The following is a 57,671-nucleotide window of genomic DNA, read 5'->3' on the forward strand; positions in this document are numbered from 1 at the left end:
AATTTTCACAGAAAAAGGAGAACTCAGGAGGAATAAAGATGATAGAACTAATCCATAAAAGAGACAAAAAAGAAATTGAACTATTATTCACTGGTAATATTGTTCTTGAAACGATTAATCGTACAGAACATATCCCTCATACATTAATTCAAGGAATTGAAACCGTTTTAATCAACTTAAAAAATATTAGCTTTATTGGTCATTTTACGGATTGTTCATGTTTGCTTCCACACGATCCAAATTCTGAACCGTAAACAATTTGTAGTATGCCCCCTGCGCACTCATCAGTTCCTGATGCGTCCCTTCCTCTTTAATCGTTCCGTCTTCAATCAGCACAATTTTATCGGCATGCGTAATCGTTGATAAACGGTGGGCAACAATAAACGTTGTCCGGTTATGTGCCAGCCGTTCCAGCGATTGCTGAATCAGGTGCTCCGACTCCAAATCAAGTGCCGATGTCGCTTCATCCAGAATTAAAATACGCGGGTTTTTCAAAAATACGCGAGCGATTGCAATCCGCTGTTTTTGCCCCCCGGATAGCTTTACGCCCCGCTCTCCGATTTCCGTATCATATCCGTTCGGCAGCTCCATAATAAAATCATGCGCATTGGCCGCTTTGGCCGCCGCAATCATTTCCTCTTCACTTGCATTCGGATTTCCCATCAAAATATTTTCCTTTATCGAATCGCTGAACAAAATGTTGTCCTGCAGTACGATTCCAATCTGGCTGCGCAAACTTTTCATCGTCACATCCCGCACGTCATACCCGTCGATACAGATGCTTCCTTCCCTCACATCATAGAAACGAGGCAGCAAGCTAATCAACGAAGATTTTCCACCCCCGCTCGCACCAACCAGCGCCACAGTTTTTCCTGGTTCCACCGTCAGTGTAATGCCCTTCAGTACGTCCTCTCCGTCTGGTGCATAGCGGAAGTGCACATTCGCAAACGTCACATGACCGGCCACCGGCGGCAATTCGCGCGCATCTGGTTTATCTGCTATCTCATACTTCTCATCCATAAATTCGAACACCCGATCCATCGAAGCAAACGCCTGCGTTAGCGTTGTCGAAGAATTTACGAGACGGCGCAATGGCGCATACAAGCGGTCAAGATAGGCATAAAACGCCACCAATTCTCCAACCGATAAATTGCCATGAATGACCTGGTATCCCGCCACGGCAATCACCAACAGCGGTGCAATATCTGTAACCGTATTTACCACGGCAAATGTTTTCGCATTCCAGCTGGTATGTTCCAGCGCTCTAGTAAGGAACGTTTTATTCCGCTCATCAAACTGTACCTGCTCATGTTCCTCCAGCGCAAAGCCTTTAATCACCGGTATCCCCTGTACCCTTTCGTGAAGATGCGCCTGCAAAGACGCCAATGCTTGAGAACGCACACGGGTCAAATGCCGCAGACGTGAATAAAAATATTTCACAGAAAATCCATACAGGGGGAACATACAGATCGCAACAAGAGTTAACCATCCATCCATCGAGAACATGATGCCGAGTGCAATCAAAAGCGTCACCAGATCCAGCCATATATTCATCAGACCGGTATCCACAAAGCTTTTTGTCTGTTCGACGTCATTAATCACGCGCGAGATGACTTCCCCCGCGCGGTGATTATGAAAATAACGAAGCGATAGTTTTTGAATATGGTCAAAGGCCCGATTCCTTATATCGTACAGCACCGTATTCGACACAGACTGCGCCAGATACTGCCGCCAGTACTCAATAGGCCAGCGCACAATCGTAAATAGAAAAAAAACAATGGCCATAGCATACAGCAAATTTTTCATTTTATCATCCGCCGGCATTTTCGCAAGCAGAACATCATCCACTACGTATTTTAACAGCAGCGGCATAATCAACGGGATTCCGAATTTGATGATGCCTATGACAATCGTCAGTCCAATCTTTGTTCCATACGGCTTAACAAATACAAGATATCTTCGTATGCTGCCCAATTCCTCAGCCCCTTTCTGTGCCTCCCGCGGCTGAATAAAAAACTCCCTTTCTTTACGAAAAGGAGTTTCATGGATTTCGCAAGTGCAAATAGCGCTCATACCAGCGATCGACAAAACCTGGATGAAAAGGTCCTCTCCTCTCCTGAATCCAGGTGACGACCTCTTGCACTCCCTTATATACCATATCGATTACGTCTTGAGGGTACTGCATTCGCCGGCTGTGCAGCGCGAACTCTTCTTTATCCAGAATGGTATAGCTCATATCCGGATAGACCTTCACGTCGAGGTCATAGTCTATGTACGTTAGCAACTCGTTGCGCAAAGAAAACGGCGAGCCGATGTTGCAGTAATAATAAATCCCGTCTGTCCGAATCATTGCAATCGTGTTGAACCATTGCCCGCGGCCAAACGTACATATCGCCGGTTCGCGCGTTCGCCACTCCCGTCCGTCCGATTCCGTGACTCGGACGTTATCGTTGCCGCCAATGAGAACCGCGTCACTTAAGTGAAGCAGCAGCGTTTTGTCCCATGAACGGTGAAACGATTGATCATGCTTAAAGCTTTCGATGCGAAGCGGGGTTCCGGGTGACGTCATCACGCTCTCCTTCCTTCTTATTATATAATGTATACGAACACTCCTTCACGCTCATTCTTCCCTTTTTTGGCGTGAATGAAGCAGACGCCCTCTATTCCGTATCAGGCGTTATTAACTTCTTCGATAAGGTAATATATTCCTTCACTTCATATCCAAGCAAGCTATAAAAAGGAAGGACCTTCTTATTATCCTGATTTACCATGATAAATACTCTTGTTACGCCTCTTTCTTTAAAGCGCTTCTCCAGCGCTTCTACCAGTTTGCGTCCGATCCCCCTACCCTGCAGCGCAGGATTGACGGCAAGCCGATAAAAATAGCCACGTGTTCCATCAATGGTTCCTACAATAACCCCGGCCACTTCTCCTTCGTACTCAGCAATCATAACGAGATCGCTATCCCAAGCCAATTGCTTCGCCAATGCGTCAAGCGTTTCCGTTTCCGTCTGCTCTAATCCTGTTTCCTGCCAGATGCGTGTGATGTGTACATAATCTCCTAAACGAAACGACCGTATTAACACGCCAACGTCCTCCCTGCTTTTCGTCTATCTTTTATTTTACACTACATAGTGTCAAATGTCGCTATTTACAGGGCAGGAAAAGCGCAGAAAAAGAAAAACCCGCCGGATACAGGCAGGTTTTCGGCGTTTATTGCTGGTTTTGGAGCAATTCGCGCCATTGCCGATACATATTACGAACAGCTTGTTCCTTCTCACCGATAATGACGTTTCTCTCCAGAATAAGCTTCTCCACGCGAACAATCGCCTGATCTACTTGGTCAAGGGCAAATACATCGATAGCATCTTCCTGAAGAAGAACAGCGCGACGATCGGCTAAATCCATTTTCATCCACTGATAGGCGGCAAGTATCTGGCGCTCCTGTCTAAGGCTATCGTCCATCTCCGCTTCCCAGGTCAATACTTCTTCAAGAGGATACATAACTTATTGCCCCTTCCTTTTTAGTTTTATTCACTAAGTATATTCACTTCTCTCCCAAGAAAAACCTTTCATTTTTCCTTAATTTTTTGAACTTTTTATGTCAGGAATGCTACGGCAACACTATGGCACAGGTTTTCTTTTCTCAAGAAGCAATTCTGTCCGCGTGATTTACGTATGAGCGGGAACAGCCAAACATCCGGACAACTCAATGATGGAGACAGCGGCCGTTCGGGTCCGCTCTCCCACTTTCTCACAGATACGTTTAAAAATGAACAGTTGCGGCAAAAGTAAAAAGGGGAACGAAGCGGGACGTAATTTGGACGAGTTGAGCGGTGTGCCGATGGCAGAATGGGACATGAAAACATATTTACTATACTTTTTTATCTGTTTTGTATTGAATTCTAATATCAGTACGATATAATTAATTTTGGAAACAAATCCGTGTACAACCAAAAAGGAGGAGTTTTATTATGGCAAAGTTTGAATTACCAGCTTTACCTTACCCTTTTGATGCGCTTGAACCGCACATCGATGCACAAACAATGGAAATTCACCACGACAGACACCATGCAACCTACGTAAACAACTTAAATGCAGCACTCGAAGGACAAGAAGAGCTGGCAAGCAAAAGCATCGAAGATTTACTACGCAACATTAACAGCGTACCGGAAAACATCCGTACAGCCGTACGCAACAACGGCGGCGGCCACTATAACCACAGCCTTTTCTGGGAAATTATGAGCCCGAACGGCGGCGGCGAGCCGACAGGTGAAATCGCGGACGCGATTAACGAATCGTTCGGCAGCTTCGAAAAATTAAAAGAAGAATTCGCAAAAGCAGCAGCTACCCGTTTCGGAAGCGGCTGGGCTTGGCTTATCGTTGACAACGGCAAATTGGCAATCACCAGTACGCCGAACCAAGACAATCCGCTGATGGAAGGCAAAACTCCGATCCTTGGCCTGGACGTATGGGAGCATGCTTACTACCTGAAATATCAAAACAAACGCCCGGATTACATCTCCGCCTGGTGGAACACCGTAAACTGGGACGAAGTCAACAAGCGTTACAAAGAAGCGAAGTAATTCGCGCACATACTTATGTCAAAAAACGGCTTTCCATTACGGAAGCCGTTTGTTTTTATGCATTTTATTGCAGAGTTTATTATTTTCTTTTATGCGTCTGTCACAGCAGGCTTTGCTGAAATCCTTCCCGCAATGCGTCGACAATTTTTTTATGGGATACGGAAAACGGATACGCATCCATTTCTTCTATTGCCACCCACATTACGCGTTCTTTTGCAATTGCACTGCCCCTCCTTTCTTCTTGTCCTTCATATCCACATAGATAAGTATACAGATTCCACTGTAGATGTGAGAACACATGACTATGTTCCATGACCAGATCCTGTGGTATGCACTTAATGCCGAACGTCTCATACATATGCACGCTCAACCACTCCCTGGCATTTTCTGCTTCTGTATATTCTACGTTTGGAAATTCCCACAGATTAGCCAGAAGACCGCTTTCCGGACGCTTATGAAGCAACCAGCGGCCATCCTCCCGCTGTACCAGTGCAACAGCTCGCTCTTCCACTCGGACTTTCTTGGCCTTCTTCTTGACAGGAAGCGTTTCCTGCACACCTGCCTTCCGGGCACGGCAGTGTGCAGCCACCGGACAGGCGTCACAGCGCGGCGATCGCGGAATACAGATAAGCGCGCCCAGCTCCATCAGAGCCTGATTGAAAAAGGATGGATTCCGGTGAGCGATAATCCGTCGTACAATCGCTTCAAATAATTTCCGTGTGCTTACTTTTGTTATATCGTCTTCAACTCGAAAAATACGTGACAATACGCGCATAACATTGCCGTCCACCGCCGGCTCGGGCAAGCCATACGCAATGCTGAGGATAGCACCCGCTGTATAAGGACCCACACCTTTTAGTCCATGAATTTCTTCCGGTGTATTTGGTACAGTGCCTCCGTACTTCTCCTGTACCTCTTTTACTGCCGCGTGCAAATTGCGGGCCCGTGAATAATACCCCAACCCTTCCCAATATTTATAGACTTCTTCCAGCTCCGCCTCGGCCAATTTTTCTACAGAAGGGAACCGTTCCATGAAACGTTCATAATATGGAATCACGGTCTCCACTCTCGTCTGCTGTAGCATAATTTCCGATACCCACACCCTGTATGCGTCCCTGCTCTGACGCCAGGGCAATGTACGCTGCTGCCGCTCAAACCAGTACAACAAATCATCCTGGAAATCTTTAATATGAAATGAACCGATAATTTCCTGTTGTCTCTCCTGCTGCTTTTTTGCCATTATCTATTCTTCACTCCCTGTTATATCGATTGACGCAAACGCCCACATGTGCAGCTTGTCCGTACCGCCTGCGATGCAGTCGTTTATACTTTGCCAGAACGCACCTAATGCTGCCGTATCTTCGCAGCGTTTCCGTTTTATTTTACGATACGCTTCCATCGACGGAACATGAAACATTTCGACAAATAATCCCGGTTGATCTACCCCTTCTTGTAAGGTAAAATCATCAACACCAATCATCTTCATCGCCGCTGCAACGTCCTTGATTTTATGCAGATATTCTTCCCGCTTCTCCGGAAGGATTTTGTATTCGGCAAATACTTGGATGTCCTTCATCGCTCGTCCCTCACTTCTGTCATTTTTCTGTAATAATTAAGACCAAAAGATGAACATAGTATAAAAAAATAATGATTTTATGTAAAATAGCTAAACATTTAATTGGTTTTCCTTTATAATAAAGCAAAACATCCTATCCTATCTACAAAAACAAAAGCCGATTCGGCTAAATAAGGAATTGGAGGAATTCATACTTGGATACAGGTACCCACATTGCCATGGGTTTTGGTCTTGCAGGTCTCGCGTATTTGGATCCGGCTGTGTCCGCTCAGCCTGAATTGGCCGGTGCCGTGCTGCTCGGCACGATAATTGGCTCTCAGGCCCCCGACCTGGACACGGTGCTGAAGTTTCGCGGCAATGCCACGTACATTCGCAACCACCGTGGACGGTCCCACTCCATTCCCGCCATTCTGATCTGGGCAGGACTCATCAGCGGAGGAATTTATGCCTTTTTCCCGGGCATCTCTTATCTTCATCTGCTATTGTGGACGCTGCTGGCCGTGGTTGTCCATGTGTCGATTGACTTGTTTAACTCTTATGGCACGCAGGCAATACGTCCGTTTTCGAAACGCTGGATTTCGTTTAATGTAATTAATATTTTCGACCCGTTTATTATGGGCATTCATCTTATCGGTTTTCTTTTCTGGGCTGCAGGATTGCATCCAGGCCATGTATTCAGTGTGGTTTACGCTGTAATGGTGACCTATATCATTCAGCGCATGTTTGCTTACCGTAAGCTCGTTCAGCTCGTAAAAGAAGACCTCGGAGAAGAAGGCCATTATATTCTGCTTCCGACGATTCGCTGGACACGCTGGGGCGTTGTGGCCGAGACGGACACTGCATCTTATGTGGGTGAATTGCACGGGAAAACTGTCATCTGGCATGACACCTTCTACAAGAAAGACGAAAATGAAGTCATAGAGAAAGCGAAGATGGATACAAAAGTACAGGCGTTCCTCTCCTTCACCCGCTATCCGCATGTATATACAAAAAAACGGGAATTTGGACACGAAGTACGCTGGATCGACCTGCGCTATCGTACCAAAACCCATTATGCGTTTATCGCGATTGTTCACCTGGATGAGCAACTAAATATCATTGACTCCTATACAGGCTGGGAATATCGTGAACATAAAATCGACAGCAAAGTCATCGTACCGGAATTGGTACTCGAGAAGTCATAGCAAGAATAATAGCCGGGCCGTCTATCTGACCGCCCGGCTATTATTCTATCTATAAAAGATACGCAAAAAAGCTGTGTTCAATCAATTGTCCACAGCTTTGTCACCGGTATATACCCGAGAATTATTTTTTCTTTTTGCCGATGCCCGGCTTCACGTTTTGCATTCTCCTTGTCATCTGATTCAACTGTTTCTGGTTGAGATTCATCCCCATCGAACGGGCAATCTGCTGCAACTGCTTCTCATCCATCTGCATATTGGTCATTTGATTTTTCAAATACCATACGCCAATGGCGAAGCCGCCGACCAGTCCAATAATCAGCGTGAGAATCGGAATAATATACTCCCACATAGTGCTCGTCCCTTCCACTCGTAATTTTCAGGCAATCAAGTCATATTTTACTTTGCTTACTTCAACTTGTCAAAGTATAGCCGCCCTTTTATGGAGTGAAGAAGTGCTGCGTATAGTATGTTCCATACACCCCCACTCCCAGTTTCTTAAACGAGGGATTGAGTAGACTTTTCCGATGGCCGGCACTGTTCATCCAGCCGAACACCGCTTCAATCGGATCAGGGTATCCCATGGCAATATTCTCGGCTGCCAGCGTATATTTAATTTTTTGTTCCGTCATCAAATCAAACGGTGACTTTCCGTTGTATGTGGTATGCGAGAAATAATTATGATCACTCATATCTTTGCTGTGTTTATAAGCGGAAGCAGCCGCCTGATCGCTCCAGGCAAGTGCTGGAACGTTCTTCTTGGCCCGCTCAACGTTGCTGAGCCATAGCACCTGCTTGGCCGCATGCTGATTAACGGTTGCCGTCTCCGTCGGATAAGAAGGAATATTCGGTTTACGTATATATTGATAGGTGTAGCTGAAATATTTCTTATGGATGAGTTCGGTCGGATTTACAATGCGCAGGCCCAGCAATCGTTTATTATCGAGTGTATCGTAATAAGCGATAATTGCATGTGAATCAGATTTATACAGCACTTTTTCCGTACCATCGTTTTGAAAGATAAATTTCGCACCGTATAGCTCCCATTCGGGTTTTGCTATATATTTCAATTTCTTTTCTACTTCACTTCGGGTTATGCCCACTTTAACTCCATTGTACTGTGCTGACGGGTCGCTTGAGAACAGCTCGATGACATATCCATCGCGGAAGCCGACCCATTGCCTGTCATATACCCACCACTTGGTCTGATTTGCTCCCATATAGGTGGCTTTTGCAGCGCCAAGCCTTGCTTGCACGGTGTCCCATCGGTCGCCAATATCGACTTTGAAACTGGTGGATACACTGCCAACTTTCGTAGGCGAAGGAGAAGTGGTTGTACTAAGATTCGGCTTCTGGCCCAGCCAGACGGAGCGTGTCTTCTGATCATAACCTACCTGTTTGCCCAGCTTCTCCCCTATATAACGTAACGGAACATATGTTGTTCCTTCATATGTAATGGTTTTTGGCACATTACTGCCGTTATTTTTATAAATTTTCGGATCACTTGTATCTTTTTTCCCATCGAAATAATACGTGACAGGATAGAAATAAGCCGAGATGGTCTCCTTAAAATCGTCAGCTTCACCGGCGCCGGTCCACATCCCTACCGTGAACGCGGCTGTCAGTGCCAGCATGGAAGCCGCAAGCTTGCCTGTCGTTTTCACATGGCAACAACTCCTTGCCGTTTTGTTTTGACTGAGAAAAAAGCGCTCCTAACCGTACTCTACTGGTCAGTGAACGCTTCTCCTCAATAAATGGTACCATCCGGCTTTTTTATTGTCTATAATCCAATGAACGCAAATTCGTTCGAATTAAGCGCGCTGATAGTCTTTTGCAAACTCAGCTGCCGCGTTGCGGGCTCTTTCTTCCGCCGCAGCAAAAATTTCATCTGCTTTATCCGGCGTTGCGGCGATACCTTCGACGAAAATATGGTTGTAATCTGTAATTCCGATAAAGCCCATAATACTGCGCAGATATTTATCTGTAAACTCAAATTCGGCTGCCGGACCTTCTGAATAGATGCCACCGCGTCCCTGGATATGCATAACGCGCTTGCCGGACGCCAGTCCCTGCGCTCCTTGCTCTGTATACCTGAATGTTTTGCCTGCGATTACGATATTGTCGATATATGCTTTCAGCATCGGCGGATAGCTCAAATTCCACATCGGCGTTACGAAGATCACTTTATCTGCTGCCATGAATTGCTCCAACAGTTCTGTCATGCGGCCAAGTACGCGTTGTTCTTCATCATTCAGCTCTTCGTTTTGTGCTACTTTGCCCCATGCGCCAAGCACCAGACCATCGATGAACGGAATGTCTTCTTTATACAGATCAAGGCGTTCAATGGTATCTTCGGGGCTGTGCTGCTGGTACTCTTTCAGGAAGCTCTCTCCTAATTTAAGGCTGAACGACATATCTACAGGTTTCGGATTTGCGGTTACATACAGAACTTTTGCCATGATAATCTCTCCTTCGATAATTTTAAGTTAGTCATTAACTAAACAAATTATACCTCATTATTTTTAGTAAGTAAAATACTTTTTATTCCACTCTGCAGTTTGTATATGCAAAATTATCAAGTTAAGAAACTCGGTTTCAGGAAAATCATCCTGCTTTCCGGTATCCCGGAATACGCTAATTCTCTCTGTTCTGCAATACGCGAATTTCGCGCCAGCGACCGAAACGATAATAAGCCCCTGCAAACAGCGCACTGATAATAAAGCTTGCCCCCATACCGTATGCGATCCCCTGCTCGCCTACCCATCTGGAAAAAAAGGCGGTCAAGGGATAGCGCAGCACCCAGAAGGAGATAAAATTCAACACCAGAATTTGCATCATGCCGCCTGCACCGCGAATAATCCCGTTCAGCACAAAATTAATGCCCAGGAATGGATAGAAAAAGCAGACAGTCGCAAGGTACGTCGTCCCAAAAGCGATAGAAGCCGGATTATCCACAAATAAGCCCAACAGAAGCGGGGCCGATGCATAGACCAGCAGGGCAATGGCCAGTGATACGCTGACGATAAGAATCATACCGCTGCGTGCAATATCGCTCACCCTCTCCCATTTTCCGGCTCCTATATTCTGTCCGGCCATGCTGTTAATGGCGGAGCCGAGCGTTACGATCGGCAGCATAATCAGGCTATCCATTCTTTGGGAAGCGCCAAAACCGGCAACCACGTCTGCGCCGAACGTATTTACGACACTCATAATCGCCATCATGCCGCCCGAGATTACCATCATCTGTAAACCAGCAGGAATTCCGAGCTTGAAAATTGCCGTCGCATACATACGGGACGGGATATGCGGGCGCATAAACGGGATTTTCCCCGTCTGCTTCGTATATACCAGCGCATAGATAAACGAGAAGCCCTGAGACACAACCGTGGCCACTGCAGCCCCGATAACCCCCATCTCGAAATACGCGATAAACAACGGATCAAGCACCGTATTCAGAATCACTGCCATAAATACGAAGCGGATCGGGGTTCTGCTATCCCCAAGCGCCCGCAGCACTGTACCGATGAAGTTATATCCGAACAAGAATACTATCCCCAGAAAGTTCACCTGCAAATACTGGGTGGCCAGCTTATGAATGGTGGGTGGTGTTTGAATGAGCGTCAAAATATATGGCGATAGAAAGTAGCCCAGAATGCCGATGCCGATGGACAGCAGGGCAAATACGACGACGAACGCATTGAGCGACTCCTTCAACCCCTCTTCATCCCGCGCTCCTTTACGCTGAGCGAGAATGGTCAGCGTGGCTCCGTTCATCCCGATGATGAACGACAGCATGGTAAATAAAACTGTCGCTGAGACAGAAACAGATGCCAGCGCATCAGATCCGATTAGATTCCCGACCCAGAGACTGTCAATGAACTGATAGGATGTTTGAAGTACATTGGTTAAAAAAATCGGCAGGGAAAAAACAATCATCTGCCGCATGATGTTCCCCTCAGTAAAGTCTAAATTTCTTGAGGCCATAAATTTTCCTCTCTCCTGCTTACATTTTGGTTTCTATAATTTTCATCCTCCCTGAGACTACTATAGAAACTCTAGTACCTATCATATCATTTGTACGCCCGGTTAAGGAGGTATTCGATGTGCTTTAGCTTGGAAACACAAAAGAGCACGGTTCATTCGCTACTATTCTTACCCTGTTTTCCCTGAGTAAAAAAATTTTTTATCTACATTATCCGTCACAAAAAGAAGGGACGCGGTGTCTATATAGTGAACCACCTGGAAAGGAGGAAAGGAAATGGAGGTCCGTGTCGCCTTGACAAAAGAAAATAGCCTCGCTTCCACGAAAACGGAAGACTTTCAGGAACTTTTTAAAACGTACTATCCACATATAGTCCGGCAAATTATGCGCATCGTCCGGGAAAAAACGGTCGCTGAAGATATCGCGCAGGATGTTTTTCTGAAGCTGTACCATGCTGACCGCTCCGGGATTGACAACATTCCAGCCTGGCTGACAAGAGCATCAATTCATGCGGCTTATAATGCCATACGGTCTGATAAGCGACGCCTGACGCGCACGAAAAAAGCCGATGACGAACGGAACGCCCACTGCCCTTCTTCTGAAGAAATTTGGCTAAAGCAGGAGGACATTCTGGCGGTGCGCGAAGTGCTGACCGAAATGGATGAACGCGATCGAACATTGCTGCTAATGAAATATTCCGGATTCAATTATAAAGAGCTGGCGCAAGCCGTCCAGGTGGAGAGTTCTTCTGTCGGAACGCTGCTCTCCCGCGCCAGGACTAAATTCCGCACCATGTATAAACAAATGAGGGGGTATTGCAAATGAAATGTCCGAATGAGGAATTTCTGCAGGCTTATCTGGACGGCGAGCTGGATCGCGAGATGCGAAAAGCATTCACCGCCCATCTCGAACATTGCGCCGGTTGCCGTAGCCGCATGGAAGAAACCAAGCAGCTGGATCGGTGGGTCGAAATCGCGCTTAACGAGGCGCTGGCCGAACCTGCTCCTGTCGACTATGCTGTTAACACTGAAACGGCCTGGCAGCAGTTCGAAAAACGGCTTGCGCAACATGGCGCATCATCTACCGAACAAAGGAGACAAAAAATGATGAAAAAATCGTATAAAAAATGGATGACGGGCACTGCCGCAGCTGCCGTACTGATCGGCGCACTCACCATCCCGCAGGTGCAGGCAGCGGCCAGCAATTTCCTGTCCATTTTCCGGATCGATCAGGTAGAAATGGTCAAGCTAACCCAGTCCGACTTGCAGGAAATTGAAAACTGGATGAACGCGGCTCCCAATGGCGTCAAAGAAATCAAAGGAATCGGTAAAATATGGGTAGATGAACAAACGCGGCAGCACGGTTCCCGTTATTTTGAAACGGCCAAAGAGGCGCAAGAAGCGGGATATGCGCTTCCTTCCGCACCACAGGGCTACCATATCAGCACCGTGAATGTTTCTCCGAAATTTACACTGCATGCCCAGCTGGATACGGAGAAAGCAAACGCGCTGCTAAAGCAGGTTAAGGCGGATGCCCGGTTTGATGAGAAACTAAACAACAAGCCTTTTGCCCTAACCGTTCCCCAGACTATGCAATTTGAATTTATCGCTGCCGACAAGCAAGAGGCGAAGCGGACTGTTCATCCATCCGGCGAACTACACTATACAATAATAGGTGCACCCGAAATAAAAGTGCCCGAAGATGTGGACCTGAATAAATTACGCAGTACTGTTCTTTCGCTTCCCTTCATTCCACAAAATGTAAAGCAACAGCTGGCGGGCATCGAGAATTGGGAACGTACCCTCCCCATTCCATACGTAACGGATGACAAACACCGGACACATGAAGTGACCGTACAAGGGGTCAAAGGCTTTGCTTATGAAACCGAGCATCAGACTTTCTTAATCTGGCAAAAAGACGGGAAAATTCATTCCCTTACAGCGTATGACAGTAAAAACGAAAAACATACGGATGCTTTAATCAGTCTGGCGAACCAGATGCAATAAGTGACTGGCAAAGAGCGGCTCCCCCGGCGGGAGGAGCTCTCTTTGTGTTTGGGGAGGAAAACGAATGAGCGACTACGTAATCGAAACACACCGACTTACCAAGCAATATAATAATGGCGCAGGATGCCGCAATATCTCCCTGTCCGTGCCAAGGGGTACCGTATTCGGCTTTCTCGGTCCGAACGGGGCGGGCAAGAGTACGTTTGTCCGGACCCTTCTCGGACTTCTTGTGCCGACGGACGGGACGGGACATATTCTTGGCGCCCCCATCGGCAGTGTAAAGTCCCGGGAGAATGTGGGCTATCTGCCGGAATTGTTCCGGTATCCCGAGTGGCTTACCGGACGTCAACTGCTTGAGACACACGCAGGCTTGTGCGGACTTGCCCGCGACGAGCGTAAGAAACGAATCCCCTTTCTTCTTGACCGTGTCGGTCTTAGCGGACGCGGCGAAGAAAAAATCCGCGGATATTCGAAAGGAATGCAGCAGCGTATTGGACTGGCCTGCGCCCTGCTCTCGAATCCTGACGTTGTCTTCCTCGACGAACCGACGTCCGCGCTCGATCCGATCGGGCGGCGGGAAGTGAGGGAGTTGATGAACGAGTTGCGCAACGAAGGAAAAACGGTATTCTTAAATAGCCATCTACTCAGCGAAGTAGAAAGCGTATGCGATTATATCGCTATTATTCATAAAGGAGAGCTTATTGTGCAAGGGGAATGGCGTAAGTTGTCCGCAGTAAAGGCCCAGGTGGAAATCGCGCTCGCTCCGCATGCGGATGGATTGTGGGAAAGCCTGGCTCCTATCGTAGTGAAAGCAGAGCCGATACGAAAGGAAGATGACCGCTCGTACTGGCTGGTAACACTGTCCGATGAACGCGATATTCCCGTGCTTATCCACCGCTTAAGCGAGGCGGGCATCTCGCTGTACCATGTTATCCCGCGTATCCCCCGGCTTGAAGATGTCTTTATGTACTGGGTAAGCCGAAAGGAGAGTGAATCTTTCGATGTGGATTATCGCTAAGCTTACCTGTAGAGAAATTTTATCCAAACGCATCTTTCACATTACGCTATTTATGTCATTCGCCTTCCTTCTTTTTTATGCGGTTGCCACCTATTTTGCGGCCCGGGAAGTTGGCGAGGATTTCACCAACCGCCCAGTTTCTGCTGATTTTGCGCTTGTCCAGAGCTTTTTCGCAACACAGATACTGGGTGTCGGACTCTATTTCGCATCCTTTGTAACCGCACTGTTGGCGATTCTCAGCAGCGTTGGAAGCATCGCCGGTGAAATTGAAAGCCACCAGATTGACACGATGCTCGCCCGTCCGATACATAGGCGTTCCGTGATTTTCGGCAAATTTGCAGGTTTAGGCTCTCTGCTTGTTATTTATGCCGCTTTTCTATTCCTCGGTGTATTACTTATCAACCAGTGGATTGGCGGTGAACTTCTTCGCGTAGAATTTACCGTGGTTCAGGCCGCGAAAGCGCTCGCTATTTTCGTCATGCAGCCGCTGCTGCTTATCGCTGTTGCCCTGCTCTTCAGCAGCATGATGACGACCGTAAACGGAGGAATCGTGCTCATTATATTGTACGGCATCGGCTTTATCGGAGGATTCGTGGAACAGCTCGGTGTTTTGATGGAGAAGCCGACGTTGTCTAATATCGGAATCATTTCCAGCCTGGTGTTTCCGCTTGACTCCCTCTTCAGAAAGATGACGGTGTATCTATTCGATTCAGCGGGTGATCCTTTATCATTCGCTGCGCAGGGATTGTTTGGCAGCCTATCGACGCCAAGCGGGGCTATGCTCATGTACGCCGCTTTATACGGATGTGCAGCTCTCTGGCTTGCGGTACGCCGCTTTTCGTCCCGGGATCTATAGGCACCTCTGTCGTTTTCACTATGTCATTCTGGAAATTATGCCAAACCGCATCGAATACTTCGCGGGTGAAACCGAGCCGGAAGTATGGAAAGCATAATACAAAAAGCGAACAGGCAGAAGCTATCGTAAGCTCTGCCTGTTCGCATCTTTACTGTTTTATTCTTTGACGATCTCAAAGCGGATTTCTTTGTCCGTGCGCGGCACTTTAATCAGTGTCGAAGGATGCGTAATCACCTGTGTATACATCTTACCCGGCTCCGGATCTTTGTATTTTACTTTCACGACTACTTTGTTTGCGCGCTCTGTCACGCCCACCACCTCAACGCCATAGCCCCCATTCGGCTTCTGGCCCCGGGCTACCGCCGCGTAGATGCCATCTTCATCCCAGATGCTGCCTGTAAACTCTTGATTTTTGTGATCATCAAACCACTGCTGGATACGCGGAGAAATTACCGGCTGCGCACCGTCAGAAGGATAAATCACATCGAACGTCCATTCTTTTTCGGTCATATTCTGTTCCCCCAGAGAAATTATACCGTTCTTCGCATCATATCCCACCTGATAGCCAAGCTTCTCGGAAATGAAGCGCAACGGCACATACGTTGTATTCTGATGAATAAACGAGGCCGGTACATAATTTTTGCCGTTAAAATACTGTTGCTCTCTATCGCTTGGCTGTACTTCTTTGCCGTCCATCATAAAAGAAATTGGCTTTACGCTTACATCTATTTTTGTCAATGCTGCATACGAAAATCCGGCTGCACTCATTAATCCAATACCCGCCAATATCCCTGCCGCAAACGTTGTGACTATGCGTTTCTTCATTAGTATCACCTCGTGTATTTATTCCTGTATCTTTATAGACGAATAAACTACGATTAATGCATACAAAAACTATCAAGAAACCTATCTTACTTCATCGGCATGAGTTTTGCAAAGGTAATGGTTGTATAGTCTGGTTCAGTTTCCTTTTGGAAGATTGTTTTTTTATAATCAATATATACTACATATACATACGAACGTAATGGCCGGATAAGGAGGAGTGTTATGTTTTACTGGCAGGATGTCATGCGGCCTCTCCCGCCCGTGCTCTCCGTTCACGCTTCGCTCGACGACATTCTTGGACGGATATGCACATCGGAAGAAAGCGAACTGTTTTTATTGGAAAAAGACGGCGCTATTATCGGGTATAGTTCCTATTTTCGGCTAATGGACTATATACGGAATACAGGAGGGACAGACGATCCGTTTCCGTACGAGACCGATCTTGTCCCGGTGTCTGTTGGTAAACCGGTTGCGTTTTACCATAATATGCGCGTCTATGTCATCTATAATGCACAAGGCATTCCGGTCGGCTGCACAACGCGCGAAGACGCGGAGAATAAAATGGCACACCTGCGACTCCGCGAGATGAAGCGAACGTTCGACAGCGCGGGCATCGGCCTCATAACGACCGACCTTGCATTCCGCATAACATCCATGAACGAAACGGCCGAATCTCTGCTTGGCCTACGTCAGGATCTGCTGATCGGTCGCGATTACCGCTCGCTGATTGATACGGAGGCCGATTTGGAAGCCGTTCTTTGCGGCAAACGTTTTTTCAATAAAGTTAGCCGGTTTAACCATAAAGAATTAATCGGAAACTTCTCTCCTGTACGGGATAAAAAAGAAATTCATGGAGTTATTCATCTATTCTACCAGCGTGAGCAGTACGAAGCGTCTCTAAACGAAATCGAATATGTGCGAAACTTGAACGCGGACCTGCAGGCGCTGTATTCTTCTTCGAACGAAGAAATTATCGTTGTCAATCACGAAGGGACGATTATCCGGGTGGCAGGCACCTTGCAAAAAGAGTTCTGGCAAACCGATAATCCGTCCGAATTAATCGGACTCAATACACTGGAACTAGAAGCCAACTCCTTCTTCTCTCCATCTGTCACCCGCCTGGTGCTGGAAAGTGGAAAAAAAGAAGGAACCGTGCAAACGACCCGTTCCGGGCGTAAAATGTGGGCGGTCGGAACGCCGATTTACCATAATAATCAGCTGGAGCGTATCGTGATCATTTCACGCGACATTTCTGAGTTAAACCAGCTTCGGGAAGAAGTAGCGGAAGTAAAGCGCCAGAAACAAACAGCACTCATCTACCGGTCAAAGAAAATGGAAGTCATCGCCGAAAAAGCGCGGCGTATCGCGCAGGTTGACTCTACAATCCTTCTCATCGGCGAATCCGGTGTCGGCAAAGAGGTGCTCGCTACCCTTATTCATCAGGAAAGCCCGCGTAGCAAAGGACCCTTCATTCGGGTAAACTGCAGTGCTATTCCTGAAACATTAATTGAGAGCGAGTTGTTCGGTTATGAAAAAGGCGCATTTACCGGGGCCGACGCAGCGGGAAAACCCGGCTTTTTCGAGATGGCGCACGGCGGTACCATTTTCCTTGACGAAGTATCCGAGCTTCCTCTTCATCTGCAGGCCAAGCTGCTTCGTGTACTGCAGGAGAAAGAAATTATACGGGTGGGCGGTACAAAAACATTCTCTATCTCTATCCGGGTCATTGCCGCCTCCAATCGCAATCTCGAAGAAATGGTCAGACAGGGGCAGTTCCGCCAGGATCTTTATTACCGGTTAAACGTGATACCGATCCGGATTCCGCCATTGCGCGAACGCAGAGAAGATATTATGTCTCTGGCCATGCATTTTTTGCTGAAGTTCAATGAAATGTACGGGCTCAACAAAAATTTTTCCCGCGACGCCATCCGTGTACTTGAGGGCTATGACTGGCCGGGCAACGTGCGGGAACTGCAAAACATTGTGGAGCGGCTAATGGTTACGTCAGGACGGGATCTCATTACGGAAGAGGAAGTCATTCCTGCCCTGTACGATACGCCACTCTCCAGAAACAAAGATACATTTACAATAACTGAAATTATGCCGCTCAAAGATGCGGTGGAAAAGGTGGAAACGGAGCTTATCCGGCTCGCTATGCAAAAGTACCGCACTGCAGCCGAAGTGGCCAGGGTACTTGAAGTAAGCCCGGCGACCATAAGCCGGAAAATCAATCAGTTGATCAAGAAAAAGTCATAACAGGGGATGACACACCATGTTCTATTTACCGGAGACTCGATTTGATTTTGGCGGTGACGAATATATTTATGCTGAGATATCGCGGGAGATGAGCATCGAGATCAATTTTAAAGTTCAGGCTATCACACGGGAAATTATCCGGCGTCGTCTGCCCGGAGTCATAGAAGTCTGTCCGGCCAATACCGGGTATCTTGTCCAATATGAGCCGGAAAAGGTATCCCCCTACAAACTGCTGGAAATTATCCGTGAAATCGACGCCCGTTACAGCGATTTCTCCGCACTAACGCTGCCTTCCCGCATGATTGAAATACCGATTTGGTATAATGATCCGATTACATACGAGTATGCGGCCAAATTCCGTGATCGTCATCAGAATCCCGGCGGCTCTAACTTCGAGTTTGTTATGAAAATTAATGGATTTACCGAGCCCGAACCTTTTATCGAGGCTCACACCGCTACTCCATTTTTGGTAACGATGATGGGCTTCCTGCCGGGAACCGTGTGGGAATATCCCCTTGAAACAAGAAAAGACCATGTACTGCAGGCGCCCAAATATTTAAGCCCACGCACGGACACACCAATGCGGGCGGTTGGGATTGGCGGTGCATTTACCGTAATCTATCCCACGGCAGGCTCAGGTTCCTATCAACTCATCGGTATGTCCGCCATACCGGTCTATGCGGCAGAGCCGCAGACGGTCGCTATGCTGGGCGGGCGTTTTCTGGGTAAACCAGGGGATATTTGGAAACATCGCAGCATAACGGAGAATGAATACCATAAAATTTTAAGGGAAGTCGAAGAAGGTTCATACCGCCCCACCATACGTGAGATCGAGTTTAAACCAGCCGATTTTCTTGCGCATGGAAGCGACTATTTGCAAATCTTGTTGAAGGAAGGAGGGTTTGCATGATTCATGTACTTGAAGGCGGCCTGCTGACCACCGTGCAAGATGCCGGTCGCTTTGGTTACTATAGTCAAGGAGTTGCGCCCGCCGGTGCAGCCGACCCGTTCTCGTTTACGGTTGCCAACTGGCTGGTCGGGAATGAAGCGAATGCCGCCGCACTGGAGGTTATGCTGAGAGGCCCGCGCCTGGCCTTCGAAGAAGAAACCGTAATTGCCGTCACCGGTGCTCCGTGCCGTCCACACCTCAACACGGAAGAAATTCCGATGTGGGAAGCGATAGCCGTACGCAAAGGCGATGTGCTTTCGTTCAAACATACGAGAGGTGGGGTCCATGCCTACATAGCAGTGGCAGGGCAAATCGAGGTGCCGCCCGATCTGGATAGCCGCTCTACTTATTTAGCGAGCCGTATCGGCGGATTCGGAGGCCGTGCGCTGCGGAATGGAGATCGCTTGCCAGTCGGTTCGCTTCCCTCTATCTTGAATCGAAGGGGTAAAGTAGTGCCCGAATCACTGCGTCCGGTCTTCGCTCCTTCCTTTGATATTCACTTCATTATGGGCATCCGTTCCGATAAGCTGTCAGATGAAGGATTGAAACAATTTTTGAACACGGAGTGGAGAATCTCCACAGAATCGAACCGGACAGGTTACCGTTTTAAGGATGGTCGTATCCCGTTTGCACCGGGTGATCCTCCTTTCGGCGCCGGTAACAATCCGTCCAATGTCGTCGATTATATTTATCCGGTTGGCTCCATTCTCATTCCGAATGAGCAGGAGATCATCGTCCTGCTGAATGACACTCCGACAGGCGGTGGCTATGTAAGTGTTGGCACAGTCATCCGTCAGGATTTGGGCAGGATCGCTCAATCCATGCCGAATGCAACAGTGCGCTTTGTCGCCGTAACGCTGGAGCAGGCATTGGAACTTCGGAAGCAATATCGGCATACACTTCTACAAATAAAAGACTCTCTCTTATCGTAGTCGGCAGGCATTTCAACGCCTGTCTTTTTTCATTTTTGAAATTTATCTTTCATTTTTGAAACATCTCTTTTTCTTTTCCGTAAAAATCAAGCGTTTGCATTTGGCATTAAATTTGCAATTAACTAAATAATAAAGAAAAGATGAATGCACACGTCCAGGTTGAGCATTCTATAACCGAGTTAGTCAACCGTATTGAGTTCGCAAACCAAAAGGAGACGATGCTATGAACACCATGGAGAAATTGACGACCCGCTTCACTTTCGGGGGCGACGAATTTATCTATGCCGAAGTATCGCGGGCAATGAACGTAGAAGCCAATTTTAAAGTGCTGGCAGTCACGGATGAAATCCGCCGCTGCAATATTCCGGGCGTAACAGAGATTTGTCCGGCCAATGCCTCCTATCTTATCCGCTATAATCCGGATATTATCCGCCCTCTTGACCTGCTCGATGTCCTGAGAGAAATCGATGAACAAAAAAGCGACATTTCTGGACTAACGCTTCAATCACGCGTCGTAGAAATTCCGATCTGGTATGACGATCCGATTACAAAGGAATGCGCCGCAAAATTCAAAGACCGCCATCAAGATCCGTCCGTAAGTAATTTGGAATTTGTTATGAAAATCAACGGTTTCAAGGATAAAGAAGACTTTATCCACGCGCATTCGTCGGCGCCGTACCTTGTCTCTATGGTCGGCTTCGTACCGGGCACGGCGTGGGAATTTCCGCTCGGCGTACCGCAGGAGAATATCATCGAAGCGCCGAAGTACCTTCGTCCGCGCACCCAGACACCGGCGCGCGCTATCTCGATGGCCGGCGCATTCACAGTTATCTATCCGGTGGCCGGACCGGGCGGCTACCAGCTCATCGGCATGTCCGCTGTCCCTGTCTATGATCCGGAACAGAAGCTCGAAGATTTGAAAGACACTCTTATCCTGGCAAAAGCGGGTGACATATGGAAACACCGTCCGATCGATGAAAGTGAATATAATAAGATTGTCGCTGAAGTTGAAGCGGGCACCTACCGCTACAACATTAAATCTATAGAGTTCTCACCGGAAGAATACTTCGCCAAGACGCAGCAGTACCTTAATGAACTAACGGAGGGGATCGCCTATGCTTAAAATTTTAGAACCAGGATTAAGCACGTCAGTACAGGATTTGGGACGCTTCGGCTACTATCATATGGGCATGCCTCCTTCCGGCGCGTTGGACCGCTATTCGTTTCAACTCGGCAACCTGATTGTCGGCAATCCTTACAATACGGCTGCGCTGGAAATTACATTTATTGGTCCGAAAATCGAATTTCAGCAGGAGATGGTAATTGCACTAACCGGCGCGTACGTAAAGCCGCTCGTCAACGGCCAGGAAATTCCAATGTGGCAGGCTGTACGTGTCCGGGAAGGCGACGTGATTTCCTTTACGTTTACGCAGGGAGGTGCACGCGCATACCTGTGCGTGGCCGGAGGCATCGACGTACCGGAAAGATTGGGAAGCCGCTCAACGTACCTGCTCTGCCAGTTCGGCGGCTACGAAGGCAGAAAATTGGAACAAGGCGACATTCTACACACTGGCAATCCCCGGCAGAGTCTGAATGCCATTGAAGGCAGAGCATTACCGGAAGAGTTATGGTGGAAGCAAAACAAGCCGGTTGAACTTCGTGTTGTAACCGGCCTGTGCAGCTATAAAGTGCAGCCGGACAGCCTGTTTAACTTTCTTATGGAGGAGTGGACCGTTTCTACGGAAGCGGATCGGGTAGGATACCGGTATAAAGGAAACAGTCCGCTTACGTTTAAAGATATACCACAGCCGTTTGGCGCCGGTGACAATCCGTCCAATGTCGTCGATATGGGCTATCCGGTCGGCTCCATCCAGGTTCCGAATGGAGAAGAACCCATTATTTTGTTAAACGACGCCGTAACAGGCGGCGGGTATATGACAGTAGCGACTGTGATCAGTGTCGACCTGCCCAAAGTGGCACAATCTCTTCCCGGTACACCAACCCGTTTTCTCTCAGTGAGCATTGAACAGGCGATGGCAGCCCGCCAGGAAGAACAACGAAAATTCCGGTATGCGGAAGAAATTCTTGCATCACATCAACGGTATCAAACAAGTTAAATAAATCGAAAGAGGAGCGTCACGAAGATGTTAATCGATATTAACTGCGATATGGGTGAAAGCTTTGGCATGTACGAACTGGGGAACGACGAGAAAATGATGAAGTATGTAAGCACAATTAATGTAGCCTGCGGGTATCACGCAGGCGATCCGCTGGTAATGCGCCGGACGGTAGAACTGGCGAAGCAATACGGGATTAACGTAGGCGCCCATCCGGGATTTCCGGATTTGATGGGCTTTGGACGGAGACGGATGACCGCAACGGCGGAAGAGGTAGAAAATTATATACTGTATCAGGTCGGGGCCCTGCAAGCGTTCCTGCACGCATACGATATGGAACTGTCCCATATCAAGCCGCATGGCGCTATGTATATGATGGCCATGGAAAACGACGATTTAGCCCAGGCAGTGCTTAATGCGACCGAAAAAATTGATAAACGTCTGCCGCTGTTCGCCTTAAATAACTCGTCGCTGGCTCGCCTTGGACAGGAGCAAGGCTTCAATATTGTATTCGAAGTGTACGCCGATCGTGAACACGATGAAACCGGAAGTATCGTCATGACACGTAAAGGCGCAGATTACTCCGATATGAACGAACGGGCCCGCCGCGTCGTACGGATGGTGAAGGAAGGCAAAGTCATTACACATGATGGCAAAGATATCTCTCTGAAAGCGGAAACGGTATGCATTCACGGGGATCATCCGGATGCGCCGAAGCTGGCAGAAGCCATCATTACACATTTGAGAAACGAAAACATCGACATTAAAGCCGGGTTTCTCGCAAATCAGACCCAGTAATCGGGCTATTCACTTTTTCCACACTATAAGCAAAGGCACAGTGGAATTCCGACTGTGCCTTCATTTTTTATAGAATTATCTTTTTTTCAAGATACTCTACAACCTGCTCAGCACAGGCATCGAGCGATCTCGTATCCGTCTCAATGATAAGCTCCGGGCTTTCAGGCTCTTCGTAAGGAGCAGAGATTCCCGTAAACTCCGGGATCCCGCCTGCTCTCGCTTTTTTGTATAAACCTTTTGGATCACGCTTCTCGCATTCTTCGATCGCGCATTTCACATAGATTTCAATAAATTCGCCATCTTCTACCAGGCTACGGGCCAGCTCCCGGTCTGCACGATACGGAGAAATGAAAGCCGTCAGCACAATAACACCTGCATCGACAAACAATTTTGATACTTCACCGATCCGGCGGATATTTTCCGTCCGATCCTCCGGAGTAAATCCGAGATCTTTGTTAATACCATGTCGAATATTGTCTCCATCTAGCAGGTATGTGCGCAACCCTTTCTCATATAGCCTGCGCTCCACTTCGTTGGCCAGCGTCGATTTTCCTGCGCCTGACAGGCCTGTGAACCATAGTACCGCACTTTTATGTCCATTTTTCCGCTGACGATCCTGTTTCGTTACATTCGTCTGGTGCCAGATAATGTTTGCGTTATGGGACGCCATAATGCTCTACTCCTCCCTACTCGCTCCGTTATTTGCCTACAGCTACTTTCATGCCACGAATCAGCACTTCCACCACTTCCGGACGACTAAACTCCGGCGGCGGCGCCTCGCCCTGGCTCAGCATCTCCCTTACCTTGGTACCGGATAAGTGCAAATGATCTTCCGAACTATGCGGGCACGTCTTGGCTGACGCCATGTTGCCGCATTTCTTACAATAGAAGCTGTGTTCAAAAAACAACGGTGTAATTCCCAGTTCATCCGCCGTAAAGTCTGAGAAAATCAGCTGTGCGTCATAGGTGCCGTAATAATTACCGACGCCAGCATGGTCGCGCCCGACAATAAAATGGGTGCAGCCGTAATTCTTGCGCACCAACGCATGAAAAATCGCTTCACGCGGTCCTGCATAGCGCATTGCCGCCGGGAACACGGCCAGGAAAACACGGTCTGACGGATAATAATTTTTTAGCAGCACCTGATAGCTTTCCATCCTGATGTCAGCTGGAATATCATCCGCTTTCGTCTCCCCAACCAGTGGATTCAAAAACAGTCCGTCGACAATCTCAAGTGCAGTCTTCTGAATGTATTCATGCGCACGATGCACCGGGTTGCGCGTCTGGAAGCCAACTACCGTTTTCCATCCCCGCTTTTCGAATACCGCCCGCGTCTCGCCAGGATCAAGGTAAAACTCTTTAAACTGGTTTTTTTCCGGACGCTTTACCAGCGTAATCGGGCCTGCTACATAAACGGCCGGACGGCTCCACAGCTTTTTGACGCCCGGATGCGCCAATTCAGTGGTACCATATACATTCTGCGCTTCTACTTCTTTATCCGGCGTATACAGCTCTGCCACTTCGATAACGCCATAAACCGCGCCCTGATAAACTAACTTGACCGTATCTCCGGGCGCAAGCCGCGCAGCTGTCTCTTCCGTCACCGGCAGTGTAATGGGAATACTCCATACCGTGCCATCGGCCAGGCGCATCGTATGCACCACTCTCTTATAATCTTCTTCTCCGAGAAATCCAGTCAGCGGGCTGTACGCCCCGATTGCGAGCAATTCCAAATCCGACAACGCGAATGCATCCAGCTCGATTTCCTTTGTTATTTTGCCTGTGTCATATGAGAAATTGATACGGTTGACCAGCGTACCGCCATGCGGTTGATTTGTGCTCATGTAGGGTTACTCCTTTTCTATTCTACTGTATAAGACGATTATTGATGCAGGCCGCATTCTGTCTTGTGGCTTCCGCTCCAGCGGCCGGCACGGGAATCTCCTCCGCCTTCCACCGGTAAGGTACAGTATTCGCATCCGATACTCGGATAGCCTTTGTCATGCAACTCGTTGTACGGAAGATGATATAGTTTGATGTAGTTCCATACGTCGTCCCATTTCCAATGAATCAGCGGACAAATTTTAATGGACTCAAAGCGGCGGTCGATATTGACAAACTGCGTATGAGCGCGAGTCGGAGATTGCTCCCGCCTCAGTCCCGACAGCCAGGCGACCGCGCCCTGCAGCACCTCTTCGAGAGGTTGAAGCTTCCGCAGCCTACAGCACATATCCGGATCGGTCTTCCACAATTCCGGTCCGTATTGCGCCGCCTGTTCCTCCGCGGAAAGCGACGGCTCCTTCATCTCGATGCGCAACTTAGGATATTTGGCTTTAACGCGCTTGATTACCTCATATGTTTCCTTGAAGTGAAAGTGCGTATCAAGAAACACAATCCGTGCGTCAGGACGTACCCGACTGATTAAATCAACCAGCACCATCCCCTCCGCACCGAAACTACAGGCGTATACCAATCCGTCACCGAATTGACCGTACGCCCACTTCAATACGTCCAACGCATCCTTATTCTCCAGCTCTTTATTAACCGCTTCGAATCGTTCGGTCGTTAGTGTCTTATAAGAAAGCAGTGTATCCGACACCTAACTCCCTCCTCCCTGATCATGAATAGTACTTTTCTCTTTGCGAATCGTATGGGACAAACTGATGGACCCGACCTTAGATTCTGCCAAAGACGAAATCCGTTTTCCGCCATTCCGCTTGCGCCGATATTCATGGCGAAAAACAGGGCTGCGGCAATAGCCACATAGATCATCATAGTTCAATCACATACCCCCATCCCGCTTCAGCCGGCTTTTTTTCTACAATGGCCAGTTCTTTGATCGATTTAGACGGCAGAAAATAGCGGTCAATCTGGTTCTGTGCGCTGCGAAACGCTTCTTCTTCATTATCGTGAATCACGACCACGGCGGCTCTCGATTCATCGCTGAAAATCACTTCAAATCGGTATGCAAACATAGCCTTTACCCTTTCCTTCTCTCTCTCGTCTTCGGGCCTTCTCTTCTTTACTCTTGATTTATACGAGTTGCCCCAATGCTGCATTTAATCGTTCTTGAAACGGTTCAACTCCGACGCGCTGCACGAAATCGAAGAAGCTTTCTCCTCTTTGTTTTTCTTCCTTATAGTAAGCCAGCAGCGGCAGCACGGCCCTATGCAATTGCTCTCCCAGCACGCGCCCTTTTAGTTTTTGATTGAACTGCGCATTCCTTCCAAGCGTTCCGCCGAGGAAAATGTCAAACGCGTCTTTCATACCGTCTTCCGTCTTAATCAGCGCTCCCTGGAAACCGATATCGGCAATTTGCCGCTGTCCGCAAGAGTTCGGGCATCCGACCATATGCATGCGAATCGGCTCATCCAACTCTACATGGGCATCGAGATACTCCGCGAGTTGACGCATTCTTTCCTTTGTCTCGACCAATGCAAGGTTGCAGAACTCAATACCTGTACAGGACACGGCGAACGCTGTAAAATGCTTCGGATACGGTGTCAAACGCTCTAACACTTTTTCTTTAAGCAACAGCTCGATTTTTTCGTTCGGAACACCGGTAATCACAATATTTTGCGAGTTGCATGTGCGAAGCGAACCGCTGCCGTACTCATCCGCAAGACGTGCCAGCTCTTCCAACTCTTGCGCGGACATCCGGCCGACCGGAACGGACAGGCCCACATAACTCAAACCCGGCTGACGTTGTTCATGCACGCCGGTGAAATAACCCGCATTCCAGCCTGCGATTTTGTCTTCGCCACGTGTATTCAGCTCGCCAACCAGCTCTTTTAACTTCTCAAGGAATTTCTCCGCGCCCCAATCGGCGACCAGGAATTTGAGCCGTGCATGGTTGCGCTTCTGACGGTAGCCGTAATCGCGGAAGATTGTCGTAACACCGACCGCGACCTTGACGACTTCTTCCGGTCGTACGAACACATCAAGTTGCTGGGCGAGGTAAGGACGTGCCGACAGACCTCCACCGACCCAGACATGGAAGCCGATGACTTCTTCACCGTCGATAACTTTGGTCGCCGGCGTAAATGCAAGGTCGTTAATCTCAGCGTGCCCTGCGTTGTAAATGTTGGCGGAAATCGAAATCTTATATTTACGCGGCAAATTTGAGAAATCACGATTCATTAAAAATGTATCCGACAATTCTTTCACCAGCGGCGTCGTATCGATTAACTCGTGCGGGTCGATTCCTGCCAGCGGGTTACCTACAATGTTACGCGGACAGTCGCCGCACGCTTCGAACGAAGACATTCCCACGGAAGCAAGCCGTTCAAAGATGTCCGGAAGTTGCTCTACGCGCAGCCAGTGGAACTGCACCGCCTGGCGGGTCGTAATATCAACCAGGTCTTTGCCATAATCCCGTGCAATGCCTGCCAGTACACGTGCCTGATCAGATGACAGGTTGCCGGACGGAATTCGTACCCGCATCATGAAATGTCCGTCTTTCGGACGCTGCTGATAGACTCCGGCCCACTTGAAACGGTCCATGTCATCCGGCGTAATCGATTCAAATCCGGTTTTGGCGTATTCGTAAATATCCTCAATTACGTCCAGTCCGTCTTTTTCAAGCTTCGCCAATTCATTTTTGTTCAAATTCCCCCTATCGTTTGCCCAGAATGCTGTGTAAGCCATGCTTCTCTCTCCTCTCAATCAAAATTCACGCAGTGACAACGTGGGACAGTTGCTGCTCGTACCAGGCAAGCTGTTCTCGCAGGCGCACAACTTCACCGACGACAATAATCGCGGGAGACTTAAAACGCGCTTGCTGCACCTTTTCCACAATCGTCTCGAGCGTACCGATAAGAGTTTCTTGATTCTCATATGTTCCCCAGCGCACAAGCGCCACAGGAGTCTCTTTCCTACGGCCATGCTGGCGCAGATTTCGCACAATATCCGGGAGATTGCCGACACCCATGTAGAAGACCAGCGTATCCACGGCAGTCGCAAGCTTCTTCCAATCAATCCCACTTTGTTCCTTATCTGCAGCTTTATGGCCGGTTACAAACGCAACAGAAGAAGAATATGCACGATGTGTAACCGGAATCCCCGCATAGGCAGGGGCCGCAATCCCCGAAGTGATACCCGGCACTACTTCATAGGAAAGACCTGCTGCCAGACAGGCTTCCGCCTCTTCTCCGCCGCGCCCGAAAACAAATGGATCGCCTCCTTTCAAACGAACTACCTCTTTGCCCTCCAATGCCTTTTCAACGATAATTCGGTTGATTTCGGATTGGGGGAGCGAGTGATGATCCGCTTGTTTGCCACAGTAGATGCGCTCCGCCTCTTGTTTTGCGTAATCCAGCAGCTTTGGACTGGCCAGCCGATCATAAACGACGACATCCGCGTGCTGCAGAAGTTCAAGACCGCGTACCGTGATTAATTTCGGATCACCGGGGCCAGCCCCTACAAGATAGACCTTTCCTTGTGTCATGCCGTCTCTCCTTTCATCGTTTTTTAATTAAATGCATTAGCTTAGTTGGTTTACTGCAATAAAAAACCCTTCTTCATAATGAAGAAGGGTTCGTATATGCCTTTCGACCCCTCTTCCTCATCTTTGAGCATTGCTCTCTGGAATTGGCACCTAACCGCATTAGGTTGCCGAGACTTCATCGGGCCAGTCCCTCCGTCTCTCTGGATAAGAAAGAGAATCCATATTATTTTAATTTGATTTATTCAATTGATTGGTTTTGATTATACCTTGCTTTTTTTCAAATAGCAAGAACTTTTCAAACAAAATGCGGCTCAATACCAGAAAATGTAGTTGACTGTTCGAATGTACCTCATGTATGACAAGGAACAGGAAAAGGGATAGACATGTCACTTTGTTACATTCTGCAGGGGCGATACAGAGGCCGCTCCATAAGGGTAAGCTAAAACTTTAAAATCCAAGTCATAAAAGACTTAAAATTAAGTCTTTTATGACTTGGATTTTCTCTTTATCTTTTCTCTTTTTTCGTGTTTTCTGTGATTTTTTCTATTTCAGAAGTTGGCATACTTATTGCTTCTACATAAAAACGAGGTAAAAATTTTATTTTTACACATTCTATTTCTGTTATTTACTATTAAGGAGGTATCCACATGAGCTATAAATTCGCTAACGTGAAAACTGAATTGCCAGGACCAAAAGCTAAAAAACTTCTTGAACGTCGTAAACAGTATGTACCAAAAGGAATCAGCAACGGAATTCCTACATTCGTAGAAAAAGCCCAGGGCGCTCTTCTTACCGATGTAGATGGCAATACATTTATCGATTTTGCAGGTGCAATCGGTACCATCAATGTAGGACACTGTACACCGGAAGTCGTGGAAGCACTGCATGATCAAGTAGATAAATACATCCATACCGGCTTCAACGTTATGATGTACGAACCGTACATCGAGCTGGCAGAACGTCTTGCCAAACTGGCACCCGGTAATCATGAGAAGCAAGTGATGTTCTTGAACAGCGGTGCGGAAGCGGTGGAAAACGCCGTGAAAATCGCCCGCAAATATACGAAACGCCAGGGTGTCGTCGTTTTCTCCCGCGGCTTCCATGGACGCACGCTGCTTACTATGACGATGACCAGCAAAGTAAAACCTTATAAATTCGAATTCGGCCCGTTCGCGCCGGAAGTATACAAAGCGCCGTACCATTACGAATATCGTCGTCCGGAAGGCATGAGCGCAGAACAGTACGATGATTATATCTTAAACGAATTCAAGACATTTCTGCTGGGCGATGTGGCACCGGAAACGATTGCCGCCGTCGTAATGGAGCCGGTACAGGGGGAAGGCGGATTTGTCGTTCCTTCCAAAAAATTCGTACAGGGCGTAGCAGAAATTTGTAAGCAGCACGGTATCGTGTTCGTTGCTGACGAAATTCAAACAGGCTTCTCCCGTACGGGTAAATTGTTTGCGGTAGAGCACTTCGATGTAGTACCGGATCTGATGACCATCTCCAAATCCATGGGCGCGGGTCTTCCGATCAGCGGCGTTATCGGACGCAAAGAAATTATGGAAGTGGCCAATGCGGGCGAGCTTGGGGGTACCTATGCGGGAAGTCCGCTCGGATGCCGTGCAGCGCTTGCCGTGCTCGATGTAATCGAGAAATATGACCTTAATGAAAGGGGCCGTGTAATCGGCGAGAAAGTGATAGAGCGCTTTAACCATCTTGCGGAAAAATACGATATAATTGGAGACGTACGCGGTTTGGGTGCTATGTGCGCGATGGAATTTGTCAAAGACAAACAAACCAAAGAACCAAACAAAGAAATTGTGGGCACAATTATTAATGAAGCCAACAAACGCGGCTTAATTACATTGAGCGCGGGCTTATACGGCAACGTAATACGCGTATTGATGCCGCTCGTCATTACGGACGAACAGCTCGAAGAAGGCCTCGACATCCTCGAAGAATCCATCGCTGCTGCAACATCTGCTCTGCAAGTACAATAATGATTTAGGAAGAAAGGGGTTCTAGCCATGAATCAAATAATACCGAAAAAACCTCTGTATATCGCTGGCGGAACAAAAGAAGCGGCCTCCTATAAGGAGCTTCGTTCCCCGCATTCCGGAGAAGTTATTGCAGAAGTCGCCATTGGTACCAGGGAAGACATGAAAGCGGCAATCGACTATGCAGAAGAAGCAGCGAAGGTAATGGCGAAACTGCCGGCCCATAAACGCGCTGCCATTCTGCAGAACGTATCCTTGCTTCTGAAGGAACGGAAAGAAGAAGCAGCACGCATCCTGACGCTTGAGGCGGCTAAACCGATTACGGTAGCCCGCGGTGAAATCGCTCGGACCATTGAAACCTACCAATTCGCGGCCGACGAAGCGCGCCGCCTGCACGGAGAAACCATTCCGATGGACGCTTCAGCTATGGGTGAAAATCGCATCGCCTATACCGTGCGTCATCCGCTCGGTGTTGTCGGAGCAATCACGCCGTTCAACTTTCCGTTCAATCTGGTGGCACACAAGCTTGGACCTGCCTTCGCAGCCGGGAATGCGGTCATTTTGAAACCGGCAGACCAAACGCCGCTATCCTCCTTCTTCATCGCTGATCTGTTCGCAGAAGCCGGGCTTCCGGCTGGTGCCCTTCAGGTTATCCCCGGTCCGGGGAGCGAAGTCGGAGACGAGATGGTATGCGACGACCGTGTGAAAATGATTACGTTCACCGGCAGCCCGGAAGTCGGCAAAACAATCCGTTCTAAAGCGGGATTGAAGCGTGTCGTACTTGAGCTCGGTTCTAACTCCGGCTTGATCATTGACGAAGGATTCGATATTGACCGGATTATCAAACGAACGGTAACAGGCGCGTTCACATTCATGGGACAGGTATGTATTTCCCTGCAACGCATCTACGTGCACCGCTCCCTGTATAATGAGTTTGTAGAGAAATTCGTTGCGGAAACACAGAATCTACGTATCGGTGACCCGCAGGACGAGACAACCGACATTGCGGCGCTGATTTCACAAAAAGACGTCGACCGCATCGCCTCCTGGATTGAAGAAGCCGAAGCCCTCGGCGCGAAGGTATTGACCGGCGGCACGGAAGGCAACCTTGTTAAACCGACCGTTCTCGTTGACGTACCGCCGCATGCGAAAGTAAGCTGCCAGGAAACGTTCGCACCGGTCGTCATTATCAGCCCGTTTGATTCATTCGACGAAGCGATCGACGCGGTAAACGACTCCCGCTACGGACTTCAGGCCGGTGTATACACCGATAATATTGAGCGTGCATTCCACGCGGCTGAACGTCTGGAAGTAGGCGGTGTAATGATTAATGACTTCCCGACATTCCGTGTCGACCAAATGCCTTATGGCGGCGTGAAAGAAAGCGGCGTGGGACGTGAAGGCATCAAGTACGCGACCGAAGAAATGACCGAAATGAAGCTTGTCTGCTTCAACCGCAATAAATAATATGGCCGTATAAATCCGCGCCTTACGATAAGGAGGCGCCTCATGCAAGCGGATATCGATATCGCATCGTTTCTCACCAGCTTCTCGATCGGATTCTGTTATCTGAATGAAGAAACATTCGCATATAACAAGCTGATCGAGAAGTGGTTTTTCGAGCAGGGCATAACGCCTACCGATCTATCCGTCCGCCTGCGAAAATGGGCGGCGGACGGTGATTTTCTTCAGCGAATGGACGGCTTTCTTTGGGAAGGAAGACTGCTGGCAGAACCGCACGGGTTTGCCTGGCTCGTCTTTCCATGGGAGACCAAAGAAAGCCATGTCGCTACGGAATATGAACATCTGTACGCGGAACTAAAAAGCGTATTCGCCGCGGCCTATGACGAAATTTTTGTTACCGACGGCGAAGGATATACCGTTCGGGTAAACGGGGCCTGTGAACGCAACTACGGATTGACCGCCGAGCAGATGGTCGGCAAACACGTCACCGAGCTGGTAGCTCAGGGGATTTTCTCCCCTTCTGCGACGCTCGACGTCATAAAACAACGCAAGCAAATCAACCTCGTGCAGCAGACACAGAACGGACGCAGGCTGCTGGTGACGGCCACCCCTGTTTTCACACAGGACGGCCAGTTGATTCGCGTCGTCAGCAATTCGCGCGATATTACTGAGCTATTAAATCTGCGCGAACAGCTCGACCAGTTGCAAGAGCGTGTAGAGACGTATGAAGAAACTTTGCAACTGCGAGAGGAAGCATCCGGCATAAAACTCACTGTGCGCAGCTCTTCAATGCTTGCCGTGCTATCCAAAATCGAAAAAGTCGCGAAGGTAGACAGTACGGTGCTGTTGCTCGGAGAATCGGGTGTGGGAAAAACGCACCTTGCCCGCTACCTGCACAACATGAGTCCACGCAAACAGGAACCTTTTCTCTCTGTGAACTGCAGCGCTCTTCCCGAATCTCTCATCGAATCCGAGCTGTTCGGATACGAACGCGGAGCGTTTTCCGGTGCGCATGAGAAAGGAAAAAAAGGGCTGTTCGAAGCTGCAAACGGAGGCACACTGTTTCTGGACGAAATCGGGGAATTGCCGCTTTCGATGCAAGCTAAACTGCTGAACGTACTGCAGGAGAAACAGTTTTTCCGCATTGGCGGCACGACTCCGATTCAAGTGGATGTACGCATTGTCGCGGCCACCAATCAAGATTTGAAAAAGAAAGTGGAAGAGAAAACCTTCCGCAACGATTTATATTACCGGCTGAATGTCATTCCGATTACGATTCCGCCGCTCAGGGAACGACAGGAAGACATCGTACCGCTTGCCATCCGTTTTCTCGAAGAGTTTAAAGAGACGTATGGCATCGAGAAGAAACTCAGCTATACGGCCGCGGAAGAGCTGCGGCGTGCGCAATGGCCGGGCAACATTCGGGAGCTGCGCAACTTCCTGGAGCGGATTGTGGTAACGGCGGATGAAGACGTCATTACAGCGGAACATATCACGCGTGCGCTCTACGATGACGAAGAAGCACCGCCGCCTGAGCCGGAAGAAGGAATGACGCTGAAAGACCAGCTTGAACGCTATGAAGGTCAGATTATACGCCGGGCGTATAAAGAGTGCGGAAGCACGTACAAGCTGGCGGAGATGCTCGGCATAAGCCAGTCCAGCGCAATGCGCAAAGTCAATAAATATGTAAAGGAACTGTGAGATGCTGATCACGATATACGGGACGCAAGCCACAGAGACAATGGATTTCCACCTGGACCGCCCGCATACCGTTGGCGCCATTCTCGAGATTCTGTTGACCATTCATCCCTGGTTTTGTCAGGCGCTGCCGCCTGAGCGGGACAGGTCCACACTGGAGACAGTTTTATCCATCCGAACTCCCGCCAATCGCTCACTTACTCTTGACGATACTGTCACAAATGACACGGAGCTTGAAATTCACTTTCATGATATGATATAAGCAGATCATAAGAGGAAGTGAATGGATGTGTTCGAGTTTTTCTATCGCAGACGCAACAACCAGCCTATGTATTATTTCATGATCGGAGCGCTGGTTACAGGTATTGTAATGATGGGTTTAGGGTTCTGGTATATGGTAAGATTGTAAAAATCCCCTGTTGCATGTGAAACAGGGGTATTTCTCTGTGTGGAATTTATACAATAATGAGGGATGAGAAATGAATATTATTCTCTGGGGTTTTGCAACCGTTTTATCCGGCTATTTCGCCTATAGTATTCTGCGTCAATGGCTCGCCAAACGAAAACCCAGCCATCTGGCATGGTTTATCGGCTTCTTCTTTTATTTCTTTAGCGCGTTGGGCAGTACACTGTCATACCTTATCGGCTGGGAATCTACAATGTACCGTATCTGGTATGTAGCGGCAGCATCTCTTGTGGCATTTCTCGGCGCAGGCCAGCTGTATTTTACGGTAAAGCCAAAGTTGGCGCATACTTTTCTTCTGCTGATGGGCGTGCTTACTATCAGTATGTTTGTCAAAGTGTTTAATTCTTCTCTTCACCTTGAGCAGTTGGCACTGCACGGCGAAGAGATTGGCGGAACCGCGCTGCCGCGCGAAGTGCGTCTGTATTCGCCACTGCTGACCATTCCGGGTAGTTTTGCACTTATCATCGGTTCTTTTTATACATTTTTCCGCCGTCATTCCAAGGCCGGTCTCTGGATCGGCGTCGGCTCGCTGATCATCGCCATGGGTGGCACATTGACCCGATTCGGCTTGACAGACATCCTGCCGATTGCCAACAGCATCGGCATTACACTGATTTTCTATGGTTATTCACTCGCAGCTAAACCAAAGACAGCACTGCTGCAGCAGCAAGCATAGTAACACTCCCCATCAAAAAAAGTCCTTCACCGCATTCTGCGCATGAAGGGCTTTCGTTATCTGCTCAATTCGTCGTTCGCCAATCGGCGCAGCGAAAGAACGGTATGCTCTACAATATTGAACAGGTCGTCGATATTATCTTCGTTGATTTTCCGGCCAAAATCAAGCGTCACCGTATTACGGTACACGATAGGGCTTCCTTCGGAAAAAGCTTGATAAACAAAGGATAACTCCTGGGTAATGCGTGGACGGTAGGACCAGATTGTATCAAGGATTTCTTTTATTTCTACGCAGCGGGCCATGTCATCCATGTTCATAGCGAACACGACGCGAAGCGTACAGCCGAATTTTCTCTCCACCGTCTCCGGAATTTCAAGAATTTCACCCGCCAGATCGGCCGTACCGGCTGAAAGCACAAGCCGGGTGGTAATCGCTGCTCCTTCCTCCTGTCTGCGGTCCCGAAACCCGATTGCGTATTCACGGGACATTGCCGCTAACTCTACGCGATCGCTGCGCGATGTAACCAGGATGTCTCCGGCAAAATCCAAATCATATACCGCGCTTTCCAGCGCTACTTTAATGTTTTCGAAGATAGTCGGATCGAACACAAAAGTCTCTCCTATCGGCTTACTTCTGCTTGCTCAGCTTTTTCATCCTGCGCCGTTCTTCGTCCTCTAACGCATTTTTGGCGGCGATAGCATCATAATCAACTTTCAGGTTACCGCGCGCCGTTTGCACGATGGCCGTAATAATTCCGCCGAAGAAGACGATCAGAATAATGACACCGGTAATGAATAACATAATCATTCCGGGACTAGAAAACATAACCAAAAGTAACCTCTCCTTTTCTAAGATTCATTTTTATTATTATAACCTATTTTCTATCTTACTTAGAGTGTTTTTCACTCCCAAGCAAAAACCCGGCACTCAGCCGGGTCGCTTTTTTTAACTTACTCTCATTTCTTTACTCTGTTCTCATAAGACTAGTGACCAATTTATGAAGTGTTTCGAAATAATGTTTTTGGGAAAATACATAAAAGGCAGATTAAAAACGAGAAAAGTAAGAAAGAAACTAGTTAACAAGAGATAAATGAAGAAAAGTAAGACATACTATACATTTTTATATGTTAAGATTATTTTTTGATTGTAATGGTTCTTTACAACTGCATTTCTTGAGGAGTAATATTAATTTCATCAAATTAACAACCCAACAAATTCCGAAATCGCTGAGTCCCTTTCATAAGGGAACGGGGGAACCAATCGTGGTTTATCAAAGAAGCCGCATGGGGTGAATCTCGAATGATCGAGTAGGGTGACTCTTACATCCGAATCCGTCAGCTAACCTCGTAAGCGTATCAAGAGAGGCAACCCATATCGTGTGTATGACATAGTTTATTTGACTATGCCCAAAAGCCGCGAGAGAGTTCCTTCTCGTTAGGCTTTTTTTGTTGCCTTTTTTTGATGTATCTAAAGTAAAAACAGAAAACGAAGTAAAGGGAAGGAGGGTTCACAAACATTGAAACCGCGATAAACACATTGTAAACTATGTGTTTTTTGAATTTTTTCGTAAATCAGGGAAAACTACCTAAAATGTCCTGGAGGGAATTATGGTAACGAGATTAAAACGATTTTTAATCGGGAGACCGATGAAATCAGATGAGCTCGGAGAAGAAAAATTAAATAAATTAAAAGCACTCGCTGTACTTTCTTCGGATGCTTTATCTTCTGTGGCATACGGAACAGAACAAATTCTTCTCGTATTAATCGCCATGGGTACAGTAGCATTATGGTATTCCATCCCTATTTCATTTGGTGTTCTTGCTCTTTTAACGATCCTCATTTTGTCTTATCGCCAAACGATCTATACGTATACAACAGGCGGTGGGGCGTATATTGTGGCAAAAGACAATTTAGGAACCTACACAGGGCTGGTTGCTGGGGGTTCTTTGCTGGTGGATTATATCTTAACCGTGGCGGTAAGCACCTCAGCTTCTACTGATGCTATTACATCAGCTTTTCCGGTTCTGCATGAGCATCGTGTCATGATTGCGCTCTTGATGATTTTAACGTTAACGATTTTAAATTTACGTGGAATTACAGAATCTGCAACGATTTTAATGTATCCCGTTTATCTGTTTGTTGTCGCTATTCTTCTCCTGATTATCGGCGGTGCGTATCAATGGGTGACAGGCAATGTCCATGCTCAGACTCCCACTTATGGAGCTGCCGTTCCAGGCATTACGTTATTCCTATTATTAAGAGCATTTAGTTCAGGTTGTTCAGCATTGACAGGGGTAGAAGCGGTATCCAATGCGATTCCTAATTTTAAAGAACCAGCTCCCAGAAATGCTGCAATGACGCTTATTATGATGGGAATTATCCTTGGCGTCATGTTCATGGGCATTAGCCTTCTAGCGTATGCATATGGCATCGCTCCTGCCGCAGAAGAAACGGTCGTATCTCAAATTGCATCAGCCGTATTTGGACGGGGAATTATGTATTACTTTATTCAGGCTGTAACAGCACTCATTTTGTTTTTGGCTGCCAATACTGCTTTTGCTGCCTTCCCTTTGCTTGCGTTTATGTTAGCGAAAGATCGTTTCTTACCCAATATGTTTATGGTTCGAGGAGACCGGCTTGGGTTTTCAAATGGCATCATTTTCTTGGGTATTCTTTCAGCACTCTTGGTTATTGCTTTTGGAGGGGAAACTGAAAATCTAATCCCATTATATGCTCTTGGTGTATTTATCCCTTTTACGTTGTCACAAGCAGGAATGATGAAGCGGTGGATTACGAAAAAACCACCAGGATGGTTTCCCCCTTTTCTTATTAATACTCTCGGAATGCTGACGACCCTTACCATTTGCCTTATTTTCTTGATTACAAAATTCTCACATGTATGGACGATTTTCTTGTTCTTACCCGCTGTTATTTTTATATTCCTGAAAATTAACCAGCATTATCGGGATTTGGCTGACGAACTGCGTCTTGACATCGCAACAGACAAGCCTCGACCAAAAGGGAGTGTTATTGTTATTCCTGTTGCTGGTATTACACAGGTTGTTCGAAATACCATTAGCTATGCTCAATCACTGTCAGATGATATCATAGCCGTTTATGTTGGTTTTGATGAAGAGTCCATTAAAAAAATGGAGAAAAAATGGGAAGAGTGGAATCCAGGTGTACGCCTGATTGTTCTGCGTTCTCATTACCGTAGTATTGTAAGACCTTTATTTAAGTTTATTGACACGGTGGAGTGGAAAAAGGCAGAGACGGACCACGTGACAGTTATGATCCCACAGTTTATTACAAAGCGTTGGTGGCATAATTTGCTGCACAACCAAACAAGCCTATTGTTACGTGCCTATTTATTTGCACGACAAGATGTAAAAATTGCTACGGTACCCTATCGTTTAAAAAAATAAAATTGAACACCTTAAAAATTTCATCTTAACCAAAAAACTGTCCTACTAATTACAGGGCAGTTTTTCTTTATTTAAAGTGTCACGTTCTATAATAAATTTATAATCTCAATAAAAAGGTCAGTTTTCTTATTTAGCTAATGGGAATCAATAGCTAAATAAAACAATAATACTTACGAAAAGAGCTTAGAAATAAAATGGCCCGGCATACGCCGGGTTACTTCCTATCTGGTTTCCAATTGAAATGATAATCTGGCTCCGGTTCTTTCACCAGGAGCTTTCTTTCTTCCACTCGAACATTTAGCAGGCCGCTATGTATGTGTATGCTTCTCACCAGATCGTCCGGAAGTATGATTCTGCCGTTCCCATCGACTTTAGATATGTACACTTTCTTTTCTCTGTGCATCTCTTTCACCTTCCTTTTTATTCCATGTTATAACATAAGGAATATAAAGGAAAATGTTTTTGTACATTAATGCGCATCCGATAATATTCCTTATGCAAAAAAGCAGTTCCTTTAGAAGACTTAGAACTGCTTTTTTAGTGTAGCTATATTTACTGTAGGGGATTAAACCTTAAACTTGGTCACTTCATTTTGTAATTCCTGGGCAAGCTTACTTAGAGAATCTGCAGAAGCTGTAATTTCCTCCATCGATGCCAGCTGTTCTTCAGAGGCTGCAGCGACTGCCTGTGTGTTCATTGATATATCTGTCGAAATACGTGTAATCTGGTCTATAGAGGCTGTCAACTGTTCTGTACTTGCGGATATTTCTTCTGTTGCTGCTGATACTTCTTGTACCTGATTAGTAACCTGCTGAATGGAATCCAAAATGTGATGGAAAGCCTCTCCTGCCTGATGTACGATTGCAGATCCAGACTTGACTTCTTCTGTTCCTTTTTCCATTACACTTACAGCATGTCTCGTGTTTTCTTGTATGTTCTGAATTAAGACTGCAATTTGTTCGGAAGATTGTTTGGATTGTTCTGCAAGCTTTCTTACTTCATCTGCAACAACAGCAAATCCTTTTCCGTTTTCACCTGCCCGTGCAGCTTCAATTGCAGCATTAAGCGCCAGGAGATTTGTTTGATTTGCAATGTCACTAATAACCTCAATAATTTTTCCAATCTGCTTTGAGTTTTCTCCTAAATCTTTAATTACAGCGGCAGCTTCCTGCACGGAAAGATTTATGCTTTCCATTTGTCGTATCGTTTTAACTATAACCTCATTTCCTTGTTCGGCCTCATGCAGCACCTCTGTGGATGATTCTAAAACTGTGGAAGCTGATTCAGCAATACGTTGCAATCCAGCTGCACTTTCTTCCATCGCCTTTCTATTCTCTTCCATACTTTTCATCTGGGCATCTGTGGCGCCAGAAATTTCTTGAATAGACGTAGCTACTTGATTGGCTGCCTCAGCAGACTGTTCAGAACCTGCATACAATTCCTCGGAAGAAGCAGCTACCTGTTCGGAACTTATACTCACTTTACGAATTAACTCCCGCAAATTTTGCTTCATGTGATTAAACGAACGTGCCATTTCCCCAATTTCGTCTCTGTTTTTTATATGAATATCAGAGATGGAAAGATCGCCTTCTGCAATTTGTTTCGCTGCTTCTGCTACTGCTATAACGGGTTTAGATATAATGCGGCTGATATAAAAAGCAATAAGCATTCCGATTACTAACGTAACAATCGAAATCATTAATACAACGCTTTTAACATTTGAGACTTTAGCAGACGTTTCCTGGCTCCCTTTATGCAATGAATCCTGCTGGTATTTTTCTAGCTGTTGCGCTTTTTCAGCGAATTTTACTCCTATAGGCGTTCCCTTTTCCTTCATAAGCGCAATGTAGCCTTCTACATTACCTTGTTTTTTGTACGCAGCCATTTGCTTAGCTACTTCTTCGTACTCAATATGAAGTTGATTTAACTGTTGCAAAAGAGTTTGAGCTTCTTTCGACTTTGTAATCTGCTGCATTTGGTTTAATAATTCCAAAAATTTACTTTTGCTTTCCTCATAACTTTTGAAATCCGAATCATCACCCGAAACTAAATATCCCCGAACCGCTTTAGCTTCTTGTGCTGACAAATACTTCAACTCTTTAGTAATATTAAGTTTTTTGACTCGGTCATCAATTAAGTCAGAGTATGTATTGTTTACGGACGAAATTTGGTAACTGCCAATTGCCGCTATCATCGCTAAAAGCAAAAGAACAGCAAAAAAACCAGAAAACAATTTCTTGCTTATGCTCATTTCTTCCTCTCCTCCATGCATGAATATGTATCCATTTTACACTCTTCCAATAAATAAGAGTACCTATTTAAGTAGTCATAAATACCTTGTTTAATGAATTTAAGAAGTCCGGAATCATTGTCCGGGCACATTCTATATCCAAAACGTTACTTTTGGTTATGCCAGGACTTGAGAACATCACTCCCACTTCCAGCAGCTCCTTTCTTCTCTAAAAAGCAAATTCGCAATCGCCTTATTTCTTTTCGTACCATCACAATTTTTATACTATTTTTAAAACCTTTTTTATCTTTTCACGTATAAGAATTGTAATGAAGAATACTTATAGCATAAGAAGTTTTAAAATACAACAATAGGCACTCATGGCCTCTTCCCTGCTCATTCTCTGGATGAGCACCATTGCATCCGCATTCTCCGCACTGATTTCTACGGTGTATATTTATTTACGCTATCTCATATAAAAAAGGAGGACACTTATATGGTTACCTACCGCTATAAAACCGACCTTTTGATCATCGAGGAAAAAGCCAACAACAACGACAAAGAATTTATTTTCAAAGTCAAAGACGTGGATACTATCGTACCTGCTCTGCGTAAGGTACGCATGTTTTTCGACAGCGACAAAATATACACCGATGTAATTTTCTATTCGCATCCCAACCATGAATATCAAGTCATTGTCCGTCAAGATTACTACATCGACTTTTTGCTTGTTTTATTCAAGAACAAGATTATTCAATGTATCGAATGGAAATAGAGATTCACTTCGATGGGTCAGAGATACGCTTTGGCCCGATTTTTTACGTCCAAAAAAGGTGCAGATAACCAAAAACAACGGAGCGGGCTTTCCTGCTCCGTTCGTCTATCGCAATCTCATTGTTTCTTGGCTGCTTCTTCTTTTCTGTGAAAATCGTGAGGAAAGAAGGAGAGAAAGAGGAAATAAGATCCGGGGAAGAAAAAGGCGTTCACCTTTCCCCTCATTTTCATGTTGGGGTTGCGGCTGAAAAGCATGGTGGTTTTCTGTATCAAAATATAATAATCCCGCTTATTATATTAGGAGAAAGACTATTCTGTCACTTCTACACCTCATGCTTTAGTGTTAAAACCAAGAAACAACATAAATGTAGTACAAATTTTCAAATAAGTATGCTATAATAAGAAAGTATTACTTTATAGGAGGAGGACAAAGTATGAGGATGTATGTTTGCCTATCCTGCCTGCAGGTCAAGCGGGGAGACTCACATCGTGTAGATATGAACATTTGTGAGACTTGCTCCTCAGACTTCTTATCGGTTAACAAGGACCCCCAGCTTCTCGCCAGTCCCCCTTCCCTCTATGTTATGGATGAAACGTTGTCACAGTCAGAGTGTCGCAATAAAACCGAAAGCCCATCAGCGTTTTGCTGATGGGTTATTTTTATTTGCCATTTCCTATGATACAATGCAAATAAAGAATGCTTCTGAGGTGAAGAATGAGTTCGATTCGAAGATCTATTCCCAATAGCTTTACACTTGGAAATCTCGTATGTGGAATTTTTTCGCTTACGTTTTCCATGAATGAATATTATAAAATGGCCGCCCTGCTCATTTTGCTCGCTGCGCTCTGCGATGCGTTTGATGGTAAACTTGCGCGCATACTGCGGGTCGATAGCCCGATGGGCGTCGAACTGGATTCCCTGGCCGATATTGTCAGCTTCGGTGTCGCACCTGCCATCTTGATTCACACAATGCATACACCTTCCCCGCTGTTGACAATTGCGTTTATCGCATTTCCGATCGCCGGCGCCTGGCGTCTGGGCCGTTTCAATATTCAACCGACAGTGGGCTATTATATAGGCGTACCGATTACGATGGCTGGACTTATCCTGGCCGTGTTAGCGCTATTCTCTTTTTCCAGCCCTCTGCTTATGCTTGTTCTGGCGATTCTGATGGTTAGTCCAGTTCGCATTCCAAAACTATAGCATGACTCAGGCTCCTGATTCCGGGAGCTTTTTTATTTTTCCAATTCATTTATTTACAAAATAATCAGAATAGATGAACTTCGTTTAAAAAGCTGTTAAATTAAGAAAATATAATTTATAATTTTTCGATGTAAGCGTTTCCTTTTTTGAAAATAATATATAGATAAATAATCTGGGGAGGTCTTATGAAAAAACAGCACGCAACAGAGCTTCATCGTGGTCTCGAAGAACGTCATATCACGCTCATGTCGCTGGGTGCGGCAATTGGGGTGGGCCTGTTTCTGGGCTCTACTTCTGCAATCAAAATGGCAGGTCCAGCCATTCTGCTTGCCTATGCATTGGCTGGCGCCGCTATGTTCATTATCATGCGTGCGCTCGGAGAAATGGCGATTCAAAACCCGGTCGCAGGCTCTTTTAGTCGCTATGCACGCGATTACTTAGGGCCGATGGCCGGCTACCTGACAGGCTGGAACTACTGGTTTCTTTGGATTATCACCTGCATGGCCGAAATTACGGCAGTCGGCGTCTATATGCAGTTCTGGTTCCCGGACAGCCCGCAATGGCTCTGGGCACTGGCCGCGCTTATCATCATGGGTGCCGTTAACCTCATTGCCGTTAAAGTTTACGGAGAGCTGGAATTCTGGTTTGCTCTTATCAAAATCGTTACCATTATTTTGATGATTGTCGTCGGACTTGGTATGATTATTTTTGGTTTCAGCAACGGCGGTGTCCCTGTAGGCATCAGTAACCTATGGTCGCATGGAGGGTTCATGCCGAACGGCTTTACCGGTATCCTGATGTCGATGCAGATGGTTCTATTTGCATTCCTCGGCATCGAAATGATCGGGGTTACCGCCGGTGAAGTCAAAAATCCGGAGAAATCATTGGCCAAAGCAATCGATACGGTATTATGGCGTATTCTCATCTTCTATGTGGGCGCGCTGTTCGTGATTCTTTCTATCTATCCATGGAATGGACTGGAAGGCAAAGGCAGCCCGTTCGTAATGACGTTTGACAGGCTGGGCATTCCGTATGCCGCAGGTATTATCAACTTTGTTGTACTGACCGCTGCGCTGTCTTCTTGCAACAGCGGTATCTTCAGCACCGGTCGCATGCTGTTTAATCTGGCGCAGCAAAAAGAAGCACCGCAATCTTTCAAAAAAATCAGCAAGTCAGGTGTGCCGAATGCAGCGATTCTCGCATCCGCCGGCGCGCTGCTCATCGGAGTTTTGCTAAACTATATCGTACCGGCCAAAGTGTTCCAATGGGTGACCAGCATCGGTACGTTCGGCGCCATCTGGACCTGGGCCGTCATCCTGCTGGCACAAATTCGCTACCGGAAAAGCCTGAAAGCGGAACAGGTGCACAATTTGAAGTATAAGATGCCAATGTTTCCGTTCAGTTCCTATATAACGCTTGCGTTTCTGATAGGTGTAGTGGGAGTGATGGCGTACTTTCCGGAGACCCGTATCGCCCTCATCGTCGGCCCGGCCTGGTATCTGATTCTTGTTATTTTCTACTTCGCCAAAGGATTGCATAAGCGTCCGCATGGCGAAGCAGCTCAAACAGAAAATACGCCATAAAGCATGGAACCGTCTTATCGACGGTAATCTGCTGTCCCGCCTGCCACCGGATAAGGCGGGACTTTTTGTTATCAAGCGTCTGTCTGTGCAGTATCTATGAACAGCCGTTTCATTTCCTCAATTTCAGATTAACTGCCATCTGTATTTCTCTCATAATCCCTTACCTAAATTGCGTAAAAACAGGGCAACATACATCTGTTTCTTCTTGCCATCCGCTCAGCGCTTCATTTGTTTTTAGACTATGAATCATTCAGGTTAAAACTATTTTTAAAAAGATGTTTCCGTAAAGTTTGTTTCTTGAGCCATTAGTATTTTATAATGATTAACATTAAGAATGTATATTTCTCCTTTACCTTCATCCAGAATATAACAATAAAAAACCATTTGAAATATAGGATTAATACAAGGGGAATATTGGATATTTTATAAGTAGTATGTAAAGGTACATTTAGGATAATGTAGTTATTAAAGAATAAGAATACAGGAGATTATTTCATGACAGGGATACATAAATTAGAAATTATTCGTGATGGGCTTCTTTCCCATCCTATGTATAAAGAAATGAATACACCTGATCGAGTTAGGGTGTTAATGAAACATCATGTGTTTGCGGTCTGGGATTTCATGAGTTTATTAAAAAGACTTCAAAAATCTGTAACTTCGATTGAGGTCCCCTGGCTTCCCTATGCAATACCTTCCTATACTCGGTTTATTAACGAGATTGTTCTTGCAGAAGAATCTGATGAAGATGGAAGAGGGGGATATGCGAGTCATTTTCAACTTTATCTTGAAGCTATGGAGGAGTCTGGGGCCGACGCAGCTCCTATCAATGCTTTTCTAAATGCGATAAAAAATGGTGTCGATTATAAAAAAGCATTAGAGCAGGATATAATCCCTTCTACTGTGGCAAAGTTTGTTACCTTTAATTTAAACTTATCCTTAAAAGGACAAGTTCATGAAGTGGCTTCTGCTTTTTTCTACGGGAGAGAAGGCTTAATCCCTGACATGTTTAAGCTTTTGGTGGATTCCTTGAAAAAAGAAGGCTCTTCTAATGAACGATTGAATTATTATTTAAGACGGCATATTGAATTAGATGAAGATAAACACGGCCCTCTTGCTGAAAAACTTTTATCCGATTTATGCGGAGATGATCCAAAAAAGAAAGAGGAAGCCATACAAATCGCTCAGATTTCACTACAGATGCGAAAAAATTTGTGGGACGGGGTATTAATGGAAATTCAAGAAAAGGGACTTTGATAACATTTAATTAGTTTGTTAATAATCTGCAGCCGTTCCAGAGTTCTGGAACGGCTTTTAAATGTGCGCTCATCATAGGCGTCATCTATCGTTTTCATATCCTATCGTGGTTCGAAGTAAATATATATACTTTAAGTAAGCTTAATAACCGGTTTAATTGTCGTCCCCTTTCTAGAATCTTCAATAGCTTGATTAATTTCTTCTAACGTGTAAGTACGTAATTAATTAAAAACCGATTTTTCCTACATTGAGAAAAAATCGGCTTTGTTATGGTATAGGAAAGTCTAAAGAGGGATTGGGATTACCCAGGAGTATTACATTACATGTTATCTTTTAAAGTTGGGTGTTCTTTTCTCTAAAAAAGCCGTAATTCCCTCGATGCCTTCTGTTGTCTGTGCCATTTTTGCTAAGGTTTGTGCTTCATTTTCCATTTGAGTTTCCAGTGTTTGGTTCCATCCGCTGTGAAGCAAGCGTTTGGCTGCACCGAGTGCAGTCTTCGCCCCGTTTGCAAGTTGTGCTGCTGTTACATTAGCCTGAGTAAGCACCTCGGTATCAGGCACAACTTGTGTCACGATCCCTAATTCATAGGCCTCCTGTGCTGAAAGTACCCGGTTCGTTAAAGTGAGTTCAAGGGCGCGTTTTAACCCAACAATACGTGGTAAGAAATAGCTTGCAGACCCATCAGGGGTCAAACCAACTCTAGTGTAGGCCATGGTAAAGCGGGCTGACTCGGCAGCAATAACAAGGTCGGCGGCGATAGCTAAACTCATTCCAGCCCCTGCAGCCACGCCGTTCACCGCGGCGATTACCGGAGCATCCATACGAGTAAGACGGGAAATTGCCGCATGTAGATATGTAGTCACTTCCTTTAAGTGGCCAGGTAAATGACTTCCTTGCTCGGAAAAACTCTTCAAGTCGCCACCAACACTAAAAGCACTGCCGGTACCGGTTATGATTACAGCTCGCACCTCAGGTGATTCATCACATTTTAAAGCGACATGCATCAGATCTTTAGCCAGATCAAGATTCATAGCATTGGCTGCTTCTTGTCGGTTAAGCGTAATGGTTGCGACATTATCCCTTACATCGAAAGTAAGTGTAGTATAGCTCATCATCAGTGCCTCCCTTGCATAATCTGAGTGAACGGTCGCTCAGATTACACTTTAATTGGATATATTATACAATATTTTTTGGAATAACGGATATAAAAATGATTCTCGGTAGTGGAAGATAAATTTTTATTAAGATTTATCATCATGACAAAAATTCCAGCTAAAGATACTTTTCGTATTTTGAGATTTATTTCGAATGCTTCGCCAATAACGAAGTCAGCGCTTGCTCATACTCATTCTGAAGCTCCTCAACCACTTCAGCGATGGGTACAATTCGTTTAATCGTGCCTACCCCCTGTCCCGCAGACCAAATGTCTTTCCACGCCTTGGCTCCAGATTGATTCCCTTGAGAGAAAGAGAAATCCATAGACTCTTTTTTCTGGAGTTGATCTATGTCAAGACCTGCTCTCTGAATGCTTGGGATAAGGTAATTCGCATTCACACCGCTAAACGCATCCGTATAAATAATGTCTTCGAGATTCGATTCCACCAACATGTTTTGGTATTCATCGCTTGCAAAGCTTTCAGAAGTGGCAATAAAGCGCGTTCCCATATAGACGAGATCGGCACCTAAAGCCTTTGCTGCGAGAATATCTTGCCCGCCCGATATACAGCCGGCAAGAATTGTAATTCCGTCCCAGAATTCCCTTACCGCTCCAATGAAGGCAATTGGATTAATTGTTCCGGCATGGCCACCTGCCCCGCTGCAAACGAGAATTAATCCATCGACACCTTTCTGAGCGGCCTTTCTGGCATGAACAAGGTTAATGACATCCGAAAAAACAAGTCCGCCATACTCATGCACGATGCTAACAACCGGGCTTGGGTCACCGAGTGATGTAATGACAATCGGCGGTTGGTATTTCTTTATAAGCTCTATATCCTCTTCATATCGTTGATTTGTCCGGTGTACGATGAGATTCACTGCCCACGGAGCAACGCGTCGCTTAGGCTCATCCATCCGCACCTTTGCAAGTTCTTCTGTAATGCGTTTCATCCAGTCATCCAAAATGTCAACTGTACGGGCATTCAGTAGCGGAAACGAGCCAATAATCCCGGCTTTACAACCTTCGATAACCATCTCTGGACTGGAAACGAGAAACATTGGGGCAGCGATAACAGGTAATACGATTTGATCTTTAATCTGCGGAGGTAATTTTTCTGTCATTTTTTCTCATCCTTTCAAAAAACAGAGATAAAGAACCTGAACAGGTAAAACAGGGATGTGAAACAAATATAATCGAAATACTATGATTATTTTAATATAAGCTGATCAAGTAGCAAAGAGAAATATTTGTCTCCGAAGTTCGATGAAGTTGTTTCCCGCTTACGAATGGAGGGAAAGTACATTTCACTTTATCACTATAAAGCGAAATATACTTTCCTATACATTAAAAAACGCGCCGCCGCTCTTCCAGCCGGAGAGTATGCGAGGCGCGTTTTTTCAATCGTATCACAAAAAGGCAGCCGCCCCTTCCCCTTCATTTTCATGGCAGGGCTTGTGGCTAATCGGCTATGGTTGTTTTGTTATACTTCCACCGTTTCCTCGGTAAACGGCCAGGCCGGCAACATACGGCGCAGCTGCTTATCCTGACGGTAGCCAAGCGCGTACTCCGCCTGCATGATCGTATGAATTTCACGTGTACCTTCATAGATAACCGGCGCTTTGGCATTGCGCATGAAGCGTTCCACCGGATACTCATTGGAGTAACCATACGCTCCATGGATTTGCACCGCGTCGCACGCCGCATTGAAAGCTGCGTCGCACGCATGCCATTTAGCAAGCGATGTTTCTCGCGTGTTGCGTTTTCCTTCGTTCTTCAACCAGCCCGCGCGATATACAAGCAAACGCGAAGTTTCCAATCCGTCGACCATCTTGGCGATCATCTGCTGCACCAGTTGATGCTTACCAATCTCTTTGCCGAATGTGCTGCGCTCATGGCAGTACTTTAAGCTTTCTTCCAGACATGCTTGAATGAGGCCGCATGCGCCCGCCGCCACGGTAAACCGTCCATTATCAAGCGCCGACATCGCAATTTTGAAACCTTCTCCTTCTTCTCCCACCAGATTGGCCGCCGGTACACGCACGTTGTCAAAGAAGATTTCACCCGTATTGCCGGCGCGAATTCCGAGCTTTCCTTTGATTGCCTTAGACGAGAAGCCTTCGAATGTGCGCTCCACAATGAAGCAGCTAATTCCTTTGTGCTTCTTGGATTTATCCGTATAAGCGAATACAAGGAAATGATCAGCCACATCACACAGCGAAATCCATGTTTTCTGTCCGTTCAGCACATAGTAGTCACCATCACGCACCGCCGTTGTCTGCATGGCTGCCACATCGGACCCGGCGTTCGGCTCCGTCAGGCCGAAGGCACCGATTTTTTCGCCTTTTGCCTGCGGTTTGAGATAACGCTGCTTCTGGTCTTCATTTCCCCATTGGAGAAGCGTCATACTGTTCAATCCGGTATGCACGGAAACGGCTGTACGGAATGCCGTATCGCCGCGCTCCAGCTCTTCGCACACAATCGCCAGCGTATTGTAGTCCATGCCGCTGCCGCCGTACTCTTCCGGAATGCATACCCCCATCAAATCCAGGTCGGCAAGCCGAGTCATAATGCTTCGTTCAAAATGACCTCTCGCATCCCATTCTTGAATATGCGGCATAATTTCTTTATCCACGAAACTGCGCACCATTTTTCGCACTGCTTCTTGCTCTTCCGTTAAACCGAAATGCATCATATCTTATTCGCTCCTTTGATTAAATAATGTGATCCTGCAACCATTGATTGATTTGTTCCTCCTCGAATCCGTACTCGAGCAGAATTTCTTTCGTATGCTCACCCGCCAGCGGCGGATGATGGCGGACGGAAACCGGTGTCCGCGATAACTTGAGCGGACTTCCCACCATCGGCACACTGCCCGCCGTCGGGTGCGGGACGTCTACCTTCATTCCGCGCGCTTCTACCTGCGGGTCCTGGAACAGTTGTTTCATGTCATAGATAGGCGCGTTCGGAATGCCTGCCTTCGTCAATTCAGACAACCATTCCGCCGCCGGACGCCGCTTGAACTCTTCCTGGAGAAGTCCACAGATTTCATCCCGGTTCGCAAGCCTCATCGAATTGGTCGAAAACCGTGGATCTTGGCTCCATTCCTCTCGTCCAAGCAAAGCGCATAGCTTGCGGAATTGCTGATCATTTCCGACCGCAACCACCATCTTCATATCGGCAGCCGCAAATGTCTGGTACGGTACGATGTTGGGATGCTGGTTGCCATACCGCTTCGGCACCTTACCGGAGACGAGATAGTTGCTCGCCACATTGACCAGAAGAGAAATCTGTGAATCGAACAGCGCCAGGTCGATCATCTGCCCTGTACCTGAACGGTCCCGCTCACGCAGCGCCGCCAGAATACCAATAGCCGCGTACAGCCCGGTAGCCACGTCCGCAATCGCCACCCCCACCTTCATCGGTCCCGTCTCTTCGCTTCCGGTAATGCTCATCATGCCGCCCATTGCCTGCACGATGTAATCATAGCCCGGAATATCCTTATAGGGTCCGGTTTGTCCAAAGCCGCTAATCGAAGCGTAAATCAGGCGTGGATTTAATTCGGAGACAGTATCGTAGCCAAGTCCCCACCTCTCCATCGTGCCCGTCTTGAAGTTGTTAATGACCACATCCGCATCCTTAATCATCTCCCTCAGAATATCCCGCGCTTTTGGATTCTTCAAATTGAGCGTCATGGCCCGCTTGTTGCGGTTAGCACACAGATAGTAAGCGCTTTCCCCACCGATTTCAGGTGGTCCCCATCCCCTCGTCTCATCGCTTCCGCCTGGCGCTTCGATTTTGATAACATCAGCCCCCAGATCACCGAGAATCATTGTGCAGTAAGGTCCTGCCAGTACACGGGTCAAATCAATAACTTTAATTCCTTCCAGCGCGCCCGGAACATAAACTTCCGGACAATCGGCTACACTTTCTTGATTCGACGGTGAAGTAAGCATGCACTCCCTCCTTTTCTGTGTGACGCATATATAAAAAAGCCAGTCCGTATTCCTGGGCAGAGAATCTCCGTAATACAGAAGATTCAGTAACCGGAATGCGACTGGCTCCTTGCCTGTGAACTCATTTCTGGCGGGAAAGAGGACAGACATAAACAGTCATGTTTAAGATTGTACGAATTTTTGTTTCAAGTTTAATTATACTATATATTTAATCTATTTAGTCAACCATTAAATATGTTAAGAATTTATTATCGTTGAAAAAGAGCGCAAAATTCTTAGGTTTACTACGGCGACGGTATATGGATGAAATAAAAACAAAAGGGCAGCGGACCAAAACCGCTGCCCTTTTGTTCATGGAAAAGAAGGTTTCAACTTTCCGATAGATAAGCTGACCCGGTAGTTTCCATGCTTCAGAATCCTGTTCAAAAGCGCATCAAGCTCTTCGAGCGATGTCGTATGCGCTTTCAAAAAATAACATCCATCCCCACTGATGCGATGCGCTTCGGCGATTATCTCTTCCTTCTCTATAAAAGCTTGAAATGCCGTGTGGTTCGCCGATTTCATAAGAACGGTAATGAATGCGGTCACTGTCCGTCCGAGCTTGGCTTCGTTCAGTGCAACCGTGTATTGTTCGATGACGCCCGCCTCTTCCAGGCGACGAATACGATTGCCAACCGCCTGTCCGGTCAAATGTACGTGTTCACCGATCTCTTTCCAGCTCATACGTGAATTCTCCTGCAACAGCTTTACAATACGTAAATCCGCCTCGTCAAACATACGCCAATCCTTTCACTGTGAAATAAAATGGCGGCAAAGCGTTTCACCGGTTTATTCCCCTATGCACTGCCCGCCGTTATACTTCAGTTATAACACAAAAATCTCTTAGGAGGAGAAAATAATGGAAAAAACCGCTTTACTTCTTGTCGACATTCAGAACGATTATTTCCCAAACGGCCGCATGGAACTGCATGAACCACACAAAGCCGCACAGAACGCCCGTAAGCTGCTTGATTTCTTCCGGAACAACAGCCTGCTGTTTTTCCACATTCAACATCTTTCACAACAGCCCGGCGCATCATTCTTCATTCCAGGAACGGAAGGAGCGGATATCCATGAAACAGTGGCCCCGCTTGAAGGCGAAATCGTTATCCAAAAAAATTACCCGAACAGCTTCCGCGAAACTCCACTTCTCACTCACCTACAGGAAGCAGGCATCGAGCATGTCGTTATCTGCGGTATGATGAGTCATATGTGCATCGATGCTACGACTCGCGCTGCCGCCGACTACGGTTTTCGCTGTACAGTCATCGAGGATGCATGTACATCTCCAGCCCTTTCTATCCGTGGTCGTACCATCCCTGCCGCCGACGTTCATGACACATTCATGGCGGCGCTTAATGGCCTTTACGCTCAAATTGATACAGCGGACTCTTTCCTGGAAAAAATGAAAAAATAAAGAACAACATACAAGATTAAAGGGGCTGACCCATCCGTCCGTTTAGACTTTGGGTCAGCCCCTTCATAAATTCTATTCGAATGATGTAGTCGATTTTAGATTAGTTTAAGTTAATCCATACACTCTTGACTTCCGTATAGTTTTCCAATGCATAGCTTCCCATTTCTCGTCCAATCCCGCTTTGTTTGTATCCACCAAAAGGAGAAGCAGCATCAAATACATTATAGCAGTTTACCCATACCGTACCTGCCTTTAATTCATTGGCTACATAGTGGGCTTTCTTCACATCCTGTGTCCATAAACCTGCTGCTAATCCAAATTCGGAGTTATTTGCGCGACGAATCACTTCATCTAAATCCTCAAATGGCATAGCGGCTACAACAGGACCAAAGATTTCTTCTTTGGCAATTGTCATCTCATCGTTAACATCAGCAAAGATCGTAGGAGTCACAAAATAGCCATCTCCTTGACCATAAACTCCACCGGCAACTACTTCTGCACCTTCTGCTTTTCCTTTTTCAATATAGCTTCCTACACGTTCTAATTGCTCCTCAGAAACCAACGGTCCCATTTCGGTAGATGGATCAAGCCCAGCCCCTTGCTTAATTTTTTGTGCATGGGCAGCTAAATCCGCTACTACATTATCATACGATTTCTTCTGAATAAAAAGACGAGAGCCAGCAGCGCAAACTTGTCCCTGGTTAAACATAATACCCATTAAAGCACCGGGAATCGCTTTGCTCATATCGGCATCCGGCAAAATAATATTCGGCGATTTTCCACCCAGCTCAAGGGAAACTTTTTTCACTGTACCTGCCGCCTGACGCATAATCATTTTTCCTACAGGTGTTGAACCTGTAAAGGCAATCTTATCCACGTCCGGGTGGTCTACAAGCGGTGCTCCGGCTGTTTCCCCGAATCCAGGTATAATATTGATAACCCCGGCTGGAAATCCTGCTTCAAGCGCTAATTGACCTAAATATAAAGCCGATAGCGGAGTTTGCTCTGCCGGTTTTAAAACGATCGTGCATCCCGTAGCGAGGGCTGCTCCTAATTTCCAGGTTGCCATGAGGAGAGGAAAATTCCATGGAATAATTTGTCCGACAACACCAACCGGTTCATGGCGAGTATAGTTAAAATAGTTGCCTGCAACCGGAATGGTTTGTCCCATAATTTTGGTGGCCCATCCAGCATAATAACGGATGTGATCGATGGCAAGGGGCACATCGGCATTGCTTGTTTCACGAATAGGCTTCCCATTATCTAAGGTTTCTAGCTGTGCTAACTCTTCTTGATGCGCTTCCATTAAATCCGCTAATTTATAAATGAGACGGCCGCGTTCAGAAGCGCTCATTTTTTTCCACGGACCATTTTCAAAGGCTTGACGGGCTGCTTTTACAGCTTTATCGACATCTTCCGGCCCTGCTTCACTCACCACAGCCAATACTTTTCCGTTAGATGGATCAAGGGTTTCAAATGTTTGACCGGAAGCTGACTCCACCCACTCTCCATTGATCAAAAGCTTTTTGGTTCCCTTTAAAAATTCCTCTACACGAGGACTGATTCGTAATGTTTGTTCCATATTAAAAATCTCTCCTTTGAAACGAATATTAATGTAATCGCTTGCGCTTAGTAGTTAATGCAAAAAAAATGCCAATAACAAAAACATTAGAATCCGTTACAAAACAATTCGATTTATTGTCATAAATCGATATATTGTTCTATAATGGAACAGTATAACGTTCCGTTATAGAACAAATGCACAAATTCGGAACAATAAGAGGAAGATTCTACAGTTTCAATTGTAAAGTTTGCCGTTGTCATTTCTGTTATAATATTTTTTATATTCAGCATAATTTCTACAATATTACACAAACGCGAGGTGTCATTCTATGGCTATTGATCTTGATACGTCTACAGGAACCATCCCTAATTATATTCAAGAATCATGGAAGCGCTGCCAATCAAAGGGAATTGACCCTGCAACAATAGATAAAGAACACATACTTGGGGAATACGAGCTAACCGAATACTACGAGCAATACGAGGAGCTCCTTTATTATTCCTCCCCTATTCTGGAAGATGTGTACCATTCAATTCATGGAACTGAATTCCTTCTATTAATAGCTACACCAGAAGGATATATACTCGATACCCTTGGAGAGCCTTCTTTTTTGCAGCAGGCGGAAAACGCTTCCTTGCGAAAAGGAGCAAATTGGCTAGAGGAATCAAAAGGAACCAATGCGATTGGTACAGCCATCGTAGAAAAAAAACCAATACTTGTTCACGGACACCAACATTTTTTTCAGGATAACCATTTTCTTGCCTGTGCAGCAACCCCAATTCTTGATCCTGATGGACAGCTTCTCGGTATTTTAAATTTAAGCAGTCATCAGCAAAACTACCATCCATTTGCTTTAAGTTTAGTTAAAAGAACGGCCCATAGTATTGAACAGGCCCTTTTATTAGCTCATACTCAAAATCAAACAAAAAAGTTAACAAAAGATCTCGATTTTATTTATGATCATCATCCTTCCTCTCTTATTACAATCAATAAGGAAGGCAAAATCACAAGACTCAATTTTGCAGCAGCTCGTACGATTGGTTGTTCAGAACAATCCACGATTGGCGAACCGATTTCTAGCATTATATCAGGGCTTGATCCTTTTACTTTAACAGCAGCACAAGAGCAAAAATTTTCGTTTAAAAATCAGGTATTTACTACCCACATTCTTATTAGTGATAACCATGATCAGTCCTGTGTAATTTTACAAGGGGAGACACAAAAACAAAAAGGTGAACTAACCAATCGTTATCATTTTACAGATATTATTAGCAATGACCCTGATATGAACGAAACGATATCCATTGCTAAAAAAGTTGCCACTTTAGACATAAGCCTTCTTATTTCTGGTGAAACAGGCACAGGAAAAGAGCTGTTTGCTCAGTCTATTCATGGTGCCAGCTTAAGAAGTGATAAACCTTTCATCGCCATTAACTGCAGTGCGATTCCCGAAGGCCTATTAGAAAGTGAGTTATTTGGTTATGAAAAAGGAGCCTTCACTGGAGCAAAAAGCCAGGGGCAAGCAGGTAAATTTGAAGCGGCAGATGGCGGCACACTTTTTTTGGATGAAATCGGGGACATGCCCCTTACTGCCCAGGTCACCTTACTGCGGGTGTTACAAGAACGCTATATCACACGTATTGGCGGTATTACTCCTCGTCCTATCGATGTACGGATTATCGCTGCCACTCATAAAGACTTACAAAAAGAAATAGAGGCGGGACGTTTTCGTGCCGATTTATATTTTCGTCTCAATGGCTTTACTTTAAAACTTCCGCCTCTACGCAATCGTACAGATTTGCTTTTGTTAGCAGAACATATTCTATCCCGGTTACCTTTCAAAAAAGAAAAAACAGAACTAACAGAAGATGCCAAAGCATTTATTACAGAATACGAATGGCCTGGTAATTTCCGTCAATTAGAAAATGTTCTGCAACAGGCTGCTTTTCTAGCAAATCATAATCGTATTACGAAATCTTTGCTTCTTTCTCTTTGTCCTTCTTCAACCGCACCAATAAAGGAGGAGCAAAAAAGAGAACAGAAGTTGATGAGCTTGCGAGAACACGAAATTGCTCTTATTAAACAAGTATTAGAACAAACAGACGGAAATATTAGTCTCGCTTCTAAGCAATTAAATATTGGCCGTACTACCCTTTATCGAAAACTGAAAGCGTATAACCTTATGTCATAACGTTCAAAAACCCGGAATTTCCGGGTTTTCATTTGTTTTATGATTCATTTTTTACCAGAATAAAACCTGCCGTTACTTCACCTTATCGTTTTCTTTCTACAATTTTCATGTATAGTAAATTCCATGCTGTTATAAGTTAATTTTCTGTTGAATTTTGTACTCATACATACTTTTATCTGCAGATCGAATTAATTCATTAAGAGTTTCCCCTGCTTCAGGGTAAACAGCACTGCCAATTGAAACAGACACATGAGCAGGAAAGGAAGCAGCGAGATTATGGATATGGTTACTAAATCGCTCTATTAATTTTATTGTTTCGAGCCTCTGCATAGATGGAACAAAAATAATAAATTCATCACCACCCATACGAACAACAATATCCTCTTTTCTTGTTATCTTCATTAAAAGTTGTGCAATATGCTTTAAAACTTCATCTCCAGTTTCGTGTCCGTATCTATCATTTATCTCCTTAAAATTATCGATATCAACCACAAATACATGTAGCCACTTATTATTTTGATTTACCTCAGCTAGTAATTTAGGAAATATCCTGTTCATAAACCTACGATTATAGACATTGGTTAAAGGATCTTTTTCAGAATAAAATTTTGCTTCGTCATATTTTTTTCCAAGATACCAACCAATAACTAAATATACAAAGGTAACCACCAGGTGAAACAAATCTATATGTACATACTTATCATTTATCCAATGAGATACATTCCAGATTATTAAGTTAGCTAGAACGATAACAATACTAAGTATTCTACCTTTACATTTCATACCCCTATCCTTCCATCCATTTGAAAAATAACTATTTATTGTATGAACATGAAGGAAAATCTAACATAATAGACATTTTGTTAGATTTTTATGTTTTAATAGGAAAGGCTAAAAGTACTTTATTTTAAAGGCTTTTTTATATGTTTAAAATCAAATAAAATTATAAAATATAACATATTGAATCTTTAGTTAGGTATTAATTAACATATTGGAGTGGGGCCTGTGACAACTAGAAAAGGTGCAAATGCTGTTGAACCAATACGTGACGTTGAAAAAATTCAGGAGATAAAAGAATACTTATTACGACGTTCTTACAGAGATTATTTTTTATTTGTTTTTGGAATCAATTCAGGACTTCGGATTAGTGATATTCTGCCGTTACGGGTAATGGATGTTAAATATACAAAGCATTTAAAAATCCAAGAAAAAAAGACCAAAAATATAAGAAAAACTATAATAACACCAACGTTAAAGAATGAAATAGAGCGATATTCCAAAAGAATGGCTGATTCGGAGTATTTATTCCCTTCCCAAAAAGGTGGAAAGCCAATTAGCCGTACACACGCATGGCAAATCATTAATAATGCAGCAAAAGCTTGTGGTGTTGAGGGGTCTATTGGAACGCATACGTTACGTAAAACATTTGGCTACCATTTCTACCAGCAATCAAAGGATGTAGCGATGTTACAGTATATATTTGGGCATTCTAGTCCATCAATTACATTGAGATATATAGGTATTAACGATGATATGGTAGACAAAGCTTTGGAGAAATTTTCGTTATAGAACCCCTTAGACAAGAAATAAAAGAAAATATACGGCTTTGTCGATTTTTAAATTAGAAGGAGTTATAATAAAAAAGAACTAGATAAATTTTCTATTTTATATAACAAAATGTCTATTTTGTTAGATTAGAGAATAGGGCAGCGATTTTTAACCTGGGACAAAAAAAATAAAGGGGTGGAAGTAACACGTTATGAACAAAATAACACCTCTAGACGAGCAAACCGAAAAAGTTATTAAACATGAGGCATTTCATCATGCATATCAACCACTATATTTCCTTTCGGACTGGGCCTTATTAGGACATGAGGCTTTTTTACGATCTCAATATTTTGCGACCCCTGAACTTCTTTTTCAAAATGCCGAAAGGCTCAACAAGCTGTATGAGCTTGATATCTTGTCTTTTTTTAAGGCTATTGTATTCTATACATCTAGAAATAAGGCTTTGCAGACTTCTTTATTTGTAAATGTCTTTCC

General features: G+C 45.8%; 55 protein-coding genes and 2 riboswitches (1 of these 57 running past the window's edge). Of the genes, 28 read left to right on the plus strand and 27 right to left on the minus strand.

Annotation, left to right across the window (positions count from 1 at the left end; genetic code table 11):
- On the plus strand, positions 1-254 hold a 254-nt coding region (locus tag ADA01nite_RS06725; protein WP_218029538.1), incomplete at its 5' end, for a hypothetical protein.
- Here ADA01nite_RS06725 and ADA01nite_RS06730 read toward each other — a convergent pair.
- The 4 genes from ADA01nite_RS06730 to ADA01nite_RS06745 form a co-directional block, all read right to left on the minus strand.
- On the minus strand, positions 205-1,974 hold the full coding sequence (locus ADA01nite_RS06730; protein WP_246147253.1) for an ABC transporter ATP-binding protein: 1,770 nt from the start codon (positions 1,972-1,974) through the stop codon (positions 205-207). The genes ADA01nite_RS06725 and ADA01nite_RS06730 overlap by 50 nt on opposite strands.
- Before the next feature lie 67 nt (positions 1,975-2,041).
- Positions 2,042-2,572, minus strand: coding sequence for a DUF402 domain-containing protein (locus tag ADA01nite_RS06735; RefSeq protein WP_371863542.1), 531 nt, complete (start codon positions 2,570-2,572; stop codon positions 2,042-2,044).
- Between the two features lie 88 nt (positions 2,573-2,660).
- Complete coding sequence (locus ADA01nite_RS06740; protein WP_146809177.1) at positions 2,661-3,086, minus strand: GNAT family N-acetyltransferase; 426 nt, start codon at positions 3,084-3,086, stop codon at positions 2,661-2,663.
- 127 nt (positions 3,087-3,213) lie between these two features.
- Positions 3,214-3,504 carry a hypothetical protein gene (locus tag ADA01nite_RS06745; protein WP_146809178.1) on the minus strand — a complete coding sequence of 97 codons (291 nt, stop codon included), beginning with the start codon at positions 3,502-3,504 and terminating at the stop codon, positions 3,214-3,216.
- Between the two features lie 470 nt (positions 3,505-3,974).
- On the opposite strand from ADA01nite_RS06745, the gene ADA01nite_RS06750 reads away from it, so the two are divergent.
- Entirely contained in the window at positions 3,975-4,586 is a 612-nt protein-coding gene (locus ADA01nite_RS06750; RefSeq protein ID WP_146809179.1) for a superoxide dismutase, read from the plus strand.
- A gap of 100 nt (positions 4,587-4,686) precedes the next feature.
- On the opposite strand, the gene mutY is transcribed toward ADA01nite_RS06750, so the two are convergent.
- Together mutY and ADA01nite_RS06760 are read right to left on the minus strand one after the other, a co-directional pair.
- Positions 4,687-5,826, minus strand: coding sequence for an A/G-specific adenine glycosylase (gene mutY / locus ADA01nite_RS06755; RefSeq protein ID WP_146809180.1), 1,140 nt, complete (start codon positions 5,824-5,826; stop codon positions 4,687-4,689).
- 3 nt (positions 5,827-5,829) lie between these two features.
- Positions 5,830-6,162, minus strand: a complete 333-nt coding sequence (locus ADA01nite_RS06760) for an MFS transporter (RefSeq protein ID WP_146809181.1) — start codon at positions 6,160-6,162, stop codon at positions 5,830-5,832.
- A 194-nt stretch (positions 6,163-6,356) separates the two neighbouring features.
- On the opposite strand from ADA01nite_RS06760, the gene ADA01nite_RS06765 reads away from it, so the two are divergent.
- The gene (locus ADA01nite_RS06765; RefSeq protein WP_146809182.1) at positions 6,357-7,346 is read left to right on the plus strand and encodes a metal-dependent hydrolase; all 990 of its coding nucleotides are present in this window, start codon (positions 6,357-6,359) and stop codon (positions 7,344-7,346) included.
- A gap of 121 nt (positions 7,347-7,467) precedes the next feature.
- On the opposite strand, the gene ADA01nite_RS06770 is transcribed toward ADA01nite_RS06765, so the two are convergent.
- The 4 genes from ADA01nite_RS06770 to ADA01nite_RS06785 all read right to left on the minus strand — a co-directional run bounded on the left by ADA01nite_RS06770 (position 7,468) and on the right by ADA01nite_RS06785 (position 11,288).
- Positions 7,468-7,695, minus strand: coding sequence for a YneF family protein (locus ADA01nite_RS06770; protein ID WP_146809183.1), 228 nt, complete (start codon positions 7,693-7,695; stop codon positions 7,468-7,470).
- 88 nt (positions 7,696-7,783) lie between these two features.
- Positions 7,784-9,007, minus strand: a complete 1,224-nt coding sequence (locus tag ADA01nite_RS06775; protein ID WP_146809184.1) for a CAP domain-containing protein — start codon at positions 9,005-9,007, stop codon at positions 7,784-7,786.
- Positions 9,008-9,154: 147 nt separating this feature from the next.
- Positions 9,155-9,802 (minus strand): FMN-dependent NADH-azoreductase, encoded by a 648-nt coding sequence (locus ADA01nite_RS06780; RefSeq protein ID WP_146809185.1) that lies wholly within the window; start codon positions 9,800-9,802, stop codon positions 9,155-9,157.
- A gap of 175 nt (positions 9,803-9,977) precedes the next feature.
- Positions 9,978-11,288, minus strand: a complete 1,311-nt coding sequence (locus ADA01nite_RS06785; protein ID WP_246147254.1) for an MATE family efflux transporter — start codon at positions 11,286-11,288, stop codon at positions 9,978-9,980.
- A 313-nt stretch (positions 11,289-11,601) separates the two neighbouring features.
- Between ADA01nite_RS06785 and ADA01nite_RS06790 the strand changes: the two genes are divergently transcribed.
- From ADA01nite_RS06790 to ADA01nite_RS06805, 4 genes are all read left to right on the plus strand, one after another.
- On the plus strand, positions 11,602-12,150 hold the full coding sequence (locus ADA01nite_RS06790) for an RNA polymerase sigma factor SigX (RefSeq protein WP_146809187.1): 549 nt from the start codon (positions 11,602-11,604) through the stop codon (positions 12,148-12,150).
- A complete protein-coding gene (locus tag ADA01nite_RS06795; protein WP_146809188.1) occupies positions 12,147-13,331 on the plus strand; it encodes an anti-sigma factor family protein in 1,185 nt (394 codons plus the stop codon). Before ADA01nite_RS06790 ends, ADA01nite_RS06795 begins: the two co-directional genes overlap by 4 nt.
- A gap of 64 nt (positions 13,332-13,395) precedes the next feature.
- Positions 13,396-14,349 carry an ABC transporter ATP-binding protein gene (locus ADA01nite_RS06800; protein ID WP_146809189.1) on the plus strand — a complete coding sequence of 318 codons (954 nt, stop codon included), beginning with the start codon at positions 13,396-13,398 and terminating at the stop codon, positions 14,347-14,349.
- Positions 14,333-15,205: an ABC transporter permease gene (locus ADA01nite_RS06805; protein ID WP_146809190.1), complete on the plus strand. Its 873-nt coding sequence runs from the start codon at positions 14,333-14,335 to the stop codon at positions 15,203-15,205. The genes ADA01nite_RS06800 and ADA01nite_RS06805 overlap by 17 nt, the downstream gene beginning before the upstream one ends.
- A gap of 156 nt (positions 15,206-15,361) precedes the next feature.
- Here ADA01nite_RS06805 and ADA01nite_RS06810 read toward each other — a convergent pair whose 3' ends face one another.
- A complete protein-coding gene (locus tag ADA01nite_RS06810) occupies positions 15,362-16,030 on the minus strand; it encodes a protease complex subunit PrcB family protein (protein ID WP_146809191.1) in 669 nt (222 codons plus the stop codon).
- Positions 16,031-16,252: 222 nt separating this feature from the next.
- On the opposite strand from ADA01nite_RS06810, the gene ADA01nite_RS06815 reads away from it, so the two are divergent.
- The 6 genes from ADA01nite_RS06815 (at position 16,253) to ADA01nite_RS06840 (ending at position 23,082) form a co-directional block, all read left to right on the plus strand.
- Positions 16,253-18,286, plus strand: a complete 2,034-nt coding sequence (locus ADA01nite_RS06815; protein ID WP_146809192.1) for a sigma 54-interacting transcriptional regulator — start codon at positions 16,253-16,255, stop codon at positions 18,284-18,286.
- 16 nt (positions 18,287-18,302) lie between these two features.
- Positions 18,303-19,196: a 5-oxoprolinase subunit B family protein gene (locus ADA01nite_RS06820; RefSeq protein ID WP_146809193.1), complete on the plus strand. Its 894-nt coding sequence runs from the start codon at positions 18,303-18,305 to the stop codon at positions 19,194-19,196.
- Positions 19,193-20,167 (plus strand): 5-oxoprolinase subunit C family protein, encoded by a 975-nt coding sequence (locus tag ADA01nite_RS06825; RefSeq protein WP_146809194.1) that lies wholly within the window; start codon positions 19,193-19,195, stop codon positions 20,165-20,167. Before ADA01nite_RS06820 ends, ADA01nite_RS06825 begins: the two co-directional genes overlap by 4 nt.
- A gap of 223 nt (positions 20,168-20,390) precedes the next feature.
- Complete coding sequence (locus ADA01nite_RS06830; protein WP_146809195.1) at positions 20,391-21,290, plus strand: 5-oxoprolinase subunit B family protein; 900 nt, start codon at positions 20,391-20,393, stop codon at positions 21,288-21,290.
- Complete coding sequence (locus ADA01nite_RS06835; protein ID WP_146809196.1) at positions 21,283-22,284, plus strand: 5-oxoprolinase subunit C family protein; 1,002 nt, start codon at positions 21,283-21,285, stop codon at positions 22,282-22,284. The genes ADA01nite_RS06830 and ADA01nite_RS06835 overlap by 8 nt, the downstream gene beginning before the upstream one ends.
- Before the next feature lie 27 nt (positions 22,285-22,311).
- Entirely contained in the window at positions 22,312-23,082 is a 771-nt protein-coding gene (locus ADA01nite_RS06840) for a LamB/YcsF family protein (RefSeq protein WP_146809197.1), read from the plus strand.
- Between the two features lie 67 nt (positions 23,083-23,149).
- Here ADA01nite_RS06840 and cysC read toward each other — a convergent pair whose 3' ends face one another.
- The 6 genes from cysC to cobA all read right to left on the minus strand — a co-directional run bounded on the left by cysC (position 23,150) and on the right by cobA (position 28,528).
- Positions 23,150-23,752 (minus strand): adenylyl-sulfate kinase, encoded by a 603-nt coding sequence (gene cysC / locus ADA01nite_RS06845; protein ID WP_146809198.1) that lies wholly within the window; start codon positions 23,750-23,752, stop codon positions 23,150-23,152.
- Positions 23,753-23,780: 28 nt separating this feature from the next.
- The gene (gene sat / locus ADA01nite_RS06850; RefSeq protein WP_146809199.1) at positions 23,781-24,926 is read right to left on the minus strand and encodes a sulfate adenylyltransferase; all 1,146 of its coding nucleotides are present in this window, start codon (positions 24,924-24,926) and stop codon (positions 23,781-23,783) included.
- A gap of 38 nt (positions 24,927-24,964) precedes the next feature.
- Positions 24,965-25,669: a phosphoadenylyl-sulfate reductase gene (locus ADA01nite_RS06855; RefSeq protein WP_246147257.1), complete on the minus strand. Its 705-nt coding sequence runs from the start codon at positions 25,667-25,669 to the stop codon at positions 24,965-24,967.
- A gap of 184 nt (positions 25,670-25,853) precedes the next feature.
- Entirely contained in the window at positions 25,854-26,057 is a 204-nt protein-coding gene (locus tag ADA01nite_RS06860) for a DUF3906 family protein (RefSeq protein ID WP_170230174.1), read from the minus strand.
- A 58-nt stretch (positions 26,058-26,115) separates the two neighbouring features.
- Positions 26,116-27,729 (minus strand): nitrite/sulfite reductase, encoded by a 1,614-nt coding sequence (locus ADA01nite_RS06865; RefSeq protein WP_146809202.1) that lies wholly within the window; start codon positions 27,727-27,729, stop codon positions 26,116-26,118.
- Positions 27,730-27,754: 25 nt separating this feature from the next.
- Positions 27,755-28,528, minus strand: coding sequence for a uroporphyrinogen-III C-methyltransferase (gene cobA / locus ADA01nite_RS06870; protein ID WP_146809203.1), 774 nt, complete (start codon positions 28,526-28,528; stop codon positions 27,755-27,757).
- Positions 28,529-28,642: 114 nt separating this feature from the next.
- Positions 28,643-28,739: riboswitch (SAM riboswitch) on the minus strand.
- A gap of 436 nt (positions 28,740-29,175) precedes the next feature.
- Here cobA and gabT point away from each other — a divergent pair.
- The 6 genes from gabT to ADA01nite_RS06895 all read left to right on the plus strand — a co-directional run bounded on the left by gabT (position 29,176) and on the right by ADA01nite_RS06895 (position 34,832).
- Positions 29,176-30,531: a 4-aminobutyrate--2-oxoglutarate transaminase gene (gene gabT, locus ADA01nite_RS06875; RefSeq protein ID WP_146809204.1), complete on the plus strand. Its 1,356-nt coding sequence runs from the start codon at positions 29,176-29,178 to the stop codon at positions 30,529-30,531.
- A gap of 27 nt (positions 30,532-30,558) precedes the next feature.
- On the plus strand, positions 30,559-31,995 hold the full coding sequence (locus ADA01nite_RS06880; RefSeq protein ID WP_146809205.1) for an aldehyde dehydrogenase family protein: 1,437 nt from the start codon (positions 30,559-30,561) through the stop codon (positions 31,993-31,995).
- A 42-nt stretch (positions 31,996-32,037) separates the two neighbouring features.
- Positions 32,038-33,693, plus strand: a complete 1,656-nt coding sequence (locus ADA01nite_RS06885) for a sigma-54 interaction domain-containing protein (RefSeq protein ID WP_246147255.1) — start codon at positions 32,038-32,040, stop codon at positions 33,691-33,693.
- Between the two features lies 1 nt (position 33,694).
- Complete coding sequence (locus tag ADA01nite_RS06890) at positions 33,695-33,952, plus strand: hypothetical protein (RefSeq protein WP_146809206.1); 258 nt, start codon at positions 33,695-33,697, stop codon at positions 33,950-33,952.
- 21 nt (positions 33,953-33,973) lie between these two features.
- A complete protein-coding gene (locus ADA01nite_RS22825; protein ID WP_281285992.1) occupies positions 33,974-34,099 on the plus strand; it encodes a hypothetical protein in 126 nt (41 codons plus the stop codon).
- A gap of 70 nt (positions 34,100-34,169) precedes the next feature.
- Complete coding sequence (locus ADA01nite_RS06895) at positions 34,170-34,832, plus strand: hypothetical protein (protein WP_146809207.1); 663 nt, start codon at positions 34,170-34,172, stop codon at positions 34,830-34,832.
- Positions 34,833-34,888: 56 nt separating this feature from the next.
- Here the strand turns inward: ADA01nite_RS06895 and ADA01nite_RS06900 are convergent, their stop codons facing one another.
- Together ADA01nite_RS06900 and ADA01nite_RS06905 are read right to left on the minus strand one after the other, a co-directional pair.
- Positions 34,889-35,440 (minus strand): hypothetical protein, encoded by a 552-nt coding sequence (locus tag ADA01nite_RS06900; protein WP_146809208.1) that lies wholly within the window; start codon positions 35,438-35,440, stop codon positions 34,889-34,891.
- Positions 35,441-35,459: 19 nt separating this feature from the next.
- Positions 35,460-35,663: a hypothetical protein gene (locus ADA01nite_RS06905; protein ID WP_146809209.1), complete on the minus strand. Its 204-nt coding sequence runs from the start codon at positions 35,661-35,663 to the stop codon at positions 35,460-35,462.
- A gap of 383 nt (positions 35,664-36,046) precedes the next feature.
- A riboswitch (cyclic di-AMP (ydaO/yuaA leader) is annotated at positions 36,047-36,201 on the plus strand.
- Between the two features lie 238 nt (positions 36,202-36,439).
- On the opposite strand from ADA01nite_RS06905, the gene kimA reads away from it, so the two are divergent.
- Entirely contained in the window at positions 36,440-38,257 is a 1,818-nt protein-coding gene (kimA, locus tag ADA01nite_RS06910; protein WP_146809210.1) for a potassium transporter KimA, read from the plus strand.
- Positions 38,258-38,822: 565 nt separating this feature from the next.
- Here kimA and ADA01nite_RS06915 read toward each other — a convergent pair.
- The gene (locus tag ADA01nite_RS06915; protein WP_170230175.1) at positions 38,823-40,508 is read right to left on the minus strand and encodes a methyl-accepting chemotaxis protein; all 1,686 of its coding nucleotides are present in this window, start codon (positions 40,506-40,508) and stop codon (positions 38,823-38,825) included.
- A gap of 475 nt (positions 40,509-40,983) precedes the next feature.
- On the opposite strand from ADA01nite_RS06915, the gene ADA01nite_RS06920 reads away from it, so the two are divergent.
- From ADA01nite_RS06920 to ADA01nite_RS06935, 4 genes are all read left to right on the plus strand, one after another.
- Positions 40,984-41,262: a hypothetical protein gene (locus tag ADA01nite_RS06920; protein ID WP_146809212.1), complete on the plus strand. Its 279-nt coding sequence runs from the start codon at positions 40,984-40,986 to the stop codon at positions 41,260-41,262.
- A gap of 714 nt (positions 41,263-41,976) precedes the next feature.
- Complete coding sequence (gene pssA, locus ADA01nite_RS06925) at positions 41,977-42,465, plus strand: CDP-diacylglycerol--serine O-phosphatidyltransferase (protein WP_146809213.1); 489 nt, start codon at positions 41,977-41,979, stop codon at positions 42,463-42,465.
- Between the two features lie 185 nt (positions 42,466-42,650).
- Positions 42,651-44,048: an amino acid permease gene (locus ADA01nite_RS06930; protein ID WP_146809214.1), complete on the plus strand. Its 1,398-nt coding sequence runs from the start codon at positions 42,651-42,653 to the stop codon at positions 44,046-44,048.
- A gap of 495 nt (positions 44,049-44,543) precedes the next feature.
- Complete coding sequence (locus ADA01nite_RS06935; protein ID WP_146809215.1) at positions 44,544-45,305, plus strand: DUF3050 domain-containing protein; 762 nt, start codon at positions 44,544-44,546, stop codon at positions 45,303-45,305.
- A gap of 326 nt (positions 45,306-45,631) precedes the next feature.
- On the opposite strand, the gene ADA01nite_RS06940 is transcribed toward ADA01nite_RS06935, so the two are convergent.
- The 5 genes from ADA01nite_RS06940 to ADA01nite_RS06960 all read right to left on the minus strand — a co-directional run bounded on the left by ADA01nite_RS06940 (position 45,632) and on the right by ADA01nite_RS06960 (position 51,194).
- A complete protein-coding gene (locus tag ADA01nite_RS06940; RefSeq protein ID WP_146809216.1) occupies positions 45,632-46,420 on the minus strand; it encodes an enoyl-CoA hydratase/isomerase family protein in 789 nt (262 codons plus the stop codon).
- A 184-nt stretch (positions 46,421-46,604) separates the two neighbouring features.
- Complete coding sequence (locus tag ADA01nite_RS06945; RefSeq protein WP_146809217.1) at positions 46,605-47,585, minus strand: NAD(P)H-dependent flavin oxidoreductase; 981 nt, start codon at positions 47,583-47,585, stop codon at positions 46,605-46,607.
- 359 nt (positions 47,586-47,944) lie between these two features.
- Positions 47,945-49,153 carry an acyl-CoA dehydrogenase family protein gene (locus tag ADA01nite_RS06950; protein ID WP_146809243.1) on the minus strand — a complete coding sequence of 403 codons (1,209 nt, stop codon included), beginning with the start codon at positions 49,151-49,153 and terminating at the stop codon, positions 47,945-47,947.
- A 22-nt stretch (positions 49,154-49,175) separates the two neighbouring features.
- The gene (locus tag ADA01nite_RS06955; RefSeq protein WP_146809218.1) at positions 49,176-50,417 is read right to left on the minus strand and encodes a CaiB/BaiF CoA transferase family protein; all 1,242 of its coding nucleotides are present in this window, start codon (positions 50,415-50,417) and stop codon (positions 49,176-49,178) included.
- Between the two features lie 351 nt (positions 50,418-50,768).
- Positions 50,769-51,194, minus strand: coding sequence for an Lrp/AsnC family transcriptional regulator (locus ADA01nite_RS06960; protein WP_146809219.1), 426 nt, complete (start codon positions 51,192-51,194; stop codon positions 50,769-50,771).
- A 121-nt stretch (positions 51,195-51,315) separates the two neighbouring features.
- On the opposite strand from ADA01nite_RS06960, the gene ADA01nite_RS06965 reads away from it, so the two are divergent.
- Positions 51,316-51,873, plus strand: coding sequence for a cysteine hydrolase family protein (locus tag ADA01nite_RS06965; protein ID WP_146809220.1), 558 nt, complete (start codon positions 51,316-51,318; stop codon positions 51,871-51,873).
- 100 nt (positions 51,874-51,973) lie between these two features.
- On the opposite strand, the gene ADA01nite_RS06970 is transcribed toward ADA01nite_RS06965, so the two are convergent.
- Positions 51,974-53,455, minus strand: coding sequence for an aldehyde dehydrogenase family protein (locus ADA01nite_RS06970; RefSeq protein ID WP_146809221.1), 1,482 nt, complete (start codon positions 53,453-53,455; stop codon positions 51,974-51,976).
- Positions 53,456-53,765: 310 nt separating this feature from the next.
- Here ADA01nite_RS06970 and ADA01nite_RS06975 point away from each other — a divergent pair, with 310 nt between their 5' ends.
- Positions 53,766-55,628: a sigma-54-dependent Fis family transcriptional regulator gene (locus ADA01nite_RS06975; RefSeq protein WP_146809222.1), complete on the plus strand. Its 1,863-nt coding sequence runs from the start codon at positions 53,766-53,768 to the stop codon at positions 55,626-55,628.
- A gap of 129 nt (positions 55,629-55,757) precedes the next feature.
- Here ADA01nite_RS06975 and ADA01nite_RS06980 read toward each other — a convergent pair whose 3' ends face one another.
- The gene (locus ADA01nite_RS06980) at positions 55,758-56,411 is read right to left on the minus strand and encodes a GGDEF domain-containing protein (protein ID WP_146809223.1); all 654 of its coding nucleotides are present in this window, start codon (positions 56,409-56,411) and stop codon (positions 55,758-55,760) included.
- Positions 56,412-56,633: 222 nt separating this feature from the next.
- On the opposite strand from ADA01nite_RS06980, the gene ADA01nite_RS06985 reads away from it, so the two are divergent.
- Complete coding sequence (locus ADA01nite_RS06985; RefSeq protein ID WP_146809224.1) at positions 56,634-57,197, plus strand: site-specific integrase; 564 nt, start codon at positions 56,634-56,636, stop codon at positions 57,195-57,197.
- Positions 57,198-57,387: 190 nt separating this feature from the next.
- A protein-coding gene (locus tag ADA01nite_RS06990) for an EAL domain-containing protein (protein ID WP_146809225.1) crosses the window boundary here: on the plus strand, positions 57,388-57,671 show its 5' portion. Its footprint extends 439 nt past the window's final position; 284 of the gene's 723 nt are visible here — the first part of the coding sequence; it begins with the start codon at positions 57,388-57,390; the stop codon falls past the right edge of the window.

Origin of the sequence: Aneurinibacillus danicus (assembly GCF_007991215.1) — a bacterium.
Lineage (GTDB): Bacteria > Bacillota > Bacilli > Aneurinibacillales > Aneurinibacillaceae > Aneurinibacillus > Aneurinibacillus danicus.

Excerpts from the sequence above, each read along its gene's own strand:
- ADA01nite_RS22825 (WP_281285992.1), top strand. The coding sequence starts at position 33,974 with ATGGATGTGTTCGAGTTTTTCTATCGCAGACGCAACAACCAGCCTATG.
- ADA01nite_RS06830 (WP_146809195.1), top strand. The coding sequence starts at position 20,391 with ATGAACACCATGGAGAAATTGACGACCCGCTTCACTTTCGGGGGCGAC.
- kimA (WP_146809210.1), top strand. The coding sequence starts at position 36,440 with ATGGTAACGAGATTAAAACGATTTTTAATCGGGAGACCGATGAAATCA.
- sat (WP_146809199.1), bottom strand. The coding sequence starts at position 24,926 with ATGAGCACAAATCAACCGCATGGCGGTACGCTGGTCAACCGTATCAAT.
- ADA01nite_RS06945 (WP_146809217.1), bottom strand. The coding sequence starts at position 47,585 with ATGACAGAAAAATTACCTCCGCAGATTAAAGATCAAATCGTATTACCT.
- ADA01nite_RS06880 (WP_146809205.1), top strand. The coding sequence starts at position 30,559 with ATGAATCAAATAATACCGAAAAAACCTCTGTATATCGCTGGCGGAACA.
- ADA01nite_RS06790 (WP_146809187.1), top strand. The coding sequence starts at position 11,602 with ATGGAGGTCCGTGTCGCCTTGACAAAAGAAAATAGCCTCGCTTCCACG.
- ADA01nite_RS06940 (WP_146809216.1), bottom strand. The coding sequence starts at position 46,420 with ATGATGAGCTATACTACACTTACTTTCGATGTAAGGGATAATGTCGCA.
- ADA01nite_RS06760 (WP_146809181.1), bottom strand. The coding sequence starts at position 6,162 with ATGAAGGACATCCAAGTATTTGCCGAATACAAAATCCTTCCGGAGAAG.
- ADA01nite_RS06895 (WP_146809207.1), top strand. The coding sequence starts at position 34,170 with ATGAATATTATTCTCTGGGGTTTTGCAACCGTTTTATCCGGCTATTTC.
- ADA01nite_RS06950 (WP_146809243.1), bottom strand. The coding sequence starts at position 49,153 with ATGCATTTCGGTTTAACGGAAGAGCAAGAAGCAGTGCGAAAAATGGTG.
- ADA01nite_RS06960 (WP_146809219.1), bottom strand. The coding sequence starts at position 51,194 with ATGTTTGACGAGGCGGATTTACGTATTGTAAAGCTGTTGCAGGAGAAT.
- ADA01nite_RS06840 (WP_146809197.1), top strand. The coding sequence starts at position 22,312 with ATGTTAATCGATATTAACTGCGATATGGGTGAAAGCTTTGGCATGTAC.
- pssA (WP_146809213.1), top strand. The coding sequence starts at position 41,977 with ATGAGTTCGATTCGAAGATCTATTCCCAATAGCTTTACACTTGGAAAT.
- ADA01nite_RS06835 (WP_146809196.1), top strand. The coding sequence starts at position 21,283 with ATGCTTAAAATTTTAGAACCAGGATTAAGCACGTCAGTACAGGATTTG.
- ADA01nite_RS06805 (WP_146809190.1), top strand. The coding sequence starts at position 14,333 with ATGTGGATTATCGCTAAGCTTACCTGTAGAGAAATTTTATCCAAACGC.
- cysC (WP_146809198.1), bottom strand. The coding sequence starts at position 23,752 with ATGGCGTCCCATAACGCAAACATTATCTGGCACCAGACGAATGTAACG.
- ADA01nite_RS06975 (WP_146809222.1), top strand. The coding sequence starts at position 53,766 with ATGGCTATTGATCTTGATACGTCTACAGGAACCATCCCTAATTATATT.
- ADA01nite_RS06750 (WP_146809179.1), top strand. The coding sequence starts at position 3,975 with ATGGCAAAGTTTGAATTACCAGCTTTACCTTACCCTTTTGATGCGCTT.
- ADA01nite_RS06965 (WP_146809220.1), top strand. The coding sequence starts at position 51,316 with ATGGAAAAAACCGCTTTACTTCTTGTCGACATTCAGAACGATTATTTC.
- ADA01nite_RS06825 (WP_146809194.1), top strand. The coding sequence starts at position 19,193 with ATGATTCATGTACTTGAAGGCGGCCTGCTGACCACCGTGCAAGATGCC.
- ADA01nite_RS06885 (WP_246147255.1), top strand. The coding sequence starts at position 32,038 with ATGCAAGCGGATATCGATATCGCATCGTTTCTCACCAGCTTCTCGATC.
- ADA01nite_RS06920 (WP_146809212.1), top strand. The coding sequence starts at position 40,984 with ATGGTTACCTACCGCTATAAAACCGACCTTTTGATCATCGAGGAAAAA.
- ADA01nite_RS06800 (WP_146809189.1), top strand. The coding sequence starts at position 13,396 with ATGAGCGACTACGTAATCGAAACACACCGACTTACCAAGCAATATAAT.
- ADA01nite_RS06915 (WP_170230175.1), bottom strand. The coding sequence starts at position 40,508 with ATGAGCATAAGCAAGAAATTGTTTTCTGGTTTTTTTGCTGTTCTTTTG.
- ADA01nite_RS06815 (WP_146809192.1), top strand. The coding sequence starts at position 16,253 with ATGTTTTACTGGCAGGATGTCATGCGGCCTCTCCCGCCCGTGCTCTCC.
- ADA01nite_RS06745 (WP_146809178.1), bottom strand. The coding sequence starts at position 3,504 with ATGTATCCTCTTGAAGAAGTATTGACCTGGGAAGCGGAGATGGACGAT.
- ADA01nite_RS06930 (WP_146809214.1), top strand. The coding sequence starts at position 42,651 with ATGAAAAAACAGCACGCAACAGAGCTTCATCGTGGTCTCGAAGAACGT.
- ADA01nite_RS06770 (WP_146809183.1), bottom strand. The coding sequence starts at position 7,695 with ATGTGGGAGTATATTATTCCGATTCTCACGCTGATTATTGGACTGGTC.
- ADA01nite_RS06820 (WP_146809193.1), top strand. The coding sequence starts at position 18,303 with ATGTTCTATTTACCGGAGACTCGATTTGATTTTGGCGGTGACGAATAT.
- ADA01nite_RS06865 (WP_146809202.1), bottom strand. The coding sequence starts at position 27,729 with ATGGCTTACACAGCATTCTGGGCAAACGATAGGGGGAATTTGAACAAA.
- ADA01nite_RS06890 (WP_146809206.1), top strand. The coding sequence starts at position 33,695 with ATGCTGATCACGATATACGGGACGCAAGCCACAGAGACAATGGATTTC.
- ADA01nite_RS06810 (WP_146809191.1), bottom strand. The coding sequence starts at position 16,030 with ATGAAGAAACGCATAGTCACAACGTTTGCGGCAGGGATATTGGCGGGT.
- ADA01nite_RS06955 (WP_146809218.1), bottom strand. The coding sequence starts at position 50,417 with ATGCTTACTTCACCGTCGAATCAAGAAAGTGTAGCCGATTGTCCGGAA.
- ADA01nite_RS06795 (WP_146809188.1), top strand. The coding sequence starts at position 12,147 with ATGAAATGTCCGAATGAGGAATTTCTGCAGGCTTATCTGGACGGCGAG.
- ADA01nite_RS06860 (WP_170230174.1), bottom strand. The coding sequence starts at position 26,057 with ATGTTTGCATACCGATTTGAAGTGATTTTCAGCGATGAATCGAGAGCC.
- cobA (WP_146809203.1), bottom strand. The coding sequence starts at position 28,528 with ATGACACAAGGAAAGGTCTATCTTGTAGGGGCTGGCCCCGGTGATCCG.
- gabT (WP_146809204.1), top strand. The coding sequence starts at position 29,176 with ATGAGCTATAAATTCGCTAACGTGAAAACTGAATTGCCAGGACCAAAA.
- ADA01nite_RS06785 (WP_246147254.1), bottom strand. The coding sequence starts at position 11,288 with ATGCGGCAGATGATTGTTTTTTCCCTGCCGATTTTTTTAACCAATGTA.
- mutY (WP_146809180.1), bottom strand. The coding sequence starts at position 5,826 with ATGGCAAAAAAGCAGCAGGAGAGACAACAGGAAATTATCGGTTCATTT.
- ADA01nite_RS06935 (WP_146809215.1), top strand. The coding sequence starts at position 44,544 with ATGACAGGGATACATAAATTAGAAATTATTCGTGATGGGCTTCTTTCC.
- ADA01nite_RS06970 (WP_146809221.1), bottom strand. The coding sequence starts at position 53,455 with ATGGAACAAACATTACGAATCAGTCCTCGTGTAGAGGAATTTTTAAAG.
- ADA01nite_RS06780 (WP_146809185.1), bottom strand. The coding sequence starts at position 9,802 with ATGGCAAAAGTTCTGTATGTAACCGCAAATCCGAAACCTGTAGATATG.
- ADA01nite_RS06980 (WP_146809223.1), bottom strand. The coding sequence starts at position 56,411 with ATGAAATGTAAAGGTAGAATACTTAGTATTGTTATCGTTCTAGCTAAC.